At 48.6% G+C, this 52,969-nt stretch carries 48 protein-coding genes and 1 pseudogene (1 of these 49 running past the window's edge); 17 read left to right on the forward strand and 32 right to left on the reverse strand.

The features are described 5' to 3' along the window. Positions 1-708: the 3' portion of a lipase family protein gene (locus BLQ82_RS13190; RefSeq protein WP_062521976.1), read on the forward strand. It extends 114 nt beyond the left edge of the window; only the last 708 of its 822 coding nucleotides appear in the window; its start codon lies beyond the left edge, outside the window; the stop codon is at positions 706-708. 12 nt (positions 709-720) lie between these two features. On the opposite strand, the gene BLQ82_RS13195 is transcribed toward BLQ82_RS13190, so the two are convergent. From BLQ82_RS13195 to BLQ82_RS13205, 3 genes are all read right to left on the reverse strand, one after another. After that, positions 721-1,665, reverse strand: coding sequence for a vWA domain-containing protein (locus tag BLQ82_RS13195; protein WP_244280775.1), 945 nt, complete (start codon positions 1,663-1,665; stop codon positions 721-723). Positions 1,666-1,808: 143 nt separating this feature from the next. Then, positions 1,809-2,804 (reverse strand): AAA family ATPase, encoded by a 996-nt coding sequence (locus BLQ82_RS13200; protein WP_062521972.1) that lies wholly within the window; start codon positions 2,802-2,804, stop codon positions 1,809-1,811. 22 nt (positions 2,805-2,826) lie between these two features. Next, the gene (locus tag BLQ82_RS13205; protein ID WP_062521971.1) at positions 2,827-3,306 is read right to left on the reverse strand and encodes a DUF6530 family protein; all 480 of its coding nucleotides are present in this window, start codon (positions 3,304-3,306) and stop codon (positions 2,827-2,829) included. A 313-nt stretch (positions 3,307-3,619) separates the two neighbouring features. Between BLQ82_RS13205 and BLQ82_RS13210 the strand changes: the two genes are divergently transcribed. The 5 genes from BLQ82_RS13210 to BLQ82_RS13230 all read left to right on the forward strand — a co-directional run bounded on the left by BLQ82_RS13210 (position 3,620) and on the right by BLQ82_RS13230 (position 11,414). Then, positions 3,620-5,581: a serine hydrolase domain-containing protein gene (locus BLQ82_RS13210; protein WP_062521968.1), complete on the forward strand. Its 1,962-nt coding sequence runs from the start codon at positions 3,620-3,622 to the stop codon at positions 5,579-5,581. A gap of 106 nt (positions 5,582-5,687) precedes the next feature. Then, complete coding sequence (locus BLQ82_RS13215; protein WP_062521966.1) at positions 5,688-8,006, forward strand: ATP-binding protein; 2,319 nt, start codon at positions 5,688-5,690, stop codon at positions 8,004-8,006. Next, the gene (locus BLQ82_RS13220; protein WP_062521964.1) at positions 7,999-8,628 is read left to right on the forward strand and encodes a response regulator transcription factor; all 630 of its coding nucleotides are present in this window, start codon (positions 7,999-8,001) and stop codon (positions 8,626-8,628) included. Before BLQ82_RS13215 ends, BLQ82_RS13220 begins: the two co-directional genes overlap by 8 nt. A gap of 404 nt (positions 8,629-9,032) precedes the next feature. After that, positions 9,033-10,352 carry an AraC family transcriptional regulator gene (locus tag BLQ82_RS13225; RefSeq protein WP_163704431.1) on the forward strand — a complete coding sequence of 440 codons (1,320 nt, stop codon included), beginning with the start codon at positions 9,033-9,035 and terminating at the stop codon, positions 10,350-10,352. 60 nt (positions 10,353-10,412) lie between these two features. Continuing rightward, a complete protein-coding gene (locus BLQ82_RS13230; RefSeq protein WP_062521960.1) occupies positions 10,413-11,414 on the forward strand; it encodes an ABC transporter substrate-binding protein in 1,002 nt (333 codons plus the stop codon). Between the two features lie 77 nt (positions 11,415-11,491). Here the strand turns inward: BLQ82_RS13230 and BLQ82_RS13235 are convergent, their stop codons facing one another. From BLQ82_RS13235 to BLQ82_RS13250, 4 genes are all read right to left on the reverse strand, one after another. Continuing rightward, the gene (locus tag BLQ82_RS13235; protein ID WP_211270506.1) at positions 11,492-12,250 is read right to left on the reverse strand and encodes a carbohydrate-binding protein; all 759 of its coding nucleotides are present in this window, start codon (positions 12,248-12,250) and stop codon (positions 11,492-11,494) included. A gap of 350 nt (positions 12,251-12,600) precedes the next feature. Next, positions 12,601-12,897, reverse strand: coding sequence for a DUF6809 family protein (locus tag BLQ82_RS13240; RefSeq protein ID WP_062521956.1), 297 nt, complete (start codon positions 12,895-12,897; stop codon positions 12,601-12,603). A gap of 212 nt (positions 12,898-13,109) precedes the next feature. Further along, the gene (locus BLQ82_RS13245) at positions 13,110-13,922 is read right to left on the reverse strand and encodes an ABC transporter permease (protein ID WP_062521954.1); all 813 of its coding nucleotides are present in this window, start codon (positions 13,920-13,922) and stop codon (positions 13,110-13,112) included. Then, positions 13,919-14,944: an ATP-binding cassette domain-containing protein gene (locus BLQ82_RS13250; RefSeq protein ID WP_062521952.1), complete on the reverse strand. Its 1,026-nt coding sequence runs from the start codon at positions 14,942-14,944 to the stop codon at positions 13,919-13,921. Before BLQ82_RS13250 ends, BLQ82_RS13245 begins: the two co-directional genes overlap by 4 nt. 335 nt (positions 14,945-15,279) lie before the next feature. On the opposite strand from BLQ82_RS13250, the gene BLQ82_RS13255 reads away from it, so the two are divergent. From BLQ82_RS13255 to BLQ82_RS13265, 3 genes are read left to right on the forward strand one after another with little or no spacing between them, the layout of a single operon-like run. Beyond that, positions 15,280-15,744, forward strand: coding sequence for a helix-turn-helix domain-containing protein (locus tag BLQ82_RS13255; protein ID WP_062521950.1), 465 nt, complete (start codon positions 15,280-15,282; stop codon positions 15,742-15,744). A 7-nt stretch (positions 15,745-15,751) separates the two neighbouring features. Beyond that, entirely contained in the window at positions 15,752-16,585 is an 834-nt protein-coding gene (locus tag BLQ82_RS13260) for a DUF6544 family protein (RefSeq protein WP_062521948.1), read from the forward strand. Continuing rightward, entirely contained in the window at positions 16,551-16,847 is a 297-nt protein-coding gene (locus tag BLQ82_RS13265; RefSeq protein WP_062521947.1) for a hypothetical protein, read from the forward strand. Before BLQ82_RS13260 ends, BLQ82_RS13265 begins: the two co-directional genes overlap by 35 nt. Before the next feature lie 2 nt (positions 16,848-16,849). On the opposite strand, the gene BLQ82_RS13270 is transcribed toward BLQ82_RS13265, so the two are convergent. The 11 genes from BLQ82_RS13270 to BLQ82_RS13320 all read right to left on the reverse strand — a co-directional run bounded on the left by BLQ82_RS13270 (position 16,850) and on the right by BLQ82_RS13320 (position 31,837). After that, a complete protein-coding gene (locus BLQ82_RS13270) occupies positions 16,850-20,104 on the reverse strand; it encodes an outer membrane protein assembly factor BamB family protein (protein ID WP_062521945.1) in 3,255 nt (1,084 codons plus the stop codon). Between the two features lie 25 nt (positions 20,105-20,129). Then, complete coding sequence (locus BLQ82_RS13275; protein ID WP_062521943.1) at positions 20,130-21,137, reverse strand: zinc-dependent alcohol dehydrogenase; 1,008 nt, start codon at positions 21,135-21,137, stop codon at positions 20,130-20,132. A gap of 25 nt (positions 21,138-21,162) precedes the next feature. After that, entirely contained in the window at positions 21,163-22,026 is an 864-nt protein-coding gene (locus BLQ82_RS13280; protein WP_062521941.1) for a carbohydrate ABC transporter permease, read from the reverse strand. Beyond that, positions 22,020-22,982: an ABC transporter permease gene (locus BLQ82_RS13285; RefSeq protein ID WP_062521939.1), complete on the reverse strand. Its 963-nt coding sequence runs from the start codon at positions 22,980-22,982 to the stop codon at positions 22,020-22,022. Before BLQ82_RS13285 ends, BLQ82_RS13280 begins: the two co-directional genes overlap by 7 nt. A 39-nt stretch (positions 22,983-23,021) precedes the next feature. Next, on the reverse strand, positions 23,022-24,611 hold the full coding sequence (locus BLQ82_RS13290; protein ID WP_062521937.1) for an extracellular solute-binding protein: 1,590 nt from the start codon (positions 24,609-24,611) through the stop codon (positions 23,022-23,024). 276 nt (positions 24,612-24,887) lie between these two features. Further along, entirely contained in the window at positions 24,888-26,258 is a 1,371-nt protein-coding gene (locus tag BLQ82_RS13295; protein WP_062521935.1) for an extracellular solute-binding protein, read from the reverse strand. A gap of 212 nt (positions 26,259-26,470) precedes the next feature. After that, positions 26,471-28,405 (reverse strand): FtsX-like permease family protein, encoded by a 1,935-nt coding sequence (locus BLQ82_RS13300; protein ID WP_062521932.1) that lies wholly within the window; start codon positions 28,403-28,405, stop codon positions 26,471-26,473. Further along, the gene (locus tag BLQ82_RS13305; protein ID WP_062521929.1) at positions 28,402-29,154 is read right to left on the reverse strand and encodes an ABC transporter ATP-binding protein; all 753 of its coding nucleotides are present in this window, start codon (positions 29,152-29,154) and stop codon (positions 28,402-28,404) included. Before BLQ82_RS13305 ends, BLQ82_RS13300 begins: the two co-directional genes overlap by 4 nt. A 490-nt stretch (positions 29,155-29,644) precedes the next feature. Beyond that, on the reverse strand, positions 29,645-30,649 hold the full coding sequence (locus BLQ82_RS13310) for a sensor histidine kinase (protein ID WP_062521927.1): 1,005 nt from the start codon (positions 30,647-30,649) through the stop codon (positions 29,645-29,647). Next, the gene (locus BLQ82_RS13315; protein ID WP_062521925.1) at positions 30,646-31,335 is read right to left on the reverse strand and encodes a response regulator transcription factor; all 690 of its coding nucleotides are present in this window, start codon (positions 31,333-31,335) and stop codon (positions 30,646-30,648) included. The genes BLQ82_RS13310 and BLQ82_RS13315 overlap by 4 nt, the downstream gene beginning before the upstream one ends. Positions 31,336-31,498: 163 nt before the next feature. Further along, positions 31,499-31,837 carry a hypothetical protein gene (locus BLQ82_RS13320; RefSeq protein WP_062521923.1) on the reverse strand — a complete coding sequence of 113 codons (339 nt, stop codon included), beginning with the start codon at positions 31,835-31,837 and terminating at the stop codon, positions 31,499-31,501. 191 nt (positions 31,838-32,028) lie between these two features. Here BLQ82_RS13320 and BLQ82_RS13325 point away from each other — a divergent pair, with 191 nt between their 5' ends. The 3 genes from BLQ82_RS13325 to BLQ82_RS13335 all read left to right on the forward strand — a co-directional run bounded on the left by BLQ82_RS13325 (position 32,029) and on the right by BLQ82_RS13335 (position 36,469). Further along, positions 32,029-33,903, forward strand: a complete 1,875-nt coding sequence (locus BLQ82_RS13325) for an LTA synthase family protein (RefSeq protein WP_062521921.1) — start codon at positions 32,029-32,031, stop codon at positions 33,901-33,903. Positions 33,904-34,116: 213 nt separating this feature from the next. Next, the gene (locus BLQ82_RS13330; protein ID WP_062521919.1) at positions 34,117-35,448 is read left to right on the forward strand and encodes a hypothetical protein; all 1,332 of its coding nucleotides are present in this window, start codon (positions 34,117-34,119) and stop codon (positions 35,446-35,448) included. Positions 35,449-35,659: 211 nt separating this feature from the next. Next, on the forward strand, positions 35,660-36,469 hold the full coding sequence (locus BLQ82_RS13335) for an alpha/beta fold hydrolase (protein WP_062521918.1): 810 nt from the start codon (positions 35,660-35,662) through the stop codon (positions 36,467-36,469). A 70-nt stretch (positions 36,470-36,539) separates the two neighbouring features. Here the strand turns inward: BLQ82_RS13335 and BLQ82_RS13340 are convergent, their stop codons facing one another. The 6 genes and pseudogenes from BLQ82_RS13340 to BLQ82_RS13365 form a co-directional block, all read right to left on the reverse strand. Further along, positions 36,540-37,448, reverse strand: a complete 909-nt coding sequence (locus BLQ82_RS13340) for a WD40/YVTN/BNR-like repeat-containing protein (protein WP_062521916.1) — start codon at positions 37,446-37,448, stop codon at positions 36,540-36,542. A gap of 48 nt (positions 37,449-37,496) precedes the next feature. Beyond that, on the reverse strand, positions 37,497-37,949 hold the full coding sequence (locus BLQ82_RS13345; RefSeq protein WP_062521914.1) for a hypothetical protein: 453 nt from the start codon (positions 37,947-37,949) through the stop codon (positions 37,497-37,499). Positions 37,950-37,995: 46 nt separating this feature from the next. After that, the gene (locus tag BLQ82_RS13350; RefSeq protein WP_062521912.1) at positions 37,996-38,685 is read right to left on the reverse strand and encodes a hypothetical protein; all 690 of its coding nucleotides are present in this window, start codon (positions 38,683-38,685) and stop codon (positions 37,996-37,998) included. 219 nt (positions 38,686-38,904) lie between these two features. Continuing rightward, the gene (locus tag BLQ82_RS13355) at positions 38,905-39,669 is read right to left on the reverse strand and encodes an SDR family NAD(P)-dependent oxidoreductase (RefSeq protein ID WP_062521910.1); all 765 of its coding nucleotides are present in this window, start codon (positions 39,667-39,669) and stop codon (positions 38,905-38,907) included. 204 nt (positions 39,670-39,873) lie between these two features. Further along, a pseudogene (locus tag BLQ82_RS13360) lies at positions 39,874-40,263 on the reverse strand (isochorismatase family protein); the annotation flags it as partial. Between the two features lie 101 nt (positions 40,264-40,364). Then, on the reverse strand, positions 40,365-40,847 hold the full coding sequence (locus BLQ82_RS13365; RefSeq protein WP_143013430.1) for a DinB family protein: 483 nt from the start codon (positions 40,845-40,847) through the stop codon (positions 40,365-40,367). 185 nt (positions 40,848-41,032) lie between these two features. On the opposite strand from BLQ82_RS13365, the gene BLQ82_RS13370 reads away from it, so the two are divergent. Both BLQ82_RS13370 and BLQ82_RS13375 read left to right on the forward strand, forming a co-directional pair. Further along, positions 41,033-41,692 carry a TetR/AcrR family transcriptional regulator gene (locus tag BLQ82_RS13370; RefSeq protein ID WP_062521906.1) on the forward strand — a complete coding sequence of 220 codons (660 nt, stop codon included), beginning with the start codon at positions 41,033-41,035 and terminating at the stop codon, positions 41,690-41,692. A gap of 53 nt (positions 41,693-41,745) precedes the next feature. After that, positions 41,746-42,891, forward strand: coding sequence for an alpha/beta hydrolase (locus BLQ82_RS13375; RefSeq protein WP_062521905.1), 1,146 nt, complete (start codon positions 41,746-41,748; stop codon positions 42,889-42,891). Positions 42,892-43,000: 109 nt separating this feature from the next. On the opposite strand, the gene BLQ82_RS13380 is transcribed toward BLQ82_RS13375, so the two are convergent. Next, a complete protein-coding gene (locus BLQ82_RS13380; RefSeq protein ID WP_062521903.1) occupies positions 43,001-43,891 on the reverse strand; it encodes an AraC family transcriptional regulator in 891 nt (296 codons plus the stop codon). A gap of 168 nt (positions 43,892-44,059) precedes the next feature. On the opposite strand from BLQ82_RS13380, the gene BLQ82_RS13385 reads away from it, so the two are divergent. After that, the gene (locus tag BLQ82_RS13385) at positions 44,060-44,641 is read left to right on the forward strand and encodes a LysE family translocator (RefSeq protein ID WP_062521901.1); all 582 of its coding nucleotides are present in this window, start codon (positions 44,060-44,062) and stop codon (positions 44,639-44,641) included. Positions 44,642-44,660: 19 nt separating this feature from the next. Continuing rightward, positions 44,661-45,434 (forward strand): AraC family transcriptional regulator, encoded by a 774-nt coding sequence (locus BLQ82_RS13390; RefSeq protein ID WP_062521899.1) that lies wholly within the window; start codon positions 44,661-44,663, stop codon positions 45,432-45,434. A gap of 166 nt (positions 45,435-45,600) precedes the next feature. On the opposite strand, the gene BLQ82_RS13395 is transcribed toward BLQ82_RS13390, so the two are convergent. From BLQ82_RS13395 to BLQ82_RS13420, 6 genes are all read right to left on the reverse strand, one after another. Then, a complete protein-coding gene (locus BLQ82_RS13395; protein ID WP_062521897.1) occupies positions 45,601-46,161 on the reverse strand; it encodes a polymer-forming cytoskeletal protein in 561 nt (186 codons plus the stop codon). Between the two features lie 208 nt (positions 46,162-46,369). After that, a complete protein-coding gene (locus BLQ82_RS13400) occupies positions 46,370-47,068 on the reverse strand; it encodes a polysaccharide deacetylase family protein (protein ID WP_062521895.1) in 699 nt (232 codons plus the stop codon). A gap of 10 nt (positions 47,069-47,078) precedes the next feature. Beyond that, the gene (locus BLQ82_RS13405) at positions 47,079-47,696 is read right to left on the reverse strand and encodes a YkoP family protein (RefSeq protein ID WP_208810690.1); all 618 of its coding nucleotides are present in this window, start codon (positions 47,694-47,696) and stop codon (positions 47,079-47,081) included. Positions 47,697-47,841: 145 nt separating this feature from the next. Next, on the reverse strand, positions 47,842-48,747 hold the full coding sequence (locus tag BLQ82_RS13410) for an ABC transporter ATP-binding protein (RefSeq protein ID WP_062521893.1): 906 nt from the start codon (positions 48,745-48,747) through the stop codon (positions 47,842-47,844). A 319-nt stretch (positions 48,748-49,066) separates the two neighbouring features. Beyond that, the gene (locus BLQ82_RS13415) at positions 49,067-50,533 is read right to left on the reverse strand and encodes a DHA2 family efflux MFS transporter permease subunit (RefSeq protein ID WP_062521891.1); all 1,467 of its coding nucleotides are present in this window, start codon (positions 50,531-50,533) and stop codon (positions 49,067-49,069) included. Positions 50,534-50,703: 170 nt separating this feature from the next. Next, complete coding sequence (locus BLQ82_RS13420; protein WP_062521888.1) at positions 50,704-51,312, reverse strand: TetR/AcrR family transcriptional regulator; 609 nt, start codon at positions 51,310-51,312, stop codon at positions 50,704-50,706. A gap of 141 nt (positions 51,313-51,453) precedes the next feature. On the opposite strand from BLQ82_RS13420, the gene BLQ82_RS13425 reads away from it, so the two are divergent. Continuing rightward, positions 51,454-52,281 (forward strand): SDR family oxidoreductase, encoded by an 828-nt coding sequence (locus tag BLQ82_RS13425; protein ID WP_062521886.1) that lies wholly within the window; start codon positions 51,454-51,456, stop codon positions 52,279-52,281. Between the two features lie 207 nt (positions 52,282-52,488). On the opposite strand, the gene BLQ82_RS13430 is transcribed toward BLQ82_RS13425, so the two are convergent. Continuing rightward, positions 52,489-52,734, reverse strand: coding sequence for a hypothetical protein (locus BLQ82_RS13430; protein WP_062521885.1), 246 nt, complete (start codon positions 52,732-52,734; stop codon positions 52,489-52,491). Positions 52,735-52,969 lie beyond the last annotated feature (235 nt).

The raw sequence follows: 52,969 nt of genomic DNA on the forward strand, positions 1-52,969 counted from the left end.
GGCTATTCTGTCACTCACACCATTCAAGCAAAATCATTAGGAGCTGTGTGGGAGCGGTTCGGGTTCATTATCGAATCTCCAGACGAGATCATCATCGCCTTCCGCGGGAGCAGTTCAACAGCCAATTGGATCTCCAACGCCAATGCCACACAAAAAAAGTTCAGATATATCAAGGAAACCTGCCTGACCCACCGCGGCTTCACCGATATTTATACCTCAGCCCGAAGCGGAATTCACTCCGCACTCTCCCGGTTATCCTCCGGCAAAAGACTATATATTACAGGTCACAGCCTCGGCGGAGCACTGGCCACACTGTGCGCGCCTGATGTTGCTGCCAACACTTCATTCAGCACACCGCATCTGTATACGTATGGTTCACCACGTGCGGGTGATCCAGCCTTCGCGAAAGCCAGTAGCCGCTATGTTCCGAACAGCCACCGCATTGCCAATCTTTTTGACGCTGCCGCTTATGTTCCGCCCTCGATCTTCAAGCTGCCCAAGCGGGACAAACGGTATTATTACAGTCATGTCAGGGAGTTCCATCCCCTTTCGTTCCAGAAAGGCTCCGTCAGCCTCAATCATGCACTAAGCAGTTATTTCAAAGAGCTCTCCACGCTCCGGCCGGAATTCACCCGAAAGCTCTGCTCCTCAAATCCGGGTTTTTGTCCGGTCCTGGAAGTGACCCCTCAAGCAACGATTAGAGCTTAACCCTTTGCAGGATCACAAATACCGGGCAATCATCCGGACCAATTGTGCGGGCAGCTCCGGCAAATGGGAGATGTCCAGAAATCTGTCGCTCCCGTAGATGTGATGAATCACATCCTTGTCCTGGCCAATGGCGGCTGCTAGAAAGGTAACTCCCTTGCGTTCATAGTAGGCCAAGGTCTGCTGCATGTCCTGGACCGCCAATGAACCGGTATAATCTTCCATTGCCTTGGGCTGCCCGTCACTGATGCTGATCAGCAACCGGGTCTGCGCTGCTGATCCGGCCAACCGGTCCGCCATAATTCTCAGCGCCATCCCGTCACGATTATTGCTTCTCGCACGAATCCCCATGAGTCTGAACCGGTCATTGGCATCCGGGTGTTCAAAATCAGCATAGGCATACATTGACATCTGCTCCAGCCTGGAGATATCAGCTGTATCCCCGTAGATCAATACTGGAATCCGGCAAAGCTGACAAAATTCATACACGGCGATGACCGCCCGTTTGGCAGCCTCCAATCTTCCAAATGCAGACATAGATCCGGACTCATCCACTCTTACACCGACCGCCAGCGATGGAGAGTCTGTTGGCGGCCGTTTCTTCGCAAAATACCTGAAATCACGATAAGCAATGCTGTCTGCCTGAAATTTACTGCCGTAATACTGATGCTTCGCAAAGTCAAAAGTGTCATCATGTGCAAGCAGCGGCATTGTCTTCTTGGCAATTTCCCTGACAACAGGCAGGAGCTCCCTGCTTAATCTCAGATATTCCTGCTTGGATTCCAAACCGAAATCCGGGCGGTGAACAATGAGCTTGACCTTGTTGTGGATGGAAGCAGACACTGTCTCCCTTGCGTCACGGTTCAGCTTTTTACGGAAGTCCCGCTCTCGCTGCCTCACTTCGTCTGACTTCAGCTCAGGATTTGCCTGATGAACTCTGGGACCACCGTTTTCTTCCACATCTGAGTGTTCCATTTCGGTTGAAGAATCGGAAACTTCGGCTGTGCTTTCGTCGCTGTCCGCGGATTTTTTTAGAGCAATTCCTTGTTCCTCTTCCTCGTTGCCATGGTCAAGATCAGTATCGCCGATGTCTCCCCAAGCTTTTAGCTCAAGTTCGGCAAAGATTCTTTTTTTTTACCATCCACTTCAATTTCATCTAAATCCGAGAATAAACCATGGCTTCTTAATGCATCTTCCAACAGCCTGATTTCCTCGGGATCGGTTGTGATCTTGTATATGACTTTATGGTATAAGGATTCTTTGGCAGAAGCCCCGCAGGCAACCGCATCCGCCCAGTAGAAAAAAGAGCGCATCCCCGCCACACCCTTTATTGCATTCGCTCTGGCTGTGCTGTCCAGAACCATTATGATCTCTGCAAGCACACCCAGCACCCTTTTATCCGTATAACCGGTTTTGGAGATGGCCCGTTCAATCATGACCTCTTTGGCTGGGAGATCCATCTTCTCTGTATGCTGGACCCGGTCACGCAGAGCTTCATTCAGCGGCCTGGTTCCTGCATAACTGCGGTTGGTCGTAATGACCGCGATAAAATCCGGGTGCCTGCGCATAATTCCTGTCGGAAGGTTAAGACTCCCGTCCAGCTCCAGGGCCGAGTTAAGTGCCATGAGCACCGCCGCATCCCGAATAACGGTAGGTTCTTGAATCTCCAGAAGATAACCATGCTGATAGGCTCTGACGATCTCCGAAGGGTAAAAACGATATTCAACCGCATCGTCACTACAGACGGCTTGCTCCGCAGGCTCCAGCTTCTTCCGATTATCTTCCGGAATCACCGGCAGAATCGCCCCGATAATATCCGATTTATCCATGTCTGCAAAACAGGTGATCTTCGTATAAGGCAACCCCAACTCAGCGGATAGTGCCTTTGCAAGCTGAGTTTTTCCGGACCCGGCATCCCCTTCCAGCAGGATATTGGCGATTTTCATTTCCCCGCGGTTCCAGTTCCGCCTGATTTCATTACAGATTCGCTTCTCTTCTTCACTGACCTTATGAGACAACGGCTTTTTCCAGACAAGCTCCTGCTCTGCACGGGTCAGTTGTCTTGCTGGAGACAGTTTATTTGTTGCAAAATTACTCATACTTTCTCACCTCTTGAAGGCTTTAATACCCCATGTCTTTCAACAGCCGGGACAGTACACGCAGCCGTTCTCCAATCATTTCTCCATCATCACTAAGCGCCTGGGCAAACAGCCTGATATCATTATCAATCATGGGATTGTCCGCGCACACGGATACACTCATGGCATCCCCCTGCAGCCCGATACGGTCAATTACCGGGTTCTCTGGATCATACATTTTCGGAAAACGATAGGCGTCCTGAAAATATAAGCTGCTGCTGCAGATCAGGATGGCCAGGTCCAGCACCCGGTGCATCGGCAGCTCCTCGGATTGTCTCGACCATTTCTCCCCCGTATGTCTCCATACTTTTGCTGAAATATCGACCTTCCCCCGGTCATTCCACTGGGCTAATCCCAGAGAGAGTCCTTTCGCATCTGTATTCCGCGCATACCGGCCGTCCACTTGCTCATAATCTTCTGATACGACTACGGGTTTATGTTTTAACGTTGTTGGGATTTTCATTTTAACACGCTCCAATTCAGATTCGCTAATTAGTAAATTACTAATTTACTAATTTACTAAATTTGAATCCATAATAATCGTTCATTTGGTTCATGTCAACATGATTGTGGAATTTGTACACAAACAGTGGCAGCCTTGGACAAGATTAGAGATGACAATCCAATTATTTCAAGATAAGCATCTGCGCGGTCACGCAAAACAAATGCGCGGCTCCCCCGTCATTCGCCTCCTTATACGGATTCCCTCCAGCCGCCCGGATGTTAATATGGAGTGCATCCCCATCTCAATCGTCACATCATAAAGGAGATCAACTATGAAAAAGCTCATTCTGCCCATCCTCGCTGCCGCGCTATTCTTCCCGTCCGGGGTAATTGCGGCAGACCCGCAAGCATCCCCTTCCGCCGTGAAGCTGGATAAAGCCGGGACTGAAGCCTTTGCAGCGCAATTTTTTGCACAAAAGGAAGTCAAGGAACAAATGGCAGGCGCCCTGCTGGTCATCGTCAAAGACGGACAAGTGCTTTTGAACAAGGGCTACGGTTATGCTGACATGGCTACAAAAAGGCCGGTTGACGCTGACAAAACACTGTTCCGTCTGGCTTCTGTATCCAAGCTGTTCACCTCGGCAGGTATTATGCAACTGGCTGAAGCCGGAATGGTTGATCTGGACAAGGATGTCCAAACCTACTTGCCGGATTTGCAAATCCCTAATGCTACAGGAGTGCCGCTTACACTAAAGCATCTAATGACCCATACAACCGGCTTCGATAATACCGACAGTTTGGATTCCGATAAAGCCTATACCCTTAAGGATTATCTGAAGAATATGATGCCTACTGTCGTACGCAAGCCAGGGGAAGCGTTCCGTTATGATAATTTTGCTTTTACTTTGCAGGGTTATATCATCGAGAAGATATCCGGCCTGCCTTTTCAGGAATATGTCCGCAAAAATATGTTTAAGCCGCTAGGCATGAACAGCAGCAGCTTTATTTTCAACGATGAAGTAAGGAAAGCCATGGCTACCCCCCATAACAACAATCTGGAGCCAATTGCGCAAATCCCGAATGTGCCCGACAATTCGCCGCAAGGGGGAATGTTCTCTACAGGGGCTGATATGGCCAAGTTCATGCTCGCAATGCTGAACGGCGGACAAGCCGGAGGTGAGCGATTCCTGACGGAAGCTTCAGTAAAAGCGATGGAGCGTACAAGCGTCACGATCCATCCGGACATTCCAGGTATCGGCTATGCCTTTGAGACGAACTATCCGAAAGACTATAACGGGTATACCGTCGTGGAAAAGGGCGGCGATTTAGCGGGCTTCCATTCCAACCTATGGCTGCTGCCCGGTCAGAACACCGGTATGTTCCTCGCCTTGAACAGCGACAAAGGCAACCTGCGGCTTCCTTTCTTTGAGGAGTTCATGAACCGTTATTTCCCCAAAAGTGATGCTGGACCAGCTTTTGTGAAACCGGCACCGGACAAGCAGCAGCTTCTACGGTTTGAGGGACTCTACCGACATCTACGCACACCTGTATTGCGTTATGACATTACTGCTGCGGATGGGGCCTTGATTGTCCGCGATGCTTTGGGCACACATACCCTGCGCCAGGCGGGCGATCTGCTGTTCTATGACGATGAGGGCACTCCTGCCGGCTTTAAGCTTGATGCGGACGGGAACATTGTCTTCTTTTCCTACAATATGCCAGACAGCTGGGCGGAAAAGATTCCCGAACCGGCCAAATTTAGCGATGTCCCGGAAGAGCATCCTTATGCCAAATCTATTTATTATTTGGTTCAACTGGGAGCCCTTCCGGGCGGTACAGCCGAATTCAAACCGGACATGCCAATTACAAGAGGCCAGTTCCTCGCGCAACTCATGCCACTAGCGGGATTCCAGCTTTCTACCCTTCCATCTGTATTTTCTGACACGAAAGGCAGCCCCTATGAAGCTGTAATCCAGACGGCGGTTGATTATGGGATTGTTCAGGGACTCCCCGGCAGCATCTTTGGCCCTAACCAGCCATTAACACGTGAGCAAGCGGCTACCTTCATCTGGCGGATGGTCAAGATCTCGCTGAATGCGGATCCGGTAAAATCTGACTTGAAAACCCCCGCCTCCCCTTGGGCATCCGAAGGGGTACAGTACATTGTGGGACAACAGCTGTTCGGCCCTGACGTTCAGGCCGCAGGCGGACTGGCGGAGTATAGACCGAAGGATCAAATGCTGAACAAGGAAGCAGCGGAATTGATCTACAAGCTTATTCAGAAGCTTTTTTAGACATGGATTTTAGTGAATGGCAAATAAACAAGCAAGCGGATCAAGACGATCTGCTTGCTTTTCAATATAATAAAAGGAAACTTATCTGAAGGATTGTGAACCTGCCATGTCCAGCCTGCTCCGGCACTGGCGCCTACAACACTGCTACATCTATGTCTGCCTGGCGCTTTTTTTTGTTACTTCTTTATATATTCAAATCAGTTCATTTGCTACTCCGTATTCGGGAATCCTGGTTGAACAGAACAGCTCTTTGGAATGGACCATTGCTGGCGTCCAGAACGATTCTATCGCCGCTAACTGGAGTATCTCACCCGGAGACCGCATCGTATCGGTTGACGGACAGCCAACCCCCAAGATTTTCAGGGTAGCCCAAGAGAAAATGCTCGTTGGGGCCACCAGGATTGAGGTGCTCGGCAATACGGGTTCCCCCCGCTTGTTCATTGTGAAACCGACCATAGAGGATAAGCTGGAGAACGGGTTGGCGTTTCTGATGGAGCTGTTTCTCATCGGTGTTGGCGGATATGCCTTCCTCAAGAAACCGGGGTCCCACCTAATTCATAGATTCTTTTTGCTGAACATGCTGATTGCCTCTACCATTATCACTTTATTTTCGGATGAGGTTCAAATATCCAGCTATTTATTTTCTTACTGTGCCGTTTGGCTGCCCTATGTAATGCTGTCCTTCTATCTGTTATTTGCTTTCAGGAGCATTTATGCCAAATTCCGCTTCCTGCTGATAGGCTATTGGGTTTATGCCTTCACCTGCTCCGCGTTCACGGCGTTCTTCCTGCTCCGGCGTGAAGTATATGACTGGGTGTCCCACTTGCTGAACATCATGTTCATCTTCACCCTGCTGCTCATGGCCGGAATTACAGCTTGCTATTGGAAAAAACTCGACCGGATCGAACAAAATCAGCTGTTCCTGCTGTTTGTCGGCATATTCATCAGCCTGGTGCCTTATGTCCTGCTGTATGCTCTGCCAGAACTGCTTCGGGGCAGTCCTTTGATCCCTGCCGAGTATGTGCTGATCGGACTGGTACCAGTATCCGGCACCCTGGCTTATCTGCTTGTCCAGCGGCAGATCGTGGATATGAAATTTTATATAACCCGGCTGTCCGTTCACAGTCTTTATTACTCCTCGATGCTGGTGTTGTTCCTGCTTACGGCGGTGTGGGGTTCGCTGCTTTATGCCGCTGGTCTTTTTATCCTTTTCGGTATGCTGACCTTCGGTTATCAGCGCCTTCTCCTTCGGTTGCAGCGGCAGGAGAACCGCAAGACTGAATGGCTGGAGCACCAGAAGCTCCGCCTGTCGCTGCAGCTCGCCGAGAAGAAAAATATCCGCGACATACTAAAATTATCTGCAGACCTGCTCCATGATTTAATTGATGTGGAAGGCCTCACCCTAGTTTATATTGACGACAACGCCCTGCCGCTTGTGTACAGCACGGGCATATACCTGGGCACCTTGACTCCCGGAACCGCAAATCTGCCGGATAACGACGATTGGAGCGACAGAGAGAAATATGCCCAGGTGATGGAGCTGTCGCACGGGCCTGAAGAACCAAAGCTGGGTTACCTGTGCCTTGGACCGAAAACCAATCACACCCTCCTTTCGTCCGAGGAGCACCGCCTTGTAGAAAAATTCCGCAGCGAAGCCATTCAGATGCTGCTGAACGCCAGACAAACGTTCCGTTTAAGACAGGAGTATGAGCAGTTGAACAAGGCGCAGGCTGCCCATCATGAGCGCCGGTTCCGTGATCTACAGACATACAGCCATATGGCGTTGGAAGCAAGAGAAGCCGAGAAGATCAGAATCTCCTATTTCCTGCATGACGACCTGCTGCAAAACCTGATTTTCCTGTCCCGCGATCTCGAGGAACTGCATGACACCGGCAAGTATGAACGTGAACGCAATGCCACATGGCTAAAATGTCTGTATGATTCGCAGCGCAGTATACGTTCACTGAGCGATCAGCTCTATCCACACATCCTGGACAAGGGTGATCTTCAAGAAGCGCTGCACTGGCTGCTCCGCGATATGAACCGTCTGAATGAAGTCGCCGTGACGCTGCAATACGAAGCTCCGGCACCTGAGCCGTTCCCTTCCTTTGTCAAAACCAATCTGTTCCGCGCTTTACGCGAGCTGATAGTCAACGTGTTCAAACATGCAGAGGCAACTGAAATGTATGTCCGCATCTGGATGGACAAGGGCAGCCTCTATTGCTGTGTTCGGGATAATGGCAAAGGCTTCTCCGAAGCGGCTGCCCGTCCGCAGGCTGACACCGGCTCAGGCTTTGGCCTGATGTCTGTCTGTGATCAGATGGAGCACCTGGGCGGAAGCGCCGATATTGACTCTGTGCCTGGACAGGGAACAGCTGTTACGTTAAAACTACCTCTTGTTAAGGAGAACACTGCCCATGACTGAAAACATTCGCGTTTATTTACTGGATGACCACCCGCTCGTACTCGAAGGCCTCCAAAACCGCCTTAATGCAGAGCCTGGGATTGAAGTGCTGCACACGTTCACCGATCCACGCGAATTCATCTCCCAGGCTGAACAGCTCTGCCCCGACGTGGCTGTTATAGACATCTCTCTGCCGCACATGGACGGATTTCAGCTGGCCCGGAAGCTGAAGGAGCAGTACGGGAACACTTTGAAAATTATATTATTATCCGGTTACTCTTACGAGGAATTCTACATGAAGGCTTACAAAATCGGGGTCCATGCCTATCTGTCAAAGCAAGCTTCCTACTCCCAGATTATCAATGCAATTAAGCAGAGCATGCTTGGCCACATTCTGATTCCGGAGAGTATCGGCACCGCGCACAGCTCACAGGATGCGCTGACCGCTGCCGAGCGGCAAGTGCTCCAACTGCTGGCGAAGGAGAAGACGAACAAAGAAATTGCCCATGAATTGGCGCTCAGCCAACGAACCGTCGAATATCATCTGGCTTCGGTGAATCAGAAGCTGGGAGTGAGCACCCGCATCGGAGCCATCGTGAAGGGGTTTGAGCTGGGGCTGCTGACTTTTTTAAAAGAGGACTAGCTGCCGGATGGTGTTTCTAATTTGAGATCATTCTAAAAAATGCTATACTTCAATTGAGAACGATTATCAAACACGAAAGTAGTGAAGGTACTATGCACACCCTGCGTTCCGGCAGCTCTATTACTCATCCCCACAGCTTTCATTTCCCCTTGCGGATTGCAAATCTTAACGGATTATCAGTCAGTGGAGAACAGGATATCCGGCCGCACTCCTCAATATTGATGATCGTTACCGGGGGACATGGCATTATTGAGCTTGAGAGGCAGCAGCATAATTTAACATGTGGAACCATGCTATGCTGCAACAGCAGCACGTTAAGTATCTCCTTAAATCCTCAATATCACTTCCATGGTGTATGGATTGAATATACTACTCAGCCCCCGCAACATACTGGTGCCAATCCTTTGAACAAAGGTACACCAGTACGTGCAGTGTCCCCAAAAGCATGTACACTTGCTTCAGAGCTGCTGAAAATCTGGGAGAAGCCGGCACAGGATCAACCGTTCGCTGTGCAGCAGCTTTTCTCGGAGCTTCTGGCAGAGTGCTTCAGCAGACAAACGGAAATCCAAGCTTCAGCACATTGGCTTGATCAGGTTCTGCAGCATATAGGAACGCATTACAACGAAGATTTGACGAGAGCGCAGATGGCCGAACGGGCTGGAGTCAGCCCGGAGCATTTCTCCCGCACCTTCCGGAAAGCCACCGGTCAAACCTTTAACGAATATATTTCCTTGCTGCGGATTCGCAGGGCGCAGCAGCGCATTCTGACCGATACGCCAAATTTGACTACACTGGCCCTGGAGTTAGGCTATGGGGAGGGTACCTATTTAAGCCGGAAATTCAAGCAGGTGGTCGGTATATCTCCGGCAGCCTACCACCGCAAGAACAAAAGAATTGTTGCTTTGAACTTCAATCACACTGCCAGTCTAAGAGCGATTGAGATCATGCCTGAACTCGGTGTGTACTCCAGCTGGATGGAACGTCTTGAGCTGGCTCCTGCCCAGCAAAAATTAAGGTTTGAAGGGAGCCGCGACACTTCGCTCTATCAATCAGTAGCCGCTGCACGGCCTGATGTTATCATTAGCTATTCACTTCCGGGTGAGAACAAGCTGCTGCTGCCGGTAGCACCGGTGGTTGAACTGCCTTACATGCAAATGGGCTGGCGGGAGCAGTTCCAGCAGATCGCTGTCATTGCAAACCGAGAGCAGCAGGCTGAGGCCTGGTTGAACCGCTATGACGAATTGTGTCATGCTGCCAACCTGGAGCTGGGTCGTCTGCTTGGGGCAAGGGGTACCGCCATCGTCTGGGAAATTGACGAAGAAGTAGCCTACTGCTATAGCAGCAGCTTTGGACATGGAAGCCAGATATTATATGGTGAACTGGGATTCCGGCCACCTTCTGCTTTACTGGAGCAAGGCCTGCTCCACAACGGTTATTTGGAAGTATCCATTGATCATATCCCTGCATATCCCGCTGAACATATTTTTATTACCAGCATTCCTTCAACGCGTGAAGGCCGGGCGCGGTTCAGAGCACTCCTCCAATCGCCAAGCTGGCAAAAGCTTGAAGCAGTGCAAAAGGGAAACTTCTATCCACTGAACCAGCCGGAAAAATTCTATGGCTTCGATCCTTTATCCTCGCTGGCGCAATTGAAAACGTTCATGCAGGCGATAACATCACAAATTTACATGAGACAAGATCACATCAAGCCATGGTCTTCCTAAAGGGAAATCTGTAAAGTGTAATTGAGAATGATAATCATTTTACATAAGGAGGAACTTAAGTTGATTAACGCGCAATACCCCGGCTCCAAACGGAGACATTGGTTCATCTTCCCGCTGCTGCTTACAATGCTCCTATTAGTTTCTGCCTGCGGAAACAACACCTCCAGAGGAGGCAACGCAAATACAAAGAACGCCGCCGCAGCTCCAGCAGCATCGGAGCAACCGGAGCAGACGGTGGAACCCGCAGCATTTACAACCGTTACTACAATAAACGGGGAAATAAAAATACCGGTTGATCCCAAACGGATCGTCGCCGAGGAATACCTGGGCAGCCTGATCGCCTTGGACACGATTCCTGTCGGCGCTCCCGGCCTGACCCTGAAGAATATATATTTTAAAGAAGCGCTTGCCGGGGTCGCCGATACCGGAGCCTACGGGAAAATGTCGCCCGAAAAGATCCTCGAGCTTGAACCTGATCTAATCATTTCCGGCATGGCCGACAGCTATGAAACCTTAAGCCAAATCGCTCCTACCATCATCGTGCCTTACGGGGATCTAAAAAATGCCCATGAAGAGTTAACCTATTTTGGAGAGCTGCTGGGCAAAGAACAGGAAGCCAAAGCTTGGCTCGCTCAATATGACCAGCGTATTGCCGAGGCAAAGGCCAAAGTGAATGCAGCTATTCCTGCTGATGCTACCTTCAGCATCCTGGAGCATAACGACAAAAAGGTTTGGGCTTATGGAGACAACTTTGGACGCGGTGGACAGCCTGTCTATCAGGCATTGGGACGGAAGCCTCCTGCAGAGGTTGAGGCGGAAATCATGGAGAAGCAGTGGGCGGAAATTTCTGCCGAGGTGCTGCACAAATATGCCGGAGATTACCTGATCGTAACCGACAACAACCAAACTGTGCAGGACTACAAGAATGATCCGATCTGGGGCAGCCTGCCTGCAGTCAAAAACAATCATATTTATGTCTGGAAAGAAGAAAGATCCTGGTATTATGATCCCATTGCTGTTCTTTCCCAAACGGAAGAGCTGGCGGCTTGGCTTACCGAGTAATATGATCCCGCAGAGAAAAGGATCACAAAGCGGAATAATCCGCCTGTGATCCTTTATCAACTGCATTTTATAATGATTTAGTTGACCTCGTAATTATGGCCATAGTTATTATCCAAATACGTTTGTCCGCCAGCTGTATACGAAACCGCATATTTAACATCTGTGGCACCCGGAACATTGATACTGTAGCTCCATCTTTCAACACTATTGAAATTATTCAAGGAGCCATTGTAAGTAGCGAAGCCCTCTTGAGTCGTTGCCCAGTTGTCCGTTGTGTACGTTACTTTTACTGTTTTCGTCGGATCCAGGTTTTTCACATAGATTACTCCGCTAAATTCACCATTGCTCAGAGTACTTTTGGCGTTAACCACATTTGGTGCTCCCAAAATCACGGAACTCAGGGGAACATTATGATTGACTTCATTGTAATAATTCACTCCACCGTTGTTATCCCAATAGACCTGGCCATTCACTTCGTATTCGATTGCGAATTTAATGAAGCTCAGATTCTTCAACTCGTTATGATCTGTTGAAGCATCCGTTCTGGAAATGCCAAAATGCCATTTCTCATGGGTTCCATCCGACGGCCCTACATAATTCGCACTCGTATTATACCAGGTTGTGTTATCTGTCGTGTAATGAATAGTGACATTTTTCACGGGTCCCAGATTCGCAACATCAACATTTCCGCTAAATCCGACATATCCGGGTTTATAAATAACGCTAACATCCGAGTCAATAAGCTTGACCTCATCACCGCTGGCAAATGCCGATCCCACAAAGGATACACCAAAAATCAGAGTAAACATCATCAATCCAGCAAATAGTTTTTTCATTGCTTTCACAGTTCTCGCTCCTCTAATTTCAAATTTTTACACCTGGGTCTTGAGCCGACAAGGATGAGACACATACATTTTGTACACTTTTTTGTCTTTTTCATTCCTCCTTTGACACTTCGAAACCAAGTTATAATTTGCGGAAATGTTAATCATTTCCTATTTATAGGATAACTTTAGTAAATATATATGTATATAGTAAATAAGTAACATTTTTAATATGTTATTATATGGGATATTTTGTCATAAAAGGTCAATAAAACAGGAAGGCACACGAAAAACATCCTTTGATGACTCGACATCGGCTCAGAGGATTCTACTAAAAAGCGCAAAGTTTGAACTTGAAATCTTCAGATAGACCCGCTTCCTTCCTCATTTGTATCCATACAATATACCTCTGTTATCATTAATGCCCCTATCCGGTACCCTTGAACAAAAGCTGCCGCCGCATGCATGGAGTTAAGCTCACCAACGAGATCTAATAGTCTTTCGATTTCTTCGAATTCTGCAGCCGCTAACTTCTTCTGGTAATTGTCCAATAACATAATGACCTCATGATGAAGCTGCTTGGCTCTTGGATCTGCAGATTTTATAGACTCATTAGGCCGAATATTCCCATAATACATATCCTCCAAGATACTTTTCACTTATACAACCTCCTGACTTGTAACAGTTTATTCCAAGTATACTTTATGCGTAAAAATATATTGATATTTATGCGATTTTCGCATGCAGCAAAGTTGAACCCTTACAAAAAACAGAGCGAACACAACAAAAAAAACGACTGAGCAATCAGGCTCAGCCGTTTCAGAATAATGACCAAATATTATCTTTACTTCTCCATAGATATTTATATCCCTTACGTACGCCGCATATATGCACGCACTGTGATCGGTGCAAAGACCGCCACAATCACAGCAGCGCCAACCAGGGAAAAGACCAGATCCGAGCCCATTGTTCCCTGGTTGACCAGATCACGGACGGCTGTGACCAGATGCGAGATCGGGTTCATTTTGACGAACCATTGCAGCCAGTCCGGCATCGTATCTACCGGCACAAAAGCATTTGAAAGAAAGGTTAGCGGGAACAGCACGATCATGGAGATTCCCTGGACACTGGAAGCTGTACGCGCAATAACACCGAAGAAAGCAAAGATCCAGCTGATAGCCCAGGAGCAGATAATTACCAGTACACCGGCCATGGCTACATGCCCGAGTCCGCCTTCAGGACGCAATCCCATCACATACCCCATCGCAAAAGTAAGCACAGTTGCAATCGTATACCGGACAGTATCCGCCAGCAACGCTCCGGCAAGCGGGGCGATCCGCGAGATCGGGAGTGACTTGAAGCGGTCAAAGACCCCTTTTTCCATATCCTCACGCAGTTGGACACCGGTCACAATCGAGGTCGTGATGACGGTCTGAACGAGAATTCCGGGGATGATCATCGGCAAATAATTCTGGACATCTCCAGAGATGGCCCCCCCAAAAATATACGTAAACATCAGTGTGAAAATAATCGGCTGAAACGTGACGTCGAATAACTGCTCGGGTGTGCGTTTGATTTTGAGCAGCCCCCGATAGGCCATGGTCAGTGAATTGCGTACCGACTGTCCGAAGCTGGTATGGTTTTTCAGTTGGCGCTGGGCGCCTGGCTTAATCATTGTACTCATACGGTTTGCCCCTCCACTTGGATGGATTTGGCCGACGCAGGAGCTGACTTCTCTTCTACTCCGTGGCCCGTGATACTCAGAAAAACCTCGTCGAGCGTTGGCTTCTGCACACTCAGCTCCGCCAAAGAAATTCCTGCCTCACGCAGAGCAATCAGCAGATCAGTAACCCGGTCTGCACTGGCTAGTGGTGCAGTAATCTTCGCAGCTTCCGCTGAAATACTGGTTGGTACCCTCAGCAGCCGCTCTACCGTCTGGCGGGCAAGGCCAATGTCCCGCAGATTCTCAACTCTTAAATGCAGGGACGAGGTGCCAACCGATGATTTCAGCTCATCTACCGTCCCCTCCGCAACCACATGACCATGATCGATGACCGCGATCCGGTCAGCCAGCTGATCCGCTTCTTCCAGATATTGAGTGGTTAATAAAACCGTTGAACCGGACTGAATCAACCGCCGGATCGTATCCCACATCTGGTTGCGGGTGCGCGGGTCGAGACCGGTCGTCGGTTCATCCAGGAAAATAAGCGGCGGCTGCGCAATCAGACTTGCGGCCAGATCCAGCCGCCGGCGCATCCCGCCGGAGAAATTTTTGAGCGGACGTTTGGCGGCTTCAGTCAATCCAAATTCCTCCAGCAGCTCCTCTGCCTTGTGGCGCGCTTCGGCACGTCCCAGACCCAGCAGCCGGGAGAAAATCACCAGATTCTCGGTCGCACTAAGCGACTCATCCACTGACGCATATTGTCCGGTCACCCCAATCAGCTGGCGCACAATCTGCGGCTCCTTCACCACATCATGCCCGAATACCTTCGCGGAACCGCCATCCGGTCTTAATAATGTCGCCAGCATCCGGATTGCTGTAGTTTTTCCCGCTCCATTCGGACCCAGCACGCCGTAAATCGAACCGGTGGCCACTTGCAGGTCCACCCCGTCCACCGCCCGGTTGTCCCCAAAAACTTTGACAAGCCCATGCGCCTCAATGGCCCAATCTTTGGATTGCAGCGGTTGTTTCTTGATTTGACTCATTTTGCTACTCCTCCTAGAAAACTAATATAGATGGATCATAAACCGCTTTTTTAAACGGAATATAAACTTGGTATGTACTTCTTCAGTGCTGTTTCATTATAATCCTAACGGATATGCCGTTTAACGGTCTCCAAACGCATTTTCGCCTCGGTCTCTGGATGTAGACCACAACAACATCATTACACAAAAAGGCTCGGGATCAGGCGTTTGCCTTTGTCCCAAGCTTTTGCAAGGTAGAGGGAAGCATGAATCATTGCTCATTGACAAAAAGGTAACCTATTACATATAATATGCGTAACAGGTTACCATTTTTGTAATGTAAGGAGATGAACTGGATGGACGAAACAGAACAGCAGGCTTACATCCTTGGAGCTGTTCTCACACTCGCCAACCGCCTGCAGGTATTAGGTGATCAATTGGATGACCAGATGACGATGAAGCAGTGGCTGCTGATTGCAATCATTCTGAAGAGCGGTTCACCCGCTCCCACCTTGAGCGATGTATCTGCGATGATCGGAAGCTCCAGGCAGAATGTGAAGAAGATGGCTCTTCTGCTTGAACAGCAGGGATTTGTTTCGCTCACTAAAGATAGCCGGGATGCACGTGTTCTCCGGGTCCAGCTTACGGATAAATGCAGAGTATATTTTGCGGGGAGAAGCGAGCGGGAAGCCCATTTTATGAAGGCGCTGTTCCAGTCATTCGACGCCGGGTCCACCCGTGGACTGTTCCAAGGTTTGACCCGGCTTACAGAGAACATCGCGCGAATGGAAACTGACACATCTGTTCTAGAAAAGGAGTAGATACTTAATGGTTCTTCTACTGGTCATCCTGGCTGGTACCGCGATCGGCGTGACGGTGTTTTTCAAAGTCCCCTATTCCAAAACCGCAGCAGAATTTCAGCGGATCGCAGACAACTATCTCCCTACGGCCGCTACCCCAAACGATGTGTTCACAAGCGAAGACTGGAAGCCTCTGCCTTACCCTGTGCGGAGGTATTTTGAAACCAGCGGATGGACGGGCACACGCAAAATGTCCTCGATGAAAGCCGTATTCCACAGCGTAGACTTCATCCTGTCCCCCAAGAAACAGGCGATTCGGATAGATTACACGCAGTATAATTTCAGTGAGCATCCAACCAGAATTGCCCTGATTGACACTTCTATGTACGGCATTCCTTTTCAAGGCCTGGATACCTATGTCGAGGGGAAAGGCAGCATGAAGGGCGTTCTGGCAAAGACGTTCACTCTCTTCAATCAGCAAGGCGGGGAGATGGATCAGGCGAGTCTGGTCACCTTTTTGTCGGAAGCTCTTCTGCTGCCGAGCGCTGCTCTACAGAGTTGCATTACTTGGGAACCCATTGACGATACTCATGCCCGGGCAGCTATTTCCTGCTATGGGATTACAGCACGGGGAATCTTCAGCTTTAGCGGAAACGGAGAATGCCTGTCCTTCACAACGGACGACCGCACCGCCATCGGAATGGACGGCTCTAAGCAGCGGGTGAGATGGTCGGCGCTCATGAAGGATTACCAGCGGATTGACGGTGTTAGACAACCCGCCCGCCTGCAGGCAGTATGGCATTATGACAGCGGAGATCTTGTCTATTTTGACAGCAGGAATTTCCGGGTGGAGTACCGGTAAAGAGCAAACCATTTCACTCACTTTTGGAGAAATTAAAGGTACTTTTACCTCTCATTCCGCGCTGAACCCCACTTTTGGAGAAATCAAAGGTACTTTTACCTCTCATTCCGCGCTGAACCCCACTTTTGGAGAAATCAAAGGTACTTTTACCTCTCATTCCGTGCTGAAACCCACTTTTGGAGAAATCAAAGGTACTTTTACCTCTCATTCCGCACTGCCAGCCTTAGTTGAAAAAAGCCGCCATTACGGCGGCTTCAAATGAAGTTAAATCTGGGTTCCCAGCTGTACCAGCAGCCCGGCATGTTCTGGAGCTAATCCCTTGCCACTCATGGCTTCCACTTGATACATAAACCCGTTGATTGCGCCTTTTTTCTCTCCCTCATTACCGGATTCATCCGCTCTTTGTGCTATCATCAGCTGATCCTTAAGCCGCTCAGCCAGCTCTGGATCATGAGAGAGGAACTGGTCAATCAATCCTGCAATCCCCTCATAGGTCAGGATCACTTCATAAGAAAATGAGGATTTTACAGTGTTCCCTGCCACATCACTCACGGAAGCATGAACCCAATGCGCTCCAATCCCCGTCAAATAGGCGGGACTGTCGGCAAGCACAGTATCACAATCACTTGTAGCTATACCCGATAATGCATCTTGTGCAGAGCATTCGATCCGGATCACATCATCTACTTCGTAGACAGATTCTCCTGAAAATTCGATTACGGGGGCCGTTTTGTCTATCTTGAGTTCGGTAGTAGAAGGCACCCCTGGCACGCCATAAGCAGATTTTGCCCAATATGTTACTGCTGTTACGCCTTCTGCGCTTACTGTAAACTCCGTGCTGCTGCCTGCCGCCTCACGCTGATCAATGCTCTCAGCCCCCTTAGTCTCGTAGAAAAGGGCGGCTGCTCCTTCCGAGTTCAACGTTATAGTAACATCTTTATTGTGCCAGCCCTGCTCATTGGGCTGTGGATTCATAACAGCTTCCGTCAAGGGAGGAGTGTTATCCTTTTCAACTATGGAAAAATCATCATAGTAAGCGGATGAGATATTATAGCGGCTGGTAACCGCGATAATTCTGGCAGAAGCTGCCCCTTCCGGTGCTTTACCGCGGAGGGTTACCTTTTGCCATTGGTGGAGCCGCGATTCATCCAGATGCGTTTCCAAAGTGGACAACGTCTGACCTTCCGCATTATAGAATCTGAACATTAATCCGGGCTGGCCGGAGTCGATGTAGATTTGAGCACTTGCACTATACTCTTTCCCAGGGGACAAAGCGATTGGATCGCTTTGCACCGCCACCGAGGCGGTACGGACGAGATCCGTTGTATGCAGGCTGTAATCACCCGCATAGCTTTTATCGCCGCTCCGCTCAAAATAAACATCCCCGCTGGTCGCAAACATTGAAGTCCAGCCCGGCAGTTTCCCGCTGCCTTCCGGCGCTTGCTCCACCCCGGCATTGTTTACCGGCAAAGGCAGTCCCGGCGGTTCGGGCACAATCTCTCCATCGATCTTGATTCTATAGAGAACAGTGTTCGTTGCGAGATCGGTGAAATAAAGATTCCCGTCCCTTCCCAGATCAAATCTTGATGCATCCGTCAGTGTTCTGAATTCCAGCGTTTCTGGATCAATTACCGTCAGTTTGTTATTGAACAGCACATACAAAAGTCCGTCTTCCGACCAGCGCAGCGGATGATGATGCCACTGGGTGTAATACAGCTGCGGATAGATTTTTTTATATTTTACAAGCTTGTACGTGTCCGGATCGATCGCAAAAATATATTCATAGGATGCCCCCCAGATCAGTCCATCCGGTCCGAGTGACAGGTCCCCAATGAAAATAGGATCAGTAAGCTCGGGAATATCCAGGGTAAACTCTGTGATCTTCTGCTCCTTCTGGACATCCCAGACGAAAATTTTGGCCTCCTGCTCGCTTGGTGTGGAGCCCAGTCCGCCCCTGATGGTCGTAGATCCAAAAATCTTTCCGTCCACATAAGCGGTACTGAGCACACTCTGATTCTGGACTACGTTGCGGTGAACTTTGGTTTCCCCTGTCGCTGTATCATGGACCGTAAGCGACCCTCCCAGCGTACCGTAACCGGAAATGGTCGAAATAAACAGTTTACCCTCCCCTTCAGACATATGCACAAGCCGTTCCTGATCATTTCCGAGTACTGCGAGCCGCTGCGGGTTCGTGCTCCCCGGCTCTTGATTCAGATCATAAACATACAAGCCGCCTTCCGGGTAGACCCCCATATAAACTTTGTTTCCAATCGGGTAGACACTGTCTGCCTGACCTATGCTGAAAGGTTTTGCCGTCATGGTCTCTAAGTCAACCAACGAAGACCTGGCTTGAGAACCAGTTGTGATCAGCTGTGTATCCGAAACGCTTTGAAGCCGGTTGACCACGCCCGGCAATCCCGGGATAATCGGCGGCTTTACAATTACTTTTTTGGTATCGATATTCAGCATGGCTACCCCGCCGTCATAACGGACCGTGACCAGCGTTTTTCCCGGAAGCTCGGGATGGTTGAACTCTACCCAATCCGCACCTCTGAATCCGCTCTCATAGATCATGCCGGTTTCCTCTACCTGATGCGTCACCAGGTCAAAGGTTTTCAGTTTTTTCTCTGACATATAATACAGCTTTCCATCCACGGAGTCGGCTGCATGAAGGCCGGTGACCTGCTGAAGCTCCACATCAAGCCATGATCCTGTTGCCGTATCGTAGATGTAGCCTACACCCGGTATCCCGCTTCCGTCCGTATAACGGGCGAACAGATAACGGTTATCAATCGTACTCAAATCGTATACCGTATCATTTTTAACGTTAAGCGAAGCTGCAATATCCGTTTTTTCTCCCGTGTTCAGGTCCACACGTACGATCTGTTTATGGGCGGTTCCGGCATAAATATATCCGCCCTGGTAAGCAATGGAGCGGACGTATTCTTGATCAAGCGCGCCGATAACGCGGCCGTAATCCCTCACTTGCCTGGTGGCAGGGTCATACTGCCATACTTTCCCCCCGGGGTACGTTCCGACGTAGACTCTTCCTTGTTCATCCGTCGTTATGCTGTTGGAGACAGACTGCCCCGCAAATTCAGCCACTTGAACGGCCTCATGCGTGACTGGAGAGTACTCCCATAACCGCGCCCCCGCTCCTTCGGACGCCACATAGAGCGTACCGTTTGGAGCAACGGTATGAGCCCATGAGCTTTCGGAGGGCGCAAGAGAAACAGTCCGAAGCAGCTTGTACTCTTCGAGGTCAATCACATTCAGGTAACCCGGCTTTCCTTTGCTCGTCGCATACATTACAGGCTTGCCGTCCTCGTAGCCGACGGCTCCATTAAACACAGCCACCGTGTAGTTGTTGGGAACAAGCAATTCTTCGGGTGCGCTGAAGTTTTTGTGAGAAAGTCTGGAATCCTCCGCTGCGGCAGGAGCAGGCTGTACAGGATACATCACTAATACAAGTAAACAGCTCATGAACATGGTGATCAGGTTGGAAAAAGGCTTATTCATCACTTATCTCCCCTTCTTCATGTCATTAAAAATACTTGATCAACGTGGCCAGGGCTCCTTGAGACGGGCCGGATTGATAAATGCCATAGGCTGCAGACGCCTCTTCCAGCGCAAACCTGTGCGTGATAGCGGGACTTACCGTAATTCGCTTCTCAGCAAGCAGTCTTACGTACTCGTCCATATTTCGCCCTTCCGTCCACCGCACGAAACCGATGGGGTAATCCAGATTATCCTGCTCGTACCACCGGTCGTATCTTCCCGGGCCGCCCGCTCTTGAGATAAGGATCTGTGCTTCCTTGCAAAACATCAGATCTCTTGAAAACTCCATGGACAAATCACCGACGATCACGATTTTCCCCAGGTCCCGAAGCCACTCCAGCGACTTGTTAATCAGCGCTTTGCCCGGTCCGCCAGCACATAAGAGTATGGAATCGAAGCCGGCTCCACCCGTCTCGTCCAACACAAAACGTTCCACTTCCTCTTCACTTGAAAAGCCCGGTCCAATGCCCATTTGTCCCTGAAGCAGCTGCACCCGTTCTTCGCTCAGATCATATGCGGCAGTCTGGCATGCAGCGGCAGAGGCAATTTGGGCCACAAGATTACCGAGGATGCCCAGTCCGACGACAAGCACCTTATCACCGAACCTCACATCAGCTATACGCAACGCATGTATGGCAATGGCTCCGAGTCCTGTAAATGCAGCCTCCTCAGGTTTGACATGATGCGGCACTTTGGTCACCAGATTGGTCGGTACCGAAATCACCTCTGCATGTCTTACATAAGGCACACCGTAACAAGCCACGCGGTCCCCTGGAAGAATATCCCTGACCTCACTTCCCGTCTGTTCCACAATCCCAACGGCACTATAGCCAAGATATACGGGAGATAATCCGGATTTCTTGATCGCACTCAGCTCCGTACCCGGACTAATGCCCGAATACTCGGTTCTCACTTGGACATGCCGTTTGTTCAGTTCAGGTATATCCGCTTGAAGTATCGTGACTTTTCCTTCCTTCGCGGCAACGATTCTCATTAGATATGGCTCCTCCTTAAGTCATTTAGCCTTTTTCCGAACCGAGCATCACCCCTTTAGCGAAATACTTCTGGGCAAAAGGATAGAGAAGCAGAACAGGGATCATGGACAGTACAATGGTTGCGTTTTTGATGGATTGAGGGGCCAGAGCCGAACGATCCACGAGTCCGGCATCATTTTCTGCGCTGTAGATGAGCATATCCCGCAGCACGACCTGCAAAGGATATTTATCCGGATCGTTTAAGTAAATCAGCGGCAGAAAGAAGCTGTTCCAGTGCCCCATGAAATAAAAAAGACCGATGGACGCAAGCGCAGGCTTGGATAAGGGAATGACAATGTTGAACAGAATCCGGTATTCGGAGGCTCCATCAATCAGGGCGGCTTCCCGTATTTGGGAGGACATGTTTTCGTAAAAGCTTTTCAGAATGATCAGCTCCATCGTCCAGATGGCATTGGGAAGCACAAGGGCCCAGACCGAATCCGTCAACCCCAGCTGCTGAACGACCACATAAGTCGGAATAATGCCGGGATTCAGGAACATCGTCAGAACAATCGCCGTCATAAAAAACTTTCTTCCAAAAAATCCCTTTTGGGACAGGGGGTAAGCAGCTACCGCAGTAAAGAGCAAATTCACGAACGTGCCGAGCGCCGTATAAAAGACAGAATTCAGATAGGCTCTTGGAATCGTGGCATTCTTAAGCACCTCGCCGTAGGCCTCAAAGTTAAGCCCTCGCGGAAAAAGAAAAACCTTGCCTTGAACGACCGCCGCAGTATCGCTTAATGAGATGGCTGTAATATACACGATGGGATAGAGTGTGGCTGCGGCAACCAGGCTGAGTATCAGCGTGTTGATGACACCAAACAAAGATAACTTGCGTTCTCCTACCATAATCCATTTCCCCCCAGCCGTTTGCTGACCGCATTCGCGGACAGCAGCATCACCATTGCCACGAGTGCTTCAAACAGCCCAACAGCGGCTGCGTAACTGTAATTGGATTCTAGCAGTCCTTTGCGGTATACATAGGTTGAAAATACGTCCGCTACGTCATACGTCATCGGGTTGTACAGCAGCAGGACTTTTTCATAGCCGACACGAATCATCGAGCCGGTTTTGAGGATGAACATGATGAGCATCGTGGGAAACAACCCCGGCAGTGTAATATGGCGGATCATATGGAACCGGCTGGCGCCGTCCACCTTGGCCGCTTCATAGAGCGTAGGACTGATTCCCGCAATCGCTGCCAGATAAATGATCGATTCGTAGCCCATATTTGCCCAAATTTCCGAAATGACATAAATCGGACGGAACCAGCCCGGATCAACCAGAAAGTATTTTGTCTCGAATCCGAACGCGGCCAGCATTTGATTCAGAATCCCGTGATTGGGAGACAGGAAATCAATGATCATGCTGCTGATGATGACAACGGACAAAAATGCCGGAAAATAACTGAAGGTTTGAACGGATTTTTTTAACCATTTGTTTCTGACTTCGTTCAGCAGAAGGGCCAGCATGATTGGAAAAGGAAAACCAAAAATGAGCGTATACAACCCAAGGAGCAGCGTGTTGCGGAACAGCATCCAAAAGTCATGGTTCGTAAAAAACTTGATGAAATGCTCAAATCCCACCCATTCGCTGCCAAGCACTCCCGAAAATACGCTGTAGTCCTTGAAGGCTATAATCAATCCGTATAATGGCCCGTAACGAAAGATGACGTAAAATAGGATGCAGGGAAGAAACAACAGAAGCAGCTGCCTGTCCCGCTTGATATGGTTCCACGTTGTTCCAAGACGGCTTCTGGAGCTTTTCTTTGGCACTGTTCTATGGTTAAATGCCGGGTGTTCCATGCCTCGTCCCCTCCCGTTGATTCACAGGCCTAAGGCCTTTTATTTAGGCTCATCGTATCTTTTTTGAGCTTCATTGTAGATCGACATCAGTTCCTCCACGCCGCTCCGGCTCAATTCGGTTTGGAAATCCGCCCACTGGGCATCTCCATAACCTGCATCAAGGATATATTTCGCATTAAATTCCTCGGCGGATTTCTGCAGTGAGGTCTGCAGCTCAGCGAGCTTGGAGGTTTCTTCGTCCGTAAAATTAAGGATCGGATCAAGCGGTTCGAAACGATCCTCCTTCACGATTTTATCCTGGGCTTCCTGCTCTTTTTCCGAGAAACGATAGTAGATGCTCCGATGGTCCGGTCTCAGGTACGCTCCTTCCAGCCACATCGCATAACGGTCCTCCAGCACGGTGATATCCACCAGCGGAAGATCCTTCAGTTCAGGGTATACCGGAAATCCGTCCCCGCCCCATTCGAAGTTAACCCCCTCCACACCGATGGTCATAAGTTCGCTTCCGGATGGACTGGTCAAATAGTCGAGCAGTTTGAGCGAGGCCTCCGTATTTTTGTTTTTGGCCACAGCAACGCTGAAATCCGAAACCTCAGGCAGCGTTCTGACATTGCCGGTAGGTCCAACAGGATTGGCATACCTGAGGTCATAGTCCGGATTCTGCTCTTTGATCTGGTTGTAAAAGAGATCAAGGCGGCCGATCCAGTCAAACGTGACAAACGATTTGTCCGTCGTCATCTTGGTTGTCCAGGAGTCCTGGGTATCCGTCAAAAATTCCGGATCAAGCAGCTTTTCGTTGTACAGCTTTTTCATGAAATCGAGCATGTCCTTATGCGCTTGCTGCACTGCAGCGTACTTCCAGGTGCCGTCTTTTTCATCGTAATAGGCCGGGTACTGATCCGTGTTGCCGAGCCCCCAGCCGAAGGCCCAATCCCTGAAAATATTGGCCAGGCTTTTTGACGCGTACGGGTATGAATTAGGGTAAGCTGCTTTTACCTTTTTCAAAGCTTCGTAAAACTCGTCGGTGTTTGTCCATTCTTTAATGCCAAGTTCATCAAAGATATCTTTTCTGAACATGAATCCGTGATTCACTTTGCGGTTCAGATTATAAATCGGCCAGGTGTATAGATTGCCGGCTTCATCGCCAAAGGATTTGAGGACCCAGTCGTTTTCTTCCATATACAGCTTTTTGAAGTTAGGGAGCTGATCGGCATATTCATTGATGGCAACCACGCCGTTTTTTTGGCCGATTTTTTTGAGTTCGGCCGGTTTTAGCCCTGTAAAAATGTCGGGGAGCTTGCCGGAGGCGACAATGACTTTTAATTTATCCTGATAGGTTTGCGGGGAGTAGGTCTGAAAATTCACTTTAATGCCGGTCCGTTTCTCCAGCTCCTGGACAACCAGCTTGCCCGGACCGAGATCCTTGGCATTGCTGGGCAGCATGTAAGTGATCGTGGTCGGCTCATCTACCAGCGGCAGGGTCAAAGTACCTGTATCGCCGTATTGTCCGGGCTCCTGAGAAGGCAAGGCGGCAGAACCGCCTTTGTCCGTACCGCTGCTGCATGCGGCAAGGATTGATGTTAAAAGCGTGGTCGCAAGCACAATGGGAATCCTCTTTTTCAGCGTCATTAAACGTTCCTCCTTCATGTAAACTACCAATGAAAACGGATACAGGTTTCCTTAAGAAAAGACGACGAAAATTCCCCCCCCTCCACTTTAGGTAAGCCGTTAATTAGCTCCTTATTAACCCTCATTCATTTGGATCATGTGTGGTTCTTATATTTTAATAAGAAATTATCATACACCACGATATCTGTCAACTGGTTCTTTTGTGGTTCATATAAATTCAAAAAAAAGCACTTCCAAATGGCAGTGCTTTTATTGAAGCCGCTATGCGGTTTTTTATTAATTTGGGCTTTTGGCCGGAAGCAATACTTCAGCCAGTCCCTCTTCATCTGTTAAATACGACATATACTGCTTCAGGCTTTCCTCGAACCGGATCAGGGTTTGAATGGAGATAGACAGGTCGCGGTACGTCGTGTATTTTGAACTGTAGTCACGGTGCAGCTCCAACCTGGACGGTTTGTTTTTAATATCAACGGAAACCGTTTCCGTAATATATCTGCTCGCAGGTAAACTGTAGGTGTTCTGCCTGATATAACTCTGCGCCTCGTCTGAAGTGAGATAATTCACAAAGCAGGCTGCCGGTTCCTTATGGCCCGATTCCGCACTGAGAGCAATGCCTGTGGACAGAAGGAGTGTCTTATCATTCTTAAAATGCGGCAGCTGAGCAATATCAAAGGAAAAGTCCGCATTTTTCAGCTCATTCAGCATGTAATACGTGGTTAGCATGACTGATACCTTCTGCTCCTTAAACAACTTCTCAGCTTCGAATTCACCTTGAGCCAAGGCAAGCGGAAATATCCCTTCCTCCGTCACTAGATCCCTGAGCCAGCGTAACCCTTCAATAGGCAGACTGGCTCTGGACTGAGGCGGATTGGAATCAGCCGGAGCTGGATCGTCCTCATTTTGCATCCAGAAAATCGGCCACCGGTTCATGGAAAACAACTGAAAAGCGATACTGTAGCGATGAGGCGCCTTGAGCTCCCGGAGCAGCGTTGCCAGCTCATCCCAGCTCCAGCTGCTGTTCGGTTCTCCCAGTCTTTTCTCCTTCAGGTGCTCCTTGTTGTAACACAAAATAACGGGTGAGTACACGAAAGGCCGGGCTGCCAAAACACCCGGTCCCTTCTCAAAATAAGGTGTAAGAAAAGGGTATATATTGTCGTGCTGTTCCTGCCCGGCTAACAAATCAAGGGACTTGCTCTCCTTGAATTGGTAGATATCCTGGAGGTTAATGGTTAACACATCCACAATTCCGAGCTTGATGAGATTGGCGATACTGTCTGAATTCACGTAAGGAAGCTCAATCGTTTCCACATGAATATGCGGATGCTTCTCGTGGAACCGCTTGATCAGTTCCTCCATCCCCGCTTCTTTATACAACGAGGGATATACGCCAAAACGGATGGTTTCCTTGGCAATAGGCTTTGCCACCTGTGTGCCCACCCGGGGAATTTTATTAATCAGCCCCTCTTGAACAAGCTCATCCAGAACATACCTCACGGAATTTTTGCTTAGTTTGTACAGCTCTGTCAGTGCCAGCTCGGAAGGCAGGTATTCTCCGGGACTGTAAGCCCCCGAGTTGATTTTTTGCTTCAGATCGGCAGACATATGTCTGGTTCTGGTCTGAAATGTATGACGATCTATTTTCGCCATGGGCTATTTCCACCTATCCTCTTCATCTTTTATGTTGTAGCTATACTGCAATATATTTCCTGATTATTATTTTTATTATACCAGATATGAACCAGATTTCCACTCTGAGAGTAAATTAGTCCGCTTTTAATAAAACTATTTATGTCAACAAACGAAAAAGGAGCTGCTGCCAAGCAGGCTCCTCCACTCACTATTCCCAATATGCTTTTGGGTCACAATGACTCGCTAATTACTCTCTTGTAATACAGAACCGACAGGAAGCCAAAAATGGAATACAGCGCCGTATACAGCAGCATGACCAGGATCATTGGAGTGAGCATTTCCGTGCCGAAGAAAAACCAGCCGGATTTGACGGCGAAATAGCTGTGGCTCAGGCCAACGACCAGCGGAATACCAAAGTTGAATAGCTGCTTGAACTGGATGCCGCGTAAAAGATCGCCTTGGGTAAAACCCAGTTTCCGCAGAATGGTGTAGCCTGCCTTCTCCTCCTCCCCCTCATCCATCTGCTTAAAGTACAGAATACAGCCGGAGGTGATGAGGAAGGTCAAGCCGAGGAACCCGACTATAAACATAATAAGCCCCATATTGCTCCGCTGGTTCATTTCGAATTCATACTGTGAAATGCTCATCTCCCCCGGCTTCTGGTCCGTAAAAATTTGATTTGCGTCCTTTAGCTGCGAACGGTCGGCGAGTTCTATCCCGAAGTAATCTGCTGCTGCCGCTCCCTTAGCACTTCGCAGCTTGGGGTCCTGCCCCTGAGCCAGCTCATCATAAACCGTCTCATCGACCACAAACACTCCAGCGCCTTTGCTGTAAAAGTAAGGCATAATTGTTTTCCCGGAGATCCCTGTGAGCTGCTGCTTTATCGGACCGTTCAAGGTCTTAAAGCTAATCTCGCCGGTTTCATCCAGTGACATCATGCTATCCAAAGCGCTGCTATACCCCAGGATCTTGGCTTCACCGGGCTTTACATCCACCCCCTCCACACTGCTGTCGCTGATTACAGAAGTAGTAAGAACGGTGTCCTTGGAATCCTTCGGTATAATTTTCGCAGCATCAACCTCCATAATGACAGGCTTCATATGAATTTCTTTGTATTTGATTTTCGCCCCATCCAGCGCCTGTACAAACTTCTCCTTGGCCTCCACCCGCGCAAATCCAAAATCGTCAGGCGAACTATCCTTGGCTGTCGCTCCTGCCGAATAATACGAGATATAACTGAGCGACAAGAGACCGATTGCCAGCGCAGATACCGTGGTAATGATCGTCAGCAGCAGCGCGTTCGACTTCATCCGGAACATAATAGACGAGAGCGAGAGCACCTCATTGATGGAAAGGTAGCCCTGTTTACTCTTGCGGATCGCATTGAACACGAAGCTGACCGAGCCTTTATATAATAAATACGTCCCGGCAATAACCAGAACAAGGGTAACAATCATCGAGATCATCAGTCCGTTCATGCCTGTTATTTTTCCGCTGAAGAGCAGAGTAGACAAATAATACCCTGACGCGATAAAGCCGATGCCCAGCAGACCAAGGACGATCTCCCACAGCGGCATTTTTCGGATGCGATCCTGTGCGGTGGAAGTGACCTTGAACAGGGAGAGGATGCTCTGTGCTTTAATAAATGTGTAGTTCATCAGCATGATCAGCAGATATATCGCGGCAAACACAAGCACGGTCTGCTGCAGCGCCTCGACTGAAAAGCGGAGCGTGGCTACAGATTCAATCGCCAGGATTTTGAACAAAATCATCAGAATCAGCCGTGACACCCCAAATCCGGCACCAATCCCGATGACCATGGACCCGAAATACAGGATCAGGTTCTCCGCGCTTAACAGCTTGAAGATTTTTCCCTTTGTTAGTCCAATCAGTTGAAACAATCCGATCTCGCGGCTGCGGCGTTTAATGAAAATCGTATTGGCATACAACAGAAAAATAGCAACAATGGCCACCAGCAGCACCGAGGATGCGCCAATAGCGGCTCCCCCTTTAATCGTACCCTCGATTTTATCCATGGACGGGTCATACTGAAGCGTAACAAAAGAGAAATACAGCGCCACACCGAAGATTAGTGCGAAGACGTACAGGTAATAGTTTTTGATGTTTTTCCGCAGATTGCGCAGGATGATATAGTTCAGGCTCATTGCTGGACACCGCCCAATACACTTTGGGTCTTAATAATATCGTTGAAAAAGGACTGACGCGATTCATCGCCTTTGTTCAGCTGCGTATAGATTTGCCCGTCACGGATAAACACCACCCGGCTGCAATAGCTCGCGGCCACCGCATCATGGGTGACCATAATAATCGTGGCCTGGCGTTTCGTGTTCATGTCGGCAAGCTTGTTCAGCAGGTCGGAGGCAGATTTGGAATCAAGGGCACCGGTAGGCTCATCTGCAAAAATAATGCTCGGATCATGGATAAACGCCCGTGCCGCAGAGGTCCGCTGCTTCTGTCCGCCGGAGATTTCCGCCGGGTATTTGTCTTTCAATTCGTAGATCCCCAGCTCGCTTGCCACCTGCTCGAACTTCTGGTGGGCTTCTCGCTTGGATATGCCGGTGATCGAGAGCGGAAGCAGCACGTTTTCTTTGACAGTTAATGTATCCAGCAGGTTATATTCCTGAAAAATAAAACCCAGATGCTGTTTGCGGAACTCCGCCAGCTGCTTCTCCTTCATCCCTGTAAATTCCTTGCCCTCAATTTCAATCGTCCCCTGGCTCACCCGGTCAATGGAGGAAAGGACGTTCAGCAGGGTGGTCTTGCCTGAACCGGAAGCCCCCATAATGCCGACGAACTCCCCTTTGCTGACTTGAAGGTCAATTCCCTTCAAAACTTCCTGTTTGTTGAATTTGTTTCCATAGGTTTTATAAATTTTGTTGGCTTCCAGAATCATGTGGTATTCACTCCTAGAATGATTTCGATCCCTCCCAAACCCTCCCTTAGCCAAGGGAGGGCCCCAAGGGCTCCGCCCTCTGGACACCCGGCTAAGTGCAATTAGCGTTGGCGTCAGACTGGCTGGACTTGGGAATGTGGGGAGTAAGATCGCTTGCCGTCCCTGCGGGACACGCTTAACTGCGGCGGTACCTGGATACGGGGAAAAGACTAAGATCAAAAGACTAAGATCAACACCCCTTGATCATCTGATGTTGTACTATGTCTGATCTAAAAAGATTAAGATCAAAACCCTAAGATCAACACCCCTTGATCATCTGATGTTGTACTATGTCTGATCTATAAAAGATTAAGATCAAAACCCTAAGATCAAAACCCCTTGATCATCTGATGCTGCACTATGTCTGATCTCTATAGTTCTATCATAAGCGGGTTGTGATATATTATCCTGCGTTTCGCCGAACAAAACAAAGAGGCATGTGACATTGTTGTCACATGCCCGCAATACTCAGAAAGTCGTTTTTGCGCGGAAAGGTCAAGGTAAATGTAGTGCCCTCTCCTAGTATGGATTCTGACTGAATGCCGATCTGCAGCGGCTCCGCGACCTGTTTCGTCAGATAGAGTCCCATGCCTGTGGCAGCTCCCTCTTGGCGCCCTATAGTAGAAGTGAAGCCTTTATCGTATATCCGTGGTAAATCTTTGGGATCAATCCCTCTTCCATGATCTTCAATGACCAGCACGGTGTGGCCTGCCGTTTCCCTGCTCTGGATGAGAATGTCGGAGTTTTCACTGTATTTTACAGCATTCGTCAGCAGCTGCCTAAGGATAAACCCGAGCCATTTGCCATCTGTCAGCACCTCTTCCGCAGCAAGCTCAACGTCAAACCCGATCCCTTTGGGAATACACCATGATTTCAGCGCCCGGATCTCTTGATTCAGGATCGGTTCAAGCCGGGTCATCTCGATAAACAGATCGTTGTGCATGAACGGAATCCGTTTCTGGTGAAGCTGCTGGTCCAGCAAATGATGAATCCGCAGCCATTCGTACATTAATTTCGGCTTTAGCGTTTCGTCTGTCAGCCGTTCGATCATCAGCTGCATAGCAGTCAGCGGGGTTTTAACCTCATGAATCCAGGACAGCAGATCGTCCTTCTCCTGTTCAAGCCGCTGGAAATTCACGGTAGATTCCCTTCTGTAGCGTTCGGTTTGGGCATTCACAGCTTCCTGCACTATCTTTTCGAATGGACTGTCCGCTTCCTTGAAGGTGCTCAGATCATATACCTCGTCCCAGGCTTCCATCCGTTGATAGAAACGGGTCTCCTTGTGGTATCTGAGAAACACAAAAGCTATACATACCATGGTGTTCAGTCCGACAATATACAATACGGGCAAGAACGGAATAGAAGAATCCACATAAGCCACGAACAAAAAAATGATCTGCAGCCCGCCAAGCAGGAGGAGCCAGTTCAGCTTCTCCTCTATGTATTTCCGTATCATATCAGCGCCTCTTCGGTGGCCATATAGCCTTGCCCCACCTTGGTTTCAATATAGGCCTCAAGACCCAGCGGCTCCAGCTTTTTACGCAGCCGGTTCACATTTACGGTCAGCGTGTTGTCGCTCACAAAATGCTCATTGTCCCACAGTTTTCTAATAAGTTCTTCGCGCTCCACTATACGGTCTTTACTCTCCACCAGTATTGTAAGGATTAACATTTCATTCTTTGTCAGCAGGGCTGTTCCGCGTTCGCTCGTTATCGTATTCTTCACATATTCAATCGTTGCTCCACGCCAAGTCTTCAGCTCGATCCGCTCGGTGCTGTAGTTATACACCCGGCGCAGCGTAGCCTGGATTTTGGCAATAAGCACATCGAAATGGAACGGTTTCTGAATAAAGTCATCTGCACCGAACTGCATGGACATGACCATATCACTCGGGTGGTCGCGGGAGGACAGAAAAATAATCGGCACATTGGAATGGGCACGCAGTATCCGGCACCAATGGAACCCGTCAAACTGCGGCAGCTGGATATCAATAATGACCAGTTCAGGCTTGACCGCCGTAAACTCCTGAAGGACCTTCCCGAAATCGGAAATGCCGTATACCTCATACGACCACTGGGACAATCGCTCCTTAATCTCACCGAAAAGGGTAACATCATCCTCAATGAGCATAATTTTGAACACAAAGGCCACCTCGTTTCAAATCTGTGTAACGCTGGTATATAATCCAGGGTTATTTTATCATAGAAGCTGCAGCTTGGGTTAGGCCTCCTCGCTTCAACAAGGTTTAGTGTGTCCACGGCACAAAAAAAAGGCCCCGGTGAAGAGAGCCCTTGCTGATTGGGACTTATCCAATTTGTTGCTGCGGTCCCCGTTGTTCTGCCAGGGAATTCAGTACCTCTACGGTCATATCACGGCCCCCCTTGAAATTGGTAACCAGCGCCCCGATAGTATATATTGGTCCCCACGGTATGCCCCACCATCCGAACAAAACGCTAATTAAGGTAAATCTCAATCCGGTGCCCACTGAACCCATTCCTGGCGCTATGTAATATATTGCCGAGCTTCTCCGGAAGGTCATAATAATGATGGAGATACAGAAAGTATACACGACAAATTTACCGCCTTGTCCTACTTCCTGCTCCAGCGTTTCCCATGTTAACCCTTCCAGACCCTTAATCTTCATCCTGCAATTCCCTCCGTATGTATATGTATTGTTGCAATATGCTTGTGCAGAGTGATTGTAACATATGTTCCACATATTGTAATCGAACAATAGTCACCTATTTTGCAAAATCTGGTTCTCTATCTAGTTGATTTTGAGCGCTTTCATGTAATAGAATGAACTAATTATATAGAAAAGGATGCGCATATGAAATGCGGTTGAAGGAACCACGCACACTCAGCAAAAGATCCATACTTTTTTTCTCTCTGATCATGCTTGTGAAAAGCTATTTTGCCTGGTATTTCTTGTTCGAAGATGGTCCTACCTGGACAACATGGCTGAAGGAAATCCCATTCGTGCTGCTGATATACTGCCTGATTGAATGGTTCGCCACGAAACGGAAGATCGCCATCTACATGTTTGTCAATTTGTTGATTACGGTTTTGTTTTTCTCTTTGATTGTCTATCACAATCATTTTGGCATTATTGCCACTTCTCAGGTAATCGGTCAGGCCAAACAGGTAGGAGCCGTGAAGAAAAGCATATTTTCGGTGCTCCACCCGCAATATATGCTGATTTTTCTGGATATCATTATCATTAGCCTGGTGATGTTCAGCCGGAAGAAAGCCGTCGCCTGGAAAAAAGCCATGTCGCGCCGGAGCAACCGTAAAGCGGTCGCTGTCCTTTTCTGCATTTCCCTAATCATATGTATGATGAATATTTTCCCGAATCAGGCCAGTATGAATGAAACAATTCAAGCCGAGCAAATGGGAATTCTTAATTATGAAGCCTACGCCCTGCTTGCAGAGCATAAGGAAGAGCAAATTGAACTCTCTCAAATTACACAATCCGCCATCGATCACAAAAAAGGCATTCAGGAACAATCCAATCCGGCCCTATTCGGTGCCGCCAAGGGAAAGAATCTGATTATCATTCAAATGGAGTCTTTTCAGAATTTCCTGATTAATCTGTCCATCGACGGGCAAGTGATTACACCTAATATGAACAAGCTGGCGGCAGGTAACTTTTACTTTCCGCGTTTTTACCAGCAGGTCGGGCAAGGCAATACCTCGGATGCGGAATTTATCGTGAACACTTCCTTCTATGTTCCGCCGGATGGTCCGGCTACCGACATCTATGCTGCCAAGGAGCTGCCCAGCTTGCCCAAGCTGCTGCAGTCGCAGGGGTACGACACGGCAACTTTTCATACGAATGAGGTTGACTTCTGGAACCGCGGAGAGTTGTACAAAGCTTTGGGTTTTGACCGCTACTATGACAAGGCCTTTTTTGGTGAAGACGATACGGTATTCTACGGGGCTTCCGATGAAATTCTGTACAAGAAGACATCCGCAGAACTGGCAAGAATGGACCAGAGAAGCCAGCCGTTCTATTCTCACGTGATCTCGATGTCATCGCATAATCCGTTCACCATTCCCGAAGATAAATACAAAATGACGCTGCCGGAACGCTTTGAAGGAACGCTTGTCGGGAATTACATTCGTGCCCAGAATTATGCAGATTATGCCCTGGGCCAGTTTATTGATGAGCTCAAGCAGAACGGGGTCTGGGATAACAGCTTAATCATGCTGTATGGCGATCACCGGGGACTTCCTATTTTCTCGCTCAAGGAAGAGGATCAAGTCTTATTGGAGGAAATTCTCAATCATAAATATACGGAACGCGATTTGATTAATATTCCGCTGATCATCGCCTCCTCAGGATTAACAGTACCAAGCGTGAAGGAACAATTAGGCGGACAGGTAGATATTTTACCAACGGTGTCCAATCTATTAGGAGTATCCCTTGCCGGCCATATTCATTTCGGACAGGATCTCTTGAATCAAACTTCTTATAACCTGCTTCCCCAGCGCTATTATTTGCCGACCGGCTCATTTGTAAATAACGAAGAGCTGTTTCTGTCCGGCAGCGGGTTCGAGGATGGCCAGCATTATACGTTATCCGGCGATGGCACCGGGCCCCTGCAAGCTACAGAAGATGAATTCAACCGTGCACTGGAGCTGCTCCACCTGTCTGACAGCTATGTAACCCAATTGCCTGACAGAGAAGTTAAAGACGAGGCAATTTAAGTCCTCTCTTTAAGGCAATTACAGCAATACATAGCATAGCGAAGCCCACTTCGTAATCGGGGTGGGTTTTTTTACCGCCAAAATAAAGTCTCTATATTTGTAAAATTAACAAATTATTCAATAAATATAATCCAAGTGGTAGATTTGTCGCAAAAAAAAGAATAGAATGGGTTTGGGAATATTTTCCTAAATAAACCTTGGAGGTGTTTGGTTATGCGAAAGTCCATTTCTGTTATCTCGACACTGGCCGTCTCTATGTTGTTTTCGTCACAATTAGCATTTGCAGAGGAAGCCCAGCTTCCAGCCAACGACATTCTTCCACAAACCGAAAGTCAAGACATCGCACAGAAGGCTGATATTAAAGTTATTGATTTATTGGACAAGACCAATCCAGGAGATGAGGGGCAAAAGTCTGCACTATCCCAGCAAGCGGCGGCACTCCTGCCTCCTCAGCTGCAAGCAGCCAATAATTATAATTTCTCGCCACGCGATTTCGGTTATTCCGTCGTGCAAACGAGCGATGGCGGCTACGTGTTCACCGGCTCAACCACCGTGAATGGAAGTGACGATATCATATTTGCCAAGACAGACGCTGCTCTAACTCTGCAGTGGGCATACGCTTACGGAGGAACAGGAGCCGAATCTGGAGCTGAAGTGCGGGCAACCAGCGATGGCGGTTATATGATTGCCGGGACAAGCAATGCCAGCGGCTCTTCAGATGTCATTCTGGTCAAGACCGATGCAAGCGGCACGGTTCAATGGTCGAAAACCTACGGAGGGCCAGCCAAGGAAGAAGCCCAGGCGATGGAGCTTGGCACTGACGGTGGATATATCGTTGTCGGCACTAAGGAAAGCAGCAGTAATTCCAACGACGCTTATATGCTGAAGGTAGATGCAAACGGCAGTATCCAGTGGACCCGAACCTTCGGCAAGGATAACCTTGAGGACCGTTTTTACGGGGTGGCTGTGACACCGGAAGGCGGTTATGTAGCGGTCGGATATAAAACGGTCTCCGAAATTATTAATCCGGGAACGGCTCAACGGATGTATGGCTTAATGGTGAAAGTAAATGGAAGCGGAAACACTGTATTTGAATCTACGCTGGACCGCTATTCCATGCTGAACGGTGTGGCTGCAACATCAAGCGGTTATGTGGCAGCCGGGTCCATCAATAATATTGATCTACCCAATAATCCTCAAGTTTATAATATCTTTGTAACCAAAGTCAGTACGTCCGGCAGTCAAAGCTGGAGCAGACAGTTCCATGCGACCAACGGCGATTTTGCCAATGACGTCAAGCTTGCAAAGGATGGCAACTTTATAGTGACAGGGTTTATTACCCCTGCCGTGTACAAGGAAGACCTGCTGATGTTAAAAATTGACGGCGCCGGAAACACGCAATGGTCGAATACCTATAGTTTTGGCGACACAGGCGAAATAGGCAGAAGCGTCGCAGCTACCAGTGATGGCGGATATGTTGTTGCCGGTTCGTATTTATCTAACAACGATTATGACGTTCTCCTGCTTAAGTTTGGCAGTGATTGACCTTATGAAGTTAATCTGAATAGGGCAAAAGATTCTTGTATCCCTCTCACCAAGGCAGGAGTGAGAGGGATTTTTCATGTTATCTGCAGTAACATGTGATCGCGAAGAATCGGAAAAGTGATCCGACAAAAAGTATTCTAGGCACTTAACCCTGCCCGTTGAATAGTATATCCCGATCAGACTAAATCAAGGGATAAGTGAGGATAACCTAATGGAATATTGGATTAAAGTAGAACCGGACGTGAACGTATATGTCAATGATATCAATCCGCTGGGCAGGAAGACTATTTTGTTCATCCATGGCTGGCCCGCTAACCATAAGATGTTTGAATATCAGTACAACTATCTCATGCCCCTCGGGTATCGGTGTATCGGAATGGACATGCGGGGATTCGGCAATTCGGATAAACCTCTGGGCGGATACGACTACAACCGCCTAGCGGATGACATCCGGTGCGTGATTGAAGCTTTGGGTCTCAGGGACATCACATTGGGCGGGCATTCTACCGGTGGAGCTGTAACGATCCGGTATATGGCCCGCCACAACGGATATGGAGTTTCCAAGCTGGCGTTGTTTGCCTCGGCAGCCCCCAGTCTGATCCAGCGGCCGGGCTTCCCGTATGGCTCCACACAAGAAACTGTAGAACAGATCATCAAGGCGACCTACCGGGACCGGCCCAAGATGCTCCGTGACTTCGGAGAACTGTTTTTCTATCAAAAGGTTTCGCAGCCCTTCTCGGACTGGTTCTTCCAGCTGGGGCTCCAGGCGGCAAGCTGGTCCACAATAGCGGTCTCCAAAGCATGGCTCGCCGAAGAATTATTTTATGATCTTGCCAAAGTACAGGTTCCCACATTGATTCTCCATGGAATCCACGATCAGGTTTGTTTATATCCTTTGGCAGTGGCACAACATCAAGGCATACGGAATTCTGTGCTTGTGCCATTTGAGAACAGCGGCCACGGATTATTCTATGACGAACGTGAGAAATTCAACAGGGAGCTGTCCAGGTTTGTCGGGTAGCTTATGGCTGAACCGCCGGTGCGGTGATCCTGCTCTTATGATGTAATCATACCAGCAGGAATTCTCCTAACTATTTATTCAGGTTTCGCACCAACTTATCATACTTCCATGTCTTCCCGTAATTGCTGCTGGTCAAATAGATCGTACCCACAACGTTACTCGCACCATCCTTGCTTAGTTGTATGGGAAACTGTCCCTTTGCCCCATTGAACACCGGAGACAGCGGCGTCAGGCTATAGTCTGCACAACCGTCAGGCAGTTTGATATGCAGCTTGGTCCAGCTTTTACCTCCGTCCTGTGTCCAAATAATAGCCGGCTGGAAGTCGGTTTCATATCTGAAGCCCATAAATCCGATCTTGTCATTGGAAAAGCCTGCTCCGGTTAATACTCTTGCATACACTTCATTGGCGTTTCCCTTCACTTCACTCCAGGTCTTTCCGCCATCCCCCGTTTTATAGATATAATGGTATTCACTGCCCATCCCATTGAATCTGCTGAGCACCATCCAGCCGTCATTTTTGGTCATGAACCCGATGTTTTTGGTGGTGCCAATGAGCTCTTTGGTCACTGGATAGGTATTCCATGTTTTCCCCTGATCGTTGGTGATCAGTACCTGAACCGGAATTGCCCTGGAGCCTCCATATACAATGGCTGTTATGTCTGTGGAGATAAAGAAACCTGTGCCCTGTACGGTCACACCCGACTCCTCGTCATAACCTGGTTTCAAGGCCAGTGGAGCTTTTACCTTGGAATTGCCGTTGTTGTATGAAATGATGACCCTGCCCTCTTTGTCAAGCGCATACGAATGGCCCGCATTATAGGCAATCACCTGCTCCCCTGCCGAGTTGCGTGTGTAGACACTGCCAGGTTTGATGGCTGCTTCGCTGCTTTCAGCTATGCCGGTGATAGACATACAAGATAAGGCTATCAGTACAACAGCTGCAATCCAGTGTGTTTTCAAAAATAAATCTTTGCGCATCACTTTTCCCTCCATTTTAAACCGTTGATTCGCTCCATACAGGAGCTATTACGCATTTCGTTGATAGTCTCTTAGACTGGCGGGAATATGTCCCGCTCCAAGAATTAAGCTGAAGATTAATAAATAGCCGGAGTGCAGAAGTACTGAAGCAGACAGAAAATAGAGGACAGGGCTTAACGCCAGAGGCACGGGAATCCCCAAGAGCGGCGTGAACAACAGTCTGTACGGTCTGCCATTCCTGAAATATCTTCCCCAACCATAATAGTAAATGCCCAGCGAAAGCAGCATTACGGTCAGTGCAAGGACCTCAAAACCATTATGCACATGCAGGGAATAAAAAAGCGGAACCATAATCACTCCCATTCGCCCGATGAATTCAGCCCCGGTAAAAAAGAGATTTCTTGAAGTCTTGTCAGGCATGTTCTGGGGCTCAAATTTGAAAAACAGCAGATTGGGCAGCAATATCAACAACGGTACCAATATACTCACAGGATGAAACAAGATTCTCCCCCTAATCCGCATTAGTTATTCTTTCATTCTCTTCTGTTCAACTTTCAGGAATGTTGAGAAATTCACTATTTTCCCACACCAGCTCCCCTTCTTTTACTAGAGTCATATCCTCAATATCCTTAGCGGTGGGGTATGTCCGCAATACATCGGAACTGACTTTCCCCTCGCCCATGCCTTTAATACGGTAGACGGCTATGTTCCCCTCTTCAGCTTGCAAAATCAGATCGTCCTGGCGGAATCCCGTGGGTGCGGGTTTATCCGGGACGATATGCTCAGTGATATCATGCAAGTCCAACCACGCAATAACAGAGCGGTGAATACCTGAGCCAAACGAATAGGCATAGACGATATCCGTTGTCCCGTCCTTGTTGACATCGTATGGAACAGCGCTGGTAACACCATACCCGCCGAATCCAATACCGATCTGCACTGCCTTCCCGTCAGATACGGCAAAGGTATCCCGGCTTGAAGCCTCTTCTGTATTTTTAAAAAGCTGATATCCGGTTTGCTCCCAGATATCCGGGGATGTGATATCGGTCAAATGATCCATACTCACGCGGGAAGCGGATTCATTCATATTTGCCCTAATCAACTTGCCTGCCTGCTCAGAAGTCAGCTTACGGGGCAACGCAACAGCTGCAGTTTCAGGCGTCCCGCCAGAATCACAAGATGCTGCAACCCAGCATATTGCCAGCAGCGATAATACCCCAGGTAGCCCGGTCTTCATTCTCCATTCGCCTCCTGTACAGTGATTTACCTTATTATAACATTTGTTTGATCATGCTTATGTATCTAAAGGAAACACTGTCCTGATCTCAAGGAATCCATCTTCAAGAGCAGCCCGTCCTTCTACGGATGCAGCGACTTTGATTCGGCCGAAGCCCATCGTCCAACAACAAAAAAGGCAACCCGCAATATAGCCGGAGTTGCCTTACGTTCATTGCATTTACTGATAGATTGGAGCCCCAAGCGGAGAAGAGCCTGAACCGCCATCGACACCAATATCCGCTCCGTTGACATAAGAAGCCGCGTCTGATGCCAAAAATACGGCTACCCCAGCAATTTCTTCCGGTTCACCCAAGCGCTTCAGCGGAACTGAACGCGTGAGTCTTGCTTCTTTGGCGGCCAAACCTTCAGAGTTTCCCCAGATTGGCGTCCTTGTGGCTCCGGGAGAGATCGTATTCACACGAATTCCGCGCGGAGCCAGCTCGGACACCAGCACCCTTGCCATACTGCTGACCGCTCCTTTGCTGGCTGCATAGGCCGATGTGCCCGGACTGCCCGCATTCGCCAGGACAGAGCTGTTCAAGATCACAGAAGCTCCTTCCTTCAAGTGGGGAACTGCTGCCTGAACGGTGAAAAAGACACCCGTAACATTCGTTCTCAGCACCTTTTCAAAAAGGGACAGCTCGGTTCCCCCGACAGGAGTGTAGCCAGAAATACCCGCATTTGCAAATACCACATCAAGCGCACCAAATCTCTCTACCACAGCCGCAACCGCCTGTTCAAGACTTGCAGGATCAGTAGTTTCTGCTTGCATCCCAAGCGCGTTCGCTGCGCCAAGCTCCTCAACTGCGGCATTAAGAGTGGCCTGGTTCCGGCCGGTAATCAGAACCTTGGCTCCTTCGTCCACGAATAATTTCGCGGTGGCCAGCCCGATGCCGCTGTTTCCTCCAGTAATAAAAGCTACTTTCCCGTCCAATTTACCCATTGCCCATTTCTCCTTTTCCGATTCGTCTCTTGGACCGATTGAGGTCTTTATGGGAACGATCATTCTATTATTTTCAAAAAAATTGATCTCCTGCTTTCGAAATGATCTTAACATAATGAGAACGATCAGTAAAGATTTATTTTACCGACCGTTCTCATTTTTTTGACACATGTATGACGATAGCAGCGCTATTTTATAATCGTGTTATTTCAACGCAGCAACCACTGCTCCGCTCGTTCGAATCTGTCCAATCCGGGGGAAGATTGTTTTGCAGACAAACTCATGCTTCTCCCTGCTGGAAGCTCCCATTGCATCCTCCACAAAAACCTGATCATAGCCCAGTTGATAAGCTTCTCTTGCGGTGGTATCCACACCGATGGAGGTAGATATACCACAAAGAACGATCGTGCGAATCCCGCGCCGGCGGAGCTGGAGATCAAGATCTGTCCCGAAGAACGCACCCCATTGATGTTTGGTAAGTGTGTACGTATTAGGATATCCGGCTAATTCAGGAACAATCTGATCCCAGCCTTCGGGGTACTGCGGCAGGCTTAATTGCACATCCGTCATAGGTTTAAGCATATCTTTCCCGTCGAGCGTCACTGTCTATAATGGAGAAGTCTTCAATATCGTCGCCCTTGAGCTGTACGGGTTGATTTTATAGTGCAACGAAATTTCTTTTAATACCTGTTGGCCTATGCTCTGCTCCGTTTCCAGCTCTTCTGCAGCTTGCGGATGAAGACGATCTGCCCGATATGATAGGCGTTATGGGTGGTCACATTCCCGATGATTTCCCACCACTGGCTGCCGGGGAATTCCCGTACGTCTTCTGCCAGCTGCGCTTCAGTTAACAGGCTCTGCCAAGCCAAAAGCACCTCCAGCAATTTCTTTTGCAGCTGCTCGAACGAGATCCCCTGGGGAACCACAAACGTATGGTTGTTGCTCTCCACAGAGGGTATAGCTTGAATACTGGCTTCCCGGTACCGGGTCTGCCAGGTCTGATTCCAATACAACAGATGCTGAACCAGCTCAGCAATGCTGTTGCTGTCTTCATCCGCCTTCCATGCAGCCTCTTCTTCACTTAAGCCCTGCACGGATTCTTCGAAGGTCACATACCAGCTGGGGTCATTTGCATTCGCGAGCAACTGGTTGCTCAATACTTCCCGGGCTTGAACCAATCCCATAACACCTCACTCTTGCTGTTGATGAATACATAGTAACCATACCATATCGAACCTGATGGTTGGAGTTAAAGAATGTTTATAGTTAAATTATTGATATTAATATCTCAATACTACTTGACATGTGAATGAATTATCGGTATGTTGTGAATGAGTTCACACTTTATATTAAGGAGTAATCTATGCCAAAAAATACTTTCTTTCGTTTAGATGAAGCAAGGCGCGAGGAAATATCTAATAGCGCTATGCATCTTTTTGTTGATCATCTTTACGAGGATATAACTATGAAGATGGTTTTGGATAGTTTGTCCATGCACCCCGGAACATTTTATCGGTATTTTGAAGACAAAGATGACCTTTATTGTCTCTTAATACGTAATGTAACCCAGAAAAGAGCTGCGTATTTTAATAACAGTAATGAAGATTCCCTTTTCCGGTTTTTCCTTACTGGCTTATTTGGTAACGTTAATGGCATTGTGACCGAGCCACTGAATGAGTTGGAAATCAAACTCACTGAAACAATTTTATACATTCCTGAGAACATTTTGCTTAAAATATATCTGAATGTGCTAAAGGGCGAGTCATTCCCCTTGATCAAGAACATTTTACGCCGATTGAGGGTTGATGGATATCTCCGGCCTGATATTGACGACGACCTGATTTCTTTTATGTTTGAGTCCATGCAGTTTAATTTAGTCATGTTTTTCAGGGAATTCGATATTAAGGACTCTAAGCTGCAACATAAGATTAGCAAGTACTTTGCTGACTTTATGGGTCATGGGCTGCTTGAAGATCATAAATATTCTGAAATTGTTAGCGAGATCAAGAAAGCCAAGGAGTAGAAATGTATGTATTTCACATTCGCCACTTTTATTAATTAAGGAGGAACAAGAAAATGAAAACTTATGACGCATTTCCGGAACCCATTGGCAGCTATACTGTTGGTCGAACCCAGATGGATGTAGAGTACACGGCATCAGATCACTCAAAAAGAGAACTGACGGCGTTTGTGTACTATCCGTCCGACAGTAGCGAAGGTAAGTCTACATCAACGTATATGTTTCCTGAAGTTTACGAGATGTTTAATGAGCAGCCAGTTAACATTCAATATCTTAAAGCGAAGGATGTCTTCTCTATAGATATCAAGACCCGGTGTTACGATGACCTTGCTCTCTCCGGGAAGGAAAAGCGCTATCCGGTGTTATTCTATGTTTGCGGCGGGGGCGGTTCTCCAGAATGGGGTACAGTGATCTGTACAGACTTGGCAAGCACGGGCTATGTTGTGGTAAGCATCGGCCATCAGAATAGCACGATGTATAAGCGTAAAGATGGGCGCCTGTTTAATGCATCAAAGGATTTTTCGCATGATCTTATGGCGTTTTCTGAAGATCCGGAGAGGCTGGCGTTGGCTGGTAAGATGGAGATGCGGCCTGACGATGAAACTGCCACCCAGATGTGCCGTAACATGCTTACACTGCCGATACTTGCCAAGTTCACAGAGTATAGTGAATTACAGGCAGAAGATGTAAGATATGTAGCCGACTATCTTTACAAACTGGACTCTGGAGAGCTGAATTCCATCTTTAAGGGCAGATTGCTCTTTGACATCGGCATGGGCATAGTCGGACATTCTTTTGGAGGGTCTACGGCGGCGATGGTTTGCCGGGACGACGACCGGTTCGCCTGCGGGATTGGCTTGGATAGCGGTGCGTTCGGCCTTCAGGGCAGCGACCTTAAGAAACCCTTCTTGCTGCTGTTTTGTGAACCCAACTATAACATGAACGCTATAATTGGCGCTAACAATAGCATGGAAACCTATTATTTCTCTGTTGATCGTGTTGCGCATTTAGATTACTGCGACATCGTGTTTACCAGTGTTAATGAGGAATTCAGAGGCGAACGGGATGCTATGGAGATGCGAAATCTTGTTACAGACTATACGAAGAACTTTTTTGATCATTATATACTGCAGAAGGCTGCGAGTGTGGAAAGTCTGGCATACGATGGCGTGGACTTGATCAAGAAAACCGGCAACAAGTGACATAACCGGGAGGTTGCTGATAAACGCATATCAAAGAGCTAGCCGTACAGACAAAAAGCCGATAACCCTATTACGCGGTTATCGGCTCTCTAAAAAATCCCGCCAATTGCTAGATACCTGTTTTCAGATCCGAAGCTTGAACAGGTATCCATATTTCACTTCTGTACGTGGGCGAGGTGGTATCCTGGCTCTCATTCCATAGCATTTCCGGCCCCTCGACTAACTCGTAGTTAGAAGAAGGGAACCATTCGGAGTAAATCCGGCCCCAAATATTCTGGAGGGTATCCGGAAAAGGCCCAACGGCTTCAAATACAGCCCATGTAGAAGCAGCAACCTCAAGCTGTGCAAAAGGCTCCGGACCTTCCAGTGTTGTAGCAACCCCGATGTAATGATCCAGCTCCCCTTTTTCTTCCATACGGCCCTCGGAGAAATTGACCGATGCACTGATGATCCCCGCCGGATTGGTATTCGACAGCTGCTTCAGTTCTGCGATCATCTGCAGGTTCAGGCTTTGCGCCATGGCGGCAATCTCCGGGTTCACACCGCTGAATTGAATGGGAACCCTCTTCTTCAGCCCGACAATACGAAACGCCTCTTTTTCCTCAATACGGTAATTCATTTCACTGCCTCCTCTTATAGTCAACTGAAAGGTCATCCGGGGGAAGGACTTCAGAGAGGGACTACCCGCCCGCGCTTCAGATGGAGTCACTCCGTGAAAAAGCTGGAACGCCTTTGTGAACGCATCCGGTGAACTGTATCCGACATGCACCGCCACGTCGATGATCCGCAGCCGGCTTTGTTGCAGCTCGAATGCGGCAATCGTAAGGCGTCTGCGGCGGATATACTCCGAGAGCGGCACCCCGGCAAGGAATGAAAACATCCGCTTGAAATGGTATTCGGAGCATAATGCCCGCCTGGTAACCTCTTTAAAATCAATCTCTTCTGTGAGATGATCTTCAATGTAGGATAATGCATCATTCATGTTCTCAATTACGTTCATGCTTTTGATCCTCCCCTCGAACCTAGAATAACAGCCTTTCAGAACCCGGTTCCGACAGTTCGTGCACAGATTTGACGGGTGGTTCCTTTAGTAGGTACTGCAATAATATACTATAGCCATTCCCCGGCAGGGTGTATATTCATGTGACTACTTGTATAGGGGGTCATTATGAACATCGCATCCTTCATTATCTACTGTATTGTGGTCACATTTACACCCGGGCCTACCAATATAGTTATTTTATCATCTGTGCAGCATCACGGTGCCCGCAAAACCATGGAATATGTCTGGGGAGCAACGATCGCCTTTGGTCTGCTGCTTGCCGCTTCTGCCTTGCTTAACCATGTGCTTGCCGGCATCATTCCAAATATACTGGACATCATGCAGATTGTTGGCAGTCTATATATGCTCTACCTGGCCTATCAAATCTATCGGATGGGGCGGGCGGAAGCTGCACCAATGCAGACCGCCAGTTTTGCCTCAGGCCTGTTCATGCAGTTAGTCAACCCGAAGGTGCTGCTGTTCACCTTAACCGTTATTCCCAGCTATGTCCTGCCTTATTATAGTTCATTTTCCGGTTCGTTTCTGTTTGTGCTGCTGATCACGGTTATCGGATTTCTGGCGTTTGTAACCTGGGTGGTTTGCGGCGCTGTCTTCAAAAATTTGCTGCAGCAGCATCACCGGTTGTTCAATACCCTGATGGCCCTGTTTCTGCTATACTCCGCAGTGATGGTGTCAGGGATTCTATAAAGCCTTGGAGGTGAGCCCAGTGGAGAAATTCAACTATGCCAAATCGGCAGATATCCTGTCCTTGTCAGCAAGCTTTACCGATTTCACTTACAAAAAGCACTGCCACGAAGAATACGCCATAGGTGTAACCTTGCGGGGGATTCAACAATATAATCTGGACGGCAGCTTCCAGGCTTCCCATAAAAATGGCGTCATGCTGTTCAACCGTGAACAGTACCATGACGGCAGCTCCTATGACAGGGAGGGCATTGATTATGTAATGCTGTACATCAAACCGGATTTGTTCTCCGAAATCCTCGGGGGTCAAGAATTGCGCTTCACCTCCCCTATTGTCTACGATGCTGATTTGGCTTCCTGCATTCTAAGCCTGGACCAATCGATCCGTAGCGGTGCAGATGATGCCTGGTCCAGTGAGCTGTTGTTCAAGCTGGGAGGCCTTGTGTCGAAGACGGAGATCGCCGCACCGAGAAGGAAGAACAATGCTTTTGTGCAAAAAGCGAAAGAAATGATGAACTCCCATATAGATCAAGTGCTGAAGCTGGATGACCTGTGTCAAGAATTCGGCCTGTCCAAATATCAGTTTATCCGTGAGTTCAAAAGCCATGCCGGCATTTCACCCTACCAATTTTTTCTGAACTGCAAGGTGGAGCGTGCCAAACAGGCCATTGAACGTTCAAGAGATATTTATGCAGCTGTGGCGGATTACGGCTTTGCCGATCTGCCCCATCTCAACCGGCATTTCAAAAGCATGTTCGGAATCACGGCTTTTGAATATATGTCGCAGCTTAGTTAGCCCCCTTGTTCTCCGGCTATTAACGATATATTTATTCATAGCAAACTTACTTCCGTGAGACACCTTTAATACAGAAAAAAGCCTGTAGAATTCGAACCCTGAACTGGGTACGGTCTACAGGCTTTTTTATTGCAGATGAAATGATAGCTGTTGTTCAGAACTTGAATTACTTAACGGCTGTTTCGCCGGTTACTTTACCTTCGAGGACAGCACTTGTTTTCAGATCATCGCTCTTAAAGTAGAGGTTACCGTCGATTGTTGCTGTTTTGTCGAGCGTAAATCCTTTGGCTTCTACATAAACGTCACCTTTGATTGTTCCGCCCTGCACTTTGAAGTTTTCACTCTGAACAGTCACCTTAGGAGCAGTCAGTGTATAGCTGGCAGTGATCTTGTGGTCTGCGTCTTGAGCATACAGAGCCAGTTTGCGGTAGATTGCATTTTCTGCTTTGCCTTTGTCATGGAATTCACCGGCAACAACCACATCGGTATCAACCGTCAGGTCATTCAGGATAGCTACAATCCAGTTGCCTTCCGCACTTACTGCTTTGGTAAAAGCATCCGCTTGGTTTACGATGGACGCTGAGCTTTGTGCATCTGTAGTTTCAGCCGCTGCACTTGCAGACGGAGAAGCACTAGCCGCTTCATTCGCTTTATCATTACTATTTCCACAACCTGACAGCAACGCTGCCGCCACACCTGCAACAACCAAACCTTTTACTAGCTTCACAACAATTCCCCCTGTTTTTTGGTATATTCATAGTATATATTAAAATTTTAATAATAACAACGTGATGAAATTCACAAATTTGTGTCTATCACTTTTTGAATATACAAATTCAGAGTATTTGGCAGTGCAGCCGCTTTTATGCAAGAATTATGTAAAACTCGACAGCAGCGACTGACACTGTTAGTCCAAACGGAGCGCTTGTCTAAGATTAGGCCATTTCGTCCAGCCGGACACATTTCAGGTTTCTGGTCTTCAGCTGGTTCAGCACTTCCTCCAGTGCCTGCAGCATATAATGAGGCGCATTTCCGTCCGCCCCCAGCGTATCTCCGCTGTCATGCAGCACAATAATAGATCCGTCCCGAATACGGTTCAACAGTGTTGAGCGCAGGGATGTCTGACATTTCTTCCGGCTCCAGTCATGTGCCATCAGCGACCACAGCACAATCCGGTACTGCTTCAGGCGCAAGAAATCAAAGATATTGATTAATCCCCAGGGAGGGCGGTAATGATCGGGTCTGGTGCCAACAATGGACTCCACAATATCTGCGGTCCGCTCCAGATGTCCACGCCGGATGGTGCCGGGCAGCATGAGCCAGTTCGAGGTATGGATATAATTATGAATGCCAATCTGATGGCCTTCCCGGTCCATTCTCTTGATCAGCTCAGGATATCGTTCCGCTTGCGCACCAAGGACGAAAAAGGTGGCTTTTACTTTGTACTGTGCCAGAAGATCCAGCAATCTGGGGGTGTATTCCGGATGCGGCCCGTCATCAAAGGTGAAAGCCACCTCCTTGGGAGATGTCCCCCGGCGCATGACGCCATATCCGGCCAGCCGCGTAAGCAGACTGGGAACTAACATATATAGAATAAAGATGCTGATGATTCCAATAGTCAGATGTAAGAGCATAGCTCCTCCTTCAGATCGATATTTTTTCTCCTGACAGCTTCTGCCCGGGAGAAAAACGGTTTTTCAGTGAAGCACGCGAATGAATCAGCAGCATCGGCACCAGCTTTTCGGTGTGTTGACTGACTCTGTGCTTCCCTTCCGGGTGCAGTGCAGACAGCAGCAGGCGGAGATAGATCGTCGTCATCCGTCTGAACAATCCCGGCTGCATGGCCTGCTGCTCAAAGCCTAGCCCATGCGTGATGCCCCGGTGCAGCAGCGTTATCCCCATCAGCGCCTTGACCTGCTTGAACTCTGACTGCGATTCGAAGGCTTCATTGATCTGGCGCATCGATTGGCGCATCATTCTCGCCGTGCGCAGTGCAGCCCGGTCTGAACCTTCCGACTGAATCAGCTTCAGGATGCTGCCATTGTCAAGGTGCAGCTCTCCTACCCATTCCCCATCATGAATGACCGTAGCATCCTGGCATACGATAGCCTGGCCTCTATGTTTTTTGAGCATCACACTGCAAATGCCAAAGCGGGAGGTACCGGCTCCGCGAAAATGTGAACCCAGGGCAAACACCTTTTCCCAGGCCATCCAGAGAGACTGCACCATAGTTTTTCCAATTTTCAGTTCCAATTCAATCATCCTTCCTCTAACAACTAATAAAGTTCACTTTTAATAATTACCTTTCCTTTGTATGACGCTTCCGGATGAAGTTTCCCTGCCTGCAAATTTAAAAGTGAAAGTTTGTTCTTCCGGATTTCCAGTTGTATCAGCTTAAGCAATGTCCTCACCACCCCATCTGTTCCACAAAATGATCTTCCAGTGAATGATTCTTTTTACTCAGGCTGTCCAGCTCCACGCCCGCTTCTACCAGTGCTTTATTCAGTTCAAGCTGTTGTACGGCATCGTAAATACGGATCGTCCGGGGGTCCAGCACCTTGTAGTTGGTGAGGCCCAGCTTATGCTCCAGCACATATACCGCTTTGCTGCTCGCTCCGGTAATCAGTTCGATGTATTGCGTGTTCCGGCTGCGGATCCTATCCATCGCCATTTCCTCCAGCAAAATTCCGTCACGGATCATGCCGATCGTGTCGGCAACCTGTTCAATCTCCCCCAGAATGTGGCTGGAGATTAGCAGCGTCATTCCATATTCCCGGCTCAGCATGCGGAACACTTCACGCAGTTCCTTGATGCCCATAGGGTCCAGTCCGTTGATCGGCTCATCCAGGATGAGCAGCTCCGGTTTGGTCATTACCGCCCGGGCAATAGCCAGCCGCTGCTTCATCCCCAGGGAGAACTGCTTGACCGGCTTTTTGTCCACACCCTCCAGCTTGACCAGCTCCAGTGCTTCATCCATGGCCTTCGTATTGTAGTAGCCCATATACTCTCCGTGCAGCTGGAGATTTTCTCTCGCCGTCAGCTTGTCGTAGAACACCGGATATTCAATAATGCAGCCCATGCGCTTCAGCATTTCATAGGAATGGTCTGTCATGCTCACTCCAAAAAATTCGATATACCCCTCTGTCGGCTTCACCAGATTGGTGATCATTTTCATTACCGTGGTTTTGCCTGCTCCATTCGGTCCCAGGAACCCGTAAATTTCACCTTGCTTGATATTCATGTTCACGCCGCTAACAACCTCTTTGCCTTGATACTCCTTAGTTAACTCCCATGTCCGCAATATGGTTGTCATTCCCGTTGTCCCCTTTTGCTTCTTCGTTTGGCTTCCTGGTTCATATTGTACACAGCAGAATTTTCTTTTTTATTACCTGAACCTTACAAAATTCTTAAGCAGCAGACAAACAACAGATTGGTGGAATATTCCTACATTTCTTGCGAGAGTTAAAAGCTCCATATCACCGCCTCCATGGTTGATCCAGTCAACTTATTGGAGTATATTTTCCCACACGGGCTTTTCCACGGCTGGTAAATATCTTCTGAGATGATAAAAAAGGCAACTCAGCAGATTCGCAGAGTTGCCTTTTGTGGAAAACTAGAGAGATGTTATGTTGTTACCGGACAGGCACCAGTTCCTGCTCACCTGCCTCCACGTTCCCCGTCTTCTTAATAAAGAATGAAAGAACCAGCCCGATTCCTCCAAAAATAATAACAGCCAGGTAAGCATCGTTCATTCCGGAAATGGAAGCTTCCAGCAGCAAATGCCGTGGATCGCCTGAAACTCCGGCAGCTGTCATATCTGCCAGATGAAACTGGGTACGATTCGTTAGAACCGTGACCAGAAGTGATGTTCCGATAGCACCCGCCACCTGCTTCACGGTGTTGGCGATTGCCGTCCCATGCGCATTCATAGCTTCCGGGAGCTGATTCAGCCCTGCGGTTGTAATCGGCATCAGAAAGAGAGCCATTCCGAGCCGTCTCCCGGTGGACATCAGCAGCAGATATGTGTAACTCGTAGAATCTGTAAGATGGATGAAGCCAAACGTGGTAAAAATCGTTATCAGAATGCCGATTATGGACAGCCACTTGGCCCCGAAGCGGTCGAACAGTCTGCCGGCGAGCGGCATCATCACGCCCATCAGCAGCGCACCCGGAAGCATCAGCAGCCCCGAATCCAGCGCGGAATAGCCTCTCATATTCTGCAGGTACAGGGGAAGCAGCATCATATCCGCATACATGACCACGGTTACCGCGATATTAATTAAGGTGGTCAGCGTGAACATATTGTATTTGAATGCTTTTAACTCCAGAAGCGGATTACTGCTTGTCAGCTGCCGCCAAGTGAACAGAATGAGCAGAACCACACCTGAAGCAAGTGTTGCAACCACTTCAGCGCTTGACCAGCCAATGCTTCCCGCCCGGCTGAAGCCGTACAACAATGTCCCGAAGCCCAGGGTTGACAAGATAAGGCCCCAGATATCCAGTTTGGGACGGGTCCGTTCCGTCACATTCTTCAAATAGAACCAGGCCAGAACCACCACTAATGCGGCAAAAGGAATGATGACATAAAAGAGTGACCGCCAGGAATAATGATCCAGTATATAGCCCGCATAGGTTGGACCGATTGCCGGGGCAAAAATGATGGCAAAGCCGATCATCCCCATCGCTCCCCCACGCTTCTCTACAGGGTATATTGCCAGAACAACATTCATCAACAGCGGCATAATAATCCCTGCCCCGGCAGCCTGGATCAGGCGTCCTGCAAGCAGCAGGCCGAAATTAGGGGCCGCACCGGCGAGAATTGAACCGCCCAGGAAAATAAGCATTGCCGACAGGAACAGCTCACGGGTCGTGAAGCGCTGCATAAAATAAGCGGTTACGGGAATAAAAACCCCGTTAACCAGCATATACCCGGTGGTCAGCCACTGGGCTGTAGCCGCCGATATCTGAAAATCTCCCATCAGCTCAGGTGTAGCCACACTCATAAGGGTCTGATTCAGCACAGCGATAAACGCGCCGAGAATCATGACAAACAGCAGCGGGCCTTTTTGAATTGGGGTTGGTTTGTTGCTTGTACTCATCTCCACTCATCCTCTAAACAAAAAAGTAGCACGACGTCGTGGAATCAGTGTACTGCCATGTCTCCCAAATAACAAAACACAATATTCCGCAAACTGTCTGTTATCAGACACTCTGGCAAATAGTGCCGATTATTCTTCAATTTATTGTGATTCTGTGAAGACTTCCTTAGCTATTCAGGCCTGCGGTTCAGCGCGGTCAGCAGCGGGCCGTCGCGGACTAGGCGGGTTAAGATCAGCGCCACTTGCTCCGGGGGAAGTGTTCTCCCCGATTCAAACCAGTGCCGGATGACTCCAAAATGCGCTGAGCTGAAGTATGCGACAATATAATCGTCCGGTACCGCCAAGGCATCCGGATTCATGGCCTGCCGGGGAAGCTTCTCATACATGCGGCTGTGAATCAGTGTTCTTAGTCTTTTTCCAAATGAAGTGCCTTCCTGGGCGAAAAAAACAGCAAAAAAACGGTGCCGTGCATTCATAAACCGGATAAATTCCACAATTGAGGGAAAAGGCTCTTCTGTACTCCCGCTGCCGAGCAGCTGTTCAGGTATGCTCTGGGCTGGCAGAGCGTTCATCTCTTCTATAATCTGATCCTCCATCTTCTCCATCAGATCATAAATATCCTGATAATGCAGATAGAAGGTGCCCCGGTTAATCCCTGCCTTGGAGGTGAGACTTCTAACATTCACACCTTCCAGCCCTTTCTCGTCAACAAGTGACAGAAAAGCTTCATCGATCAGTTTCTTTGTGCGGATCACCCGCAGATCAGCGGCTTTTTCCATAAAGCCCCTCCATTCCTTACACTTCAATCTTAATGAACACTATTCAAAATAGTGATTATTGTAAGTGTATTTTACCCTGATTATAATAAACACATGGTTCATAAATCAACACAATGTTAATTACACGAAGGAGGAAATAGTATGTTAAATCATAAAACAGCCGTCATTACAGGAGCTTCCAGCGGTATTGGACGTGCCATTTCCAGCCAGCTTGCAGGTGAAGGTGTACATGTTTTTATCACAGGAAGAAGCCTGGGGCAGCTCGAAAAGGTGAAAGCACAAATTGAACAAGCAGGCGGACAAGCAACCTGCAGCGCATTTGATCTCCGGGATACCGGCAGGCTGCAGGATTTCATCCGCCAGGCCCAGACGCAGACCGGTCATTTGGATATCATGGTCAACAATGCCGGTCTGCATATTCATGGGAATATTGTCGATACGAAGGTGGAGGACTGGCGGGAAATGATCGATGTCAACATCGTGGCGCTTCTGGCAGGCTCACAGGCAGCTGTCCAGGCTATGCGGCTGAATGAAGGCGGCGCCCCAGGCCATATTATTCATATTTCCTCAGGCAACGCCTACGAACCGGGACGGGATTTCTACAGCGCCACCAAACATATGGTGAATGCCATCGGACAGGCCTTGACACGTGAGCTGGCCCAAGAACCGATTCAGATAACAACGATTCTTCCTGGTGCTGTAGCCACCAACTTTGGACGAAACCTTGAACCGGAGGCAGTCGTACAGCTTGCCCGCAAGCTGGGGATGGAGGTCGATTACAAGCAGGGGGACCACCTGCCGGAAGAGCTGATTGCACGAATCCGCGGCGCGATGGGGCAGACCTTCTTGAGTGGCGATGATATCGCCAGAGCCGTAGTCTACGCGCTGCAGCAGCCGCAGAACGTAGTGGTCCGGGAGCTGTATCTTACTGCGCCGAATGTGTACCTTGGTAACGATTTCTCTATGTAGATTGCAGCATAAGTGGAAACGGCTTAGCCGTCCTTTTACAGGAGCCTATGCTTCCGAAGCAGCGATACAGAGTATCGCTTTCAGGTACCGTTTCAGCGGGAAATATAAGGATCACTTATTGCGTGAAGCATATAAATATTTTAAACAAGCCGCCTATCCCAATAAATTACGGGTTAGGCGGCTTTGTTTTTTCCGGGTATCCAAGACTTATTGCTCTTTGCTCTTGATCTCAAAGCTGCGGACCTTCATCCATTTCCCGGCCACGAATTCGTCAACGGTCCCGGTTCTGGTTCTGACGCAGAATCTATGCTGGGTCTTTTTGTAAAAACCCGTGGCTTCATAAAGCAAATCATCGCCTGCCTGACCCTTATAATAGACCTGCTTCAGGCCAAGCCTGCTCAGCAATTCTTGCTTTACACTCTCAATGTACGTGCGCGAATACTCTTTTGACATCCATGTTCCTCCTGCGGCATTCATCTACTGACCATTCTACACTTAAACCTGGCAAAATGTCAGTCCAGGGCGGACAAGCCCATGGGAATATTGTGAGAAGAGTTCAAGCTATGCTCCTTCTTCGACCGCCTGTTATGGGCAGCCCGCAGTCCGCCGCCGGACATAGCTATTTTGCCTGCCTGCGCCTAATTCAAAGGTACTTTTACCTCTCATTTCGCCATTTTGCCTGCCTGCG

Origin of the sequence: Paenibacillus jilunlii (genome assembly GCF_900102965.1) — a bacterium.
Lineage (GTDB): Bacteria > Bacillota > Bacilli > Paenibacillales > Paenibacillaceae > Paenibacillus_AQ > Paenibacillus_AQ jilunlii.

Coding starts and splice junctions, on each gene's coding strand:
- BLQ82_RS13200 (WP_062521972.1), bottom strand. CDS start 2,804: ATGAGTAATTTTGCAACAAATAAACTGTCTCCAGCAAGACAACTGACC.
- BLQ82_RS13205 (WP_062521971.1), bottom strand. CDS start 3,306: ATGAAAATCCCAACAACGTTAAAACATAAACCCGTAGTCGTATCAGAA.
- BLQ82_RS13210 (WP_062521968.1), top strand. CDS start 3,620: ATGAAAAAGCTCATTCTGCCCATCCTCGCTGCCGCGCTATTCTTCCCG.
- BLQ82_RS13215 (WP_062521966.1), top strand. CDS start 5,688: ATGTCCAGCCTGCTCCGGCACTGGCGCCTACAACACTGCTACATCTAT.
- BLQ82_RS13220 (WP_062521964.1), top strand. CDS start 7,999: ATGACTGAAAACATTCGCGTTTATTTACTGGATGACCACCCGCTCGTA.
- BLQ82_RS13235 (WP_211270506.1), bottom strand. CDS start 12,250: ATGAAAAAACTATTTGCTGGATTGATGATGTTTACTCTGATTTTTGGT.
- BLQ82_RS13245 (WP_062521954.1), bottom strand. CDS start 13,922: ATGAGTACAATGATTAAGCCAGGCGCCCAGCGCCAACTGAAAAACCAT.
- BLQ82_RS13250 (WP_062521952.1), bottom strand. CDS start 14,944: ATGAGTCAAATCAAGAAACAACCGCTGCAATCCAAAGATTGGGCCATT.
- BLQ82_RS13255 (WP_062521950.1), top strand. CDS start 15,280: ATGGACGAAACAGAACAGCAGGCTTACATCCTTGGAGCTGTTCTCACA.
- BLQ82_RS13260 (WP_062521948.1), top strand. CDS start 15,752: ATGGTTCTTCTACTGGTCATCCTGGCTGGTACCGCGATCGGCGTGACG.
- BLQ82_RS13270 (WP_062521945.1), bottom strand. CDS start 20,104: ATGAATAAGCCTTTTTCCAACCTGATCACCATGTTCATGAGCTGTTTA.
- BLQ82_RS13275 (WP_062521943.1), bottom strand. CDS start 21,137: ATGAGAATCGTTGCCGCGAAGGAAGGAAAAGTCACGATACTTCAAGCG.
- BLQ82_RS13280 (WP_062521941.1), bottom strand. CDS start 22,026: ATGGTAGGAGAACGCAAGTTATCTTTGTTTGGTGTCATCAACACGCTG.
- BLQ82_RS13285 (WP_062521939.1), bottom strand. CDS start 22,982: ATGGAACACCCGGCATTTAACCATAGAACAGTGCCAAAGAAAAGCTCC.
- BLQ82_RS13290 (WP_062521937.1), bottom strand. CDS start 24,611: ATGACGCTGAAAAAGAGGATTCCCATTGTGCTTGCGACCACGCTTTTA.
- BLQ82_RS13295 (WP_062521935.1), bottom strand. CDS start 26,258: ATGGCGAAAATAGATCGTCATACATTTCAGACCAGAACCAGACATATG.
- BLQ82_RS13300 (WP_062521932.1), bottom strand. CDS start 28,405: ATGAGCCTGAACTATATCATCCTGCGCAATCTGCGGAAAAACATCAAA.
- BLQ82_RS13305 (WP_062521929.1), bottom strand. CDS start 29,154: ATGATTCTGGAAGCCAACAAAATTTATAAAACCTATGGAAACAAATTC.
- BLQ82_RS13310 (WP_062521927.1), bottom strand. CDS start 30,649: ATGATACGGAAATACATAGAGGAGAAGCTGAACTGGCTCCTCCTGCTT.
- BLQ82_RS13320 (WP_062521923.1), bottom strand. CDS start 31,837: ATGAAGATTAAGGGTCTGGAAGGGTTAACATGGGAAACGCTGGAGCAG.
- BLQ82_RS13325 (WP_062521921.1), top strand. CDS start 32,029: ATGCGGTTGAAGGAACCACGCACACTCAGCAAAAGATCCATACTTTTT.
- BLQ82_RS13330 (WP_062521919.1), top strand. CDS start 34,117: ATGCGAAAGTCCATTTCTGTTATCTCGACACTGGCCGTCTCTATGTTG.
- BLQ82_RS13335 (WP_062521918.1), top strand. CDS start 35,660: ATGGAATATTGGATTAAAGTAGAACCGGACGTGAACGTATATGTCAAT.
- BLQ82_RS13340 (WP_062521916.1), bottom strand. CDS start 37,448: ATGCGCAAAGATTTATTTTTGAAAACACACTGGATTGCAGCTGTTGTA.
- BLQ82_RS13350 (WP_062521912.1), bottom strand. CDS start 38,685: ATGAAGACCGGGCTACCTGGGGTATTATCGCTGCTGGCAATATGCTGG.
- BLQ82_RS13355 (WP_062521910.1), bottom strand. CDS start 39,669: ATGGGTAAATTGGACGGGAAAGTAGCTTTTATTACTGGAGGAAACAGC.
- BLQ82_RS13370 (WP_062521906.1), top strand. CDS start 41,033: ATGCCAAAAAATACTTTCTTTCGTTTAGATGAAGCAAGGCGCGAGGAA.
- BLQ82_RS13375 (WP_062521905.1), top strand. CDS start 41,746: ATGAAAACTTATGACGCATTTCCGGAACCCATTGGCAGCTATACTGTT.
- BLQ82_RS13380 (WP_062521903.1), bottom strand. CDS start 43,891: ATGAACGTAATTGAGAACATGAATGATGCATTATCCTACATTGAAGAT.
- BLQ82_RS13385 (WP_062521901.1), top strand. CDS start 44,060: ATGAACATCGCATCCTTCATTATCTACTGTATTGTGGTCACATTTACA.
- BLQ82_RS13400 (WP_062521895.1), bottom strand. CDS start 47,068: ATGCTCTTACATCTGACTATTGGAATCATCAGCATCTTTATTCTATAT.
- BLQ82_RS13405 (WP_208810690.1), bottom strand. CDS start 47,696: ATGATTGAATTGGAACTGAAAATTGGAAAAACTATGGTGCAGTCTCTC.
- BLQ82_RS13410 (WP_062521893.1), bottom strand. CDS start 48,747: ATGACAACCATATTGCGGACATGGGAGTTAACTAAGGAGTATCAAGGC.
- BLQ82_RS13415 (WP_062521891.1), bottom strand. CDS start 50,533: ATGAGTACAAGCAACAAACCAACCCCAATTCAAAAAGGCCCGCTGCTG.
- BLQ82_RS13420 (WP_062521888.1), bottom strand. CDS start 51,312: ATGGAAAAAGCCGCTGATCTGCGGGTGATCCGCACAAAGAAACTGATC.
- BLQ82_RS13425 (WP_062521886.1), top strand. CDS start 51,454: ATGTTAAATCATAAAACAGCCGTCATTACAGGAGCTTCCAGCGGTATT.
- BLQ82_RS13430 (WP_062521885.1), bottom strand. CDS start 52,734: ATGTCAAAAGAGTATTCGCGCACGTACATTGAGAGTGTAAAGCAAGAA.